Origin of the sequence: Pseudomonas sp. RIT-To-2, from assembly GCF_029623465.1 — a bacterium.
Lineage (GTDB): Bacteria > Pseudomonadota > Gammaproteobacteria > Pseudomonadales > Pseudomonadaceae > Aquipseudomonas > Aquipseudomonas silvicola.
The window spans coordinates 1-57671 of the sequence record NZ_JAPYKM010000041.1; the positions used below are offsets into that span (position 1 = coordinate 1).

The window sequence follows — 57671 nt, forward strand, 5'->3', positions numbered from 1 at the left end:
CGGCCACCCTTTCCAGGAACCTTCATCGATGGAACATCGTGAAGCGCTCATCGCGCTGCGAACCTTTCTCTCTACCCAGATCCTCGGCCAGGAAAAGCTTATCGACCGCTTGCTGATCGTGCTGCTCGCCGACGGCCACATGCTGGTCGAGGGGGCGCCGGGGCTGGCCAAGACCAAGGCCATCAAGGAACTGGCAGAGGGCATCGAGGCGCAGTTCCATCGCATTCAGTTCACCCCCGACCTGCTGCCCGCCGACATCACCGGCACCGAGATCTACCGCCCGGAAACCGGCAGCTTCGTGTTCCAGCAGGGGCCGATCTTCCACAACCTGGTGCTGGCCGACGAGATCAACCGGGCCCCGGCCAAGGTGCAATCGGCCTTGCTGGAGGCCATGGCCGAGCGCCAGGTCAGCGTGGGGCGCAGCACCTACGAGCTGTCCCCGCTGTTCCTGGTCATGGCCACCCAGAACCCCATCGAGCAGGAAGGCACCTACCCCTTGCCCGAAGCCCAGCTCGACCGCTTCCTGATGCACGTGAAAATCGGCTTCCCCGATGCCGCCGTCGAGCGGCGTATTCTCCAGCAGGCCCGGGGCGAAGCGCTCAACGGCGAAACCAAGCCCGAGCGGCGGGTCAGCCAGCAGGCCATCTTTGCCGCACGCAAGGAAATCCTCGGGCTGTACATGGCTGACGCCGTGGAGGAATACCTCGTGCAACTGGTCATGGCGACCCGCACCCCCAGCAAGTTCGACCCCGAGATGGCCGAGTGGATCGCCTACGGCGCCAGCCCTCGCGGCTCCATCGCCCTGGACCGCTGCGCGCGCGCCCATGCGTGGCTTGCCGGGCGCGACTTCGTCAGCCCCGAGGACATCCAGGCCGTGCTGTTCGACGTACTGCGCCACCGCATTATCCTGTCCTTCGAGGCGGAAGCCGCTGGCATCGACCAGGACCGGGTAGTGCAGCGCATTCTCGACGTCGTCGCCGTCGCTTGACCACCATGCCGACCCCACTGCAGGCCGAACCCGGCATTCGCGTCAGCCTCGCCGAACTGATCGAGATGCGCCACCGCGTGCGCGAAGTGCAGCTGTTCTCCACCCCCGGCCAGCGCAGCCCGCTGATCGGCCTGCACCACTCCAAGCTGCGCGGGCGCGGCGTGGACTTCGACCAGGTGCGCGTGTACCAGGCCGGCGACGACGTGCGCAGCATCGACTGGCGCGTGACCGCCCGTACCCAGGAACCGCACACCAAGCTGTTCCACGAAGAGCGTGAACGGCCCATCTACATCCTGGTGGAGCAAAGCCAGCGGCTGTTCTTCGGCTCGGGGCTGATGTTCAAGTCGGTGCTGGCCGCCCAGGCCGCCGCGCTGATCGGCTGGGCAGCGCTGGGCCACAATGACCGCATCGGCGGCCTGGTGTACGGCGACGGCGAGTTCTACGAGGTCAAGCCGCGGCGCAGCAAGCAAAGCCTGTTGCAACTGCTCAACCGCCTGGTGCGGGTCAACCAGTCGTTGCACACCGACCGCCGCCACGACGACGAAGCCTTGAGCATGGCCCTGCGCCGCGCCCGGGAAGTGCTTCGCCCGGGCAGCCTGGCATTCATCATCTGTGACGAACGGGCGCTGAGCAGCGCCGCCGAGCAACAATTGAGCTTGCTGTCGCGCCACTGCGACCTGCTGTTGCTGCCCTTGTCCGACCCCCTGGACCACGCCCTGCCCGCCGCGGGACTGCTGCGCTTTGCCCAGAACGACGCGCAGTTGGAACTGGACACCCTCAACCCGGAACTGCGCAAGGCCTACCGCGCCCAGAGCGAGGCGCGTATCGCCCGCTGGGAGCGCCTGGCGCAGAAGCTGCGGGTGCTGATGATCTCCCTGAGCACCCAGAGCGAAATGATCGAACAGCTGCGGGCCTACCTGAACCCGCACAAACCGGGCAAAAGCCAATGAGCAGCCTGGCCGACCTGCAACCGCTGATCCCGCCACCGGCCATCAGCCTGTGGCCGCCGGCGCCTGGCTGGTGGGTGCTGCTAGCCCTGCTTCCGGTACTGGCCTGGGGCTTGTGGCGGCTGCGCCGTTTCCTGCCAAGGCGCCAGGCCCAGCAAGTCCAGGAGCAACCGCTGGACCCGGTACGCCAGGAAGCCCTGGCAGAACTGGCGCGCCTGCCCAAACCCTACGACAAAGCCCCCGCCGGTGCCTGGCTGCAGCAGATCAATGCCCTGCTCAAACGCCTGTGCCGCAACCATTACCCCAACGCCCACAGCCACACGCTCAACGGCCGTCAATGGCTGGCGTTCCTCGACAACCGCTGCCCGGCCGCGGGCCTGACGCGCTGGATGGTGCTGGTGGAAGGCGCCTACAAACCCGAATGCAAACTCGACGACAAGGCCATCGCGGGCCTGAACCACTCGGTCGAGACCTGGATCCGCAAACATGTTTGAGTTCGCCTGGCCGTGGATTTTTCTGCTGGCACCGCTGCCCTGGGTGATGCGTGCCCTGCTGCCGGTGGCCGACAGCGGCGAGCCGGCACTGAAAGTCACCTTCCTCCATGAGCTGGAAGGCCTGGCCCGGCGCCGCGCGCGCATCAGCTTGCCGAGCTGGCGCCAGCAGGCGCCCTTCATTCTGCTATGGCTGTTGCTGCTGGCCGCCGCGGCCCGCCCGCAATGGCTGGGCCAGCCGCTGCCCATCGCCGCCAGTGGCCGCGACCTGCTGGTGGCAGTGGACGTGTCCGGCTCCATGGACTACCCCGACATGCACTGGGACGACGAAGACGTGAGCCGCCTGACCGCGGTGAAACGCCTGTTGGGTGACTTTCTGGAAAACCGCAAGGGCGACCGCGTGGGTCTGATCCTGTTCGGCAGCCAGGCTTACCTGCAGGCCCCGCTGACCTTCGACCGGCATACGGTGCGCACCTGGCTGGACGAGGCGCGCATCGGCATCGCGGGCAAGAACACTGCAATAGGCGACGCCATCGGCCTGGGCCTCAAGCGCCTGCGCCTGCGCCCGGCGCAGAGCCGGGTGCTGATCCTGGTCACCGACGGTGCCAACAACGGCGGCGAGATCCACCCGCTCACCGCTGCGAAGCTGGCGGCCGAGGAGCACGTGAAGGTGTACACCATCGGCATCGGCGCCGACCCGTCCGAAGACGGCGCGGTGGGCATGCTTGGCATCAACGCGACCATGGACCTGGATGAAGCCAGCCTGACCGAAATCGCACGCATGACAGGCGGCCAGTATTTCCGAGCCCGCGACGGTAACGAGCTCAAGGCCATCGGCGCAGCCCTGGACCGTCTGGAGCCAGTCACCCAACAACCGACCCAGGCACGCCCTGTCCAGGCCCTGTACAACTGGCCCCTGGCCGCCGCCCTGCTGATCAGCCTGCTATGGGTGGTGCGCGAGCAATGGCCCAGTGCCCCCTGGCAGCGCCTGATGCAGCGCCGCACCTACCTGCCGCCTGCCAGCGACTGGCGCGAACGGCTCAAGCGCCTGCGCCTGCGGAGGCGCCGATGATCGCCCTGTGGCCCCACTGGTTCCGGCCCGCCTGGCTGTTGCTGGTGCCCGTGCTCGCCTGGTTGCTGTGGAAAGTCTGGCACCGGGAAAAACGCACCGGCCGCTGGCAACTGCTGTTGCCCCAGGCCTTCCATGCCACGCTGCTGCGCGGCGGTAGCGGCCGTGGCAGCAAGACGCCCTGGGTAGCCCTGGGCCTGGCCTGGCTGCTGGCCGTGCTGGCGCTGCTGGGCCCCAGTTGGCAGCGTGTGGAGCAAACCAGCCAGAAGCCCGCCGACCCGCTGGTGGTGATGCTGGAACTGACCCCGGACATGCTCGCCACCGACGTGGCACCCAACCGCCTGGAGCAGGCCAAGCGCAAGCTGCTTGACCTGCTGCAGGCGCGCCGCGACTCGCAGACGGCGATCATCGTCTATGCCGGTTCCGCCCATGTGCTGGTGCCGCTCTCCGACGACCTGGCCACCAGCCGCAATCTGCTGGATGCGGTCAAGCCGTCGATCATGCCGCAAAGCGGCCACCGGGCTGACCTGGCCGTGGAAAAGGGCCTGACCCTGCTGCACCAGGCGGGCCTGGGCCAAGGCCGCTTGCTGTTGATTGGCTCGTCACTCAGCGACGCGGAGCGTGACGGCCTCATCCAGCGCCTCGACCGCCAGGACCCGCCCTTGCTGATGCTGGGCATCGGCACCCGGGACGGGGCACCCGTGCGCGACGAACACGGCGACTACCTCAAGGATGCCCAGGGCGGGATCCTGATGCCGCGCCTGGACAGCATCGGCCTGAAGACTTTCCTTGGCGAAATGCACGGTGCCTACCGCCAGGCCCACCTGGAAGACGACGACCTGGGCGAACTGGGCCTGCTCGACGGCCCACTGAGCCTGCGCAGCAATGGCCAGACCGTGCAACTCGACAGCTGGGCCGACCAGGGCTACTGGCTGTTATTGCCGCTGTTGCTGCTGGCCGCCTGTGCCGGCCGTCGCGGCTGGTTGTTCTGCCTGCCACTGCTGTTGTGCCTGCCCCAGCACAGCTTCGCCGCCAGTTGGCAAGACCTGTGGCTGCGCCCCGACCAGCAGGGCCAGCGCCTGCTGCACCAGCAGCGCCCCGCCGAAGCCGCCCGCAGCTTCCAGGACCCGCAATGGCAAGGTATCGCCCTGTACCGGGCCGGCGACTACGCCGCTGCCGCCCAGCGCTTCGCCGAAGGCAACGAAGCCCGCGACCATTACAATCGCGGTAACGCCCTGGCCATGAGTGGGGAGCTGGAAGCAGCGCTGGATGCCTACGACCAGGCCCTGGAACGCCAGGCCGACCTGGGCCCGGCCCTGCGCAACAAAGCCCTGGTGGAACAACTGCTCAACCAGCAGCGACGCCAGGCCCAGGCCGCCGCCGACGCAGCCGCCGAGGCCGCGCGCAATGCCGCCAGCGCCGCCACCGCCCCGGCGCAAAACGGCCAGCCCGATGCCGCCGCCCAGCAGCAGGCACAACCCAGCGAAAGCGCCCCCCAGGACAAGCCACCCCAGGCGCAGAGCACCACCAGCAACACCGCGGCCCCCCGCGACAATGACAGTGCCGATACCAGCAACCAGACCCCGGACGCCCAGACGCCGGTGTTTGCCCCGCAGCCACCGGCCGACGGCGACCTCAATGACGAGCAGCGCCAGGCCCTGGAACAATGGCTGCGGCAGATACCCGACAACCCGTCGGAACTGTTGCGGCGCAAATTCTGGTACGAACAGCAACAGCATCAGGAAAAGACCCGATGAGTCGCGCAAGCGTCCTGCCCCTCACCCTGCTGATGGCCACCCTGGCCAGCCAGGCCCACGCCGCCGTGCTGACCGCCAGCGTAGACCGGGCCCGCCTGGACGTGGGCGAAACCCTGGTGCTGACCCTGGAAACCAGCGATGTCACCCAGTTCGGCAAGCCCGACCTTTCCGCGCTGGATGGCGCCTTCGAGGTGCGGGACACGCGCCAGGTCAACCAGCTGCGCACCCTGGGCGCCGACAGCCAGGCCACCACGCGCTGGTTGATCACCCTGCTGCCACGCCAGACCGGCACCGTGGTGATCCCGGCGCTGCAGATCGGCGACCTGCGCAGTGAGCCTATCAGCGTGCAAGTCCAGGCCGGCCAGGCGCCCGATGCCAACACCGAGGCGCCGGTGTCCATCGAGGCCAGCCTGGACAGCGACAGCGTCTACGTGCAGGCCCAGGCGTTGCTGACCGTGCGGGTGTACCACTCGGTGTCGCTGTACGATGACAGCAACCTGACGCCCCTGCAGTTGGCGGATGCCCGCATCGAGCCGGTGGGCGAGTCCCGCACCTATGAAAAACTCATCAATGGCGTGCGCCATGGGGTGATCGAAACCCGCTACGCCATCTACCCGCAGCACAGCGGCAGCCTGCAGGTGCCGGCGTTGACCTTCAGCGCCACCGAGGTCGCGCCCGCGCCCCAAGGCCAGGATGCCGGCGGCAACACCCCGCACCCGGGGCAAGTGGTGCATGTCAGCACCACGCCCCTGAACCTCACGGTCAAGCCCAAGCCCGCCGCCTACCCGGCCGACGCCCCCTGGCTGCCGACGCGCAGCCTGACGCTGACGGAAAGCTGGAACCCCGAGCCTGACCACGTGCAAGTGGGCGATTCGCTGACCCGCACCATCAGCGTCAAGGCCGAGGGCCTGTCGGCCGCGCAACTGCCGCCGTTGCCCAGCACCGATAGCACCGCCCTGCGCCGCTACCCTGACCAGGCGCAACTGAGCAACAGCACCAGCGAGCGCGGGCTGATCGGCAGCCGTGACGAGCGTGAAGCCCTGGTGCCGGCCCGCGACGGGGCCATTGAAGTACCCAGCGTCGATGTGGTCTGGTGGAACACCCTGGAAGACCACCTGGACCACACCAGCCTGCCGGCGCGCACCCTGCAGGTGGCGCCGAACCCGGCCATGGCCATCGATACCCCCGCCACCGGCACCGGCGAGCAACCCTTGCTGTGGCCCTGGCAACTGAGCACCCTGGTGCTGGCCCTGACCACCCTGACAGGCTTCGTGCTGTGGTGGCGTGCCCGTTCGCAGCCCGCCGTGGCCCGCACGGCGCAGACCGGGCCCAGCCCGCGCACCCTGCTCGACGACCTCAAGCGTGCCTGCCTGGCCAACGACCCCCAGGCCACCCGCCAGGCCCTGGACGCCTGGGCGCGCCAGCAACCGGAAACCCTGGCCGACATGGCCGCGCGTTTCGTACCGCTGTCCGACGCCCTGGACGGCCTCAACGGCGCGCTCTACAGCGAGACCGGGCAACAATGGCAAGGCCAGGAACTGTGGCGCGCCATCGGCACCATTCCGGCGTGCGAAGCCGTGCAACCGGCCAGCCCGGACAACAGCACCTTGCCGCCCCTGTACCCCAAATGAAGCCACCGCCGGCCCGATGATTGAACCCTGTGGGACCGGGCAACGCGTTACCCTCTGTTCCACGACGAGTTAACCAAGGATTTACCCGATGCGTCTGTTCCACACCTCCGACTGGCACCTGGGCCAAAGCCTCCACGGCCAGGAACGCGACTTCGAACACGCCGCGTTCCTGGCCTGGCTGCTGGCCCGCCTGGGCGAGCGCCAGCCCGACGTGCTGCTGATCGCCGGGGACATTTTCGACACCGTGAACCCGCCGGTCAAAGCCCAGGAACGCCTCTACGACTTCATCGTCAACGCCCATGAACAACAGCCCGCGCTGACCATCGTGATGATCGCCGGTAACCACGACTCCGGCTCGCGCATCGAGCTGCCCGCGCCATTGATGCGCCGCCTGCGCACTCACGCACTGGGCCGCGTGGTATGGCTGGATGACGGCCAGCTGGACAGCGAACGCCTGCTCATTCCACTGCCCGACGCCAGCGGCACGGTAAAGGCCTGGTGCCTGGCCCTGCCCTTCCTGCGCCCGGCCGAAGTCACCGGCGCCACCCTGGGCGACGACTACATCAAAGGCATCGCCCACGTGCACGAACGCCTGATCGCCGCAGCCGAAACCAAGCGCCAGCCCGGCCAGGCCCTGATTGCGATCAGCCACGCGCACATGGCCGGCGGCTCGGTGTCGGTGGACTCGGAACGCAGCCTGGTGATCGGCAGCGCCGAAGCCCTGCCCGCCAGCCTGTTCGGCGACAGCATCAGCTACGTGGCCCTGGGGCACCTGCACAAGCCCCAGCAGGTCAATGGCGAGTCGCGCATCCGCTACAGCGGCTCGCCCATCCCACTGTCGTTCTCGGAAGTGGACTACCCGCACCAGATTCTCGAAATCCACTGCGACGGCGAGCAACTGCTCAGCGTCGAACCGCACCTGATCCCCCGTGCCGTGGACCTGGTTCGCCTGGGCCCCGCGCGGTTGCAGGAGGTGCTGGAAAAACTGGCCGAGCTTCCCCAGGTCGACCTCTTGGCCGACCTCACCCACCAGCCGTGGCTGGAGGTACGTGTGATACTCGATGAACCGCAACCGGACCTGCGCCAGCAGATCGAGACCGCGCTGCAGAACAAAGCCGTGCGCCTGGTGCGCATCGGCGCCGAATACGCTGGCAGCCGTGGCAGCGATGAAGGCGACACGCCGCTGATCGAACTGGACCAGCTCAGCCCCCAGGAACTGTTCAGCCGCGCGTGGCTGGACACCTATGGCAGCGAAGTGGACACCGCCACCCTGGATGACTTCGCCCTGCTGTTGCAGGAAGTGCAACTGCAAGGAGAGCAGCCATGAAGATCCTCGCCATTCGCCTGAAGAACCTGGCCTCTCTGGCCGGCCCCGTGGAGCTGGATTTCACCGCCGAGCCCCTGGCCAGTGCCGGCCTGTTCGCCATCACGGGCCCCACCGGCGCAGGCAAAAGCACCCTGCTGGACGCCTTGTGCCTGGCGCTGTTTGGCGCGGTGCCGCGGCTGAGCAAGACCGGCCGTGACGGCAAGGTGCCGGACGTGGACGGCGAACTGAGTACCGGCGACCCGCGCACCCTGCTGCGTCGCGGTACCGGGGCAGGCTTCGCCGAGGTCGATTTCGTTGGCATCGACGGGCGCCGCTACCGCGCGCGCTGGGAAGCCAACCGCGCCCGCGACAAGGCCGGCGCCAAGTTGCAGCACAGCCGCCAGAGCCTGCGAGACCTGGACAACGACCAACTGCTGACCAGCCAGAAAAGCGAATACAAGGGCCTGCTGGAAACCTGCCTGGGCTTGAACTTCGAGCAGTTCACCCGTGCCGTGCTGCTGGCCCAGAGCGAATTCAGCGCCTTCCTCAAGGCCGACGACAACGAGCGCAGCGAACTGCTGGAAAAGCTCACCGACACGGCCCTGTACACCCGCCTGGGCAAACGTGCCTTCGAAAAGAGCCGTGACGCCCGGGACGCCCACAAGCAACTGCAAGACCAGGTGGGCAACACCGCCCCCCTGTCTGCCGAAGACCGCGAGGCCCTGGACCAGCAGTACAGCGAAGCCCTTGGCCAGCTGCGCACCGAGCAGGCGCGCCTCAAGCAGTTCGAACAGCAGCGCCAGTGGCACCAGGAAAGCCAACGCCTGCAAGGCGACCAGCAGGCCGCCGCCGAGCAACTTCAGCAGGCCGAGCAGCGCGCGCAGCAGTTGGGCGAGCAACGCGATACCCTGGTGCGCCTGGACACCTTGGCCCCCCAACGCCACCTGTTCAGCCGCCAGGCCGAACTGAATGCCGAACTGCAACCGCTGGCGGCGCATATCCACGACCATCAGCAGGCCAGCGACCACCTGCGGCAACGCCAGGCACAGTTGCAACACGCCCGGGAACAGGCGCACAACGCCCTGGGCGCCGCCCTCGACGCCCAGGCCAAGGCCGCGCCCGCCCTGCGCCAGGCCTTCGACGAACAAAGCCACCTGGCCCGCCTGGATGAACAGGCCGCGCCGCTGCAGGCGGCCCTGGCCGCCGCCGAGCAGGCCCGCGACCATGGCCGCGCGGCCATCCAGCACCTGGAACATAGCCAGCAGGCCAGCACCCTGCGCCTGAACGCTATCACCGAACACCTGCAGGCCAGCCAGGCCATGGGGCCGCTGGCCGACGCCTGGGGCGTGTGGCGCCCGCGCCTGCAACAGGCAATCACCCTCAGCGCCCGCCTGATCAAGGGCCGTGAAGAGTTACCAGGCCTGGAACAACGCGCCGAGGCCAACGGCCAGCAACTGGCCGAGCAGCAACGGGCGCTGGACACCCTGTACCAACAGGCCGGTTGCGCCCCTCATGAACTGGCGGAACGCCTGGGCACCCTGACCCGCCAGGTCCAGGAAAGCCGCCAGCACCTGCGCAGCATCGAGGAATTGCAACGGCACTGGCAGCGTCATCAGGAGTTGCTGGCCCAGCAGCAGACCCTCGCCGAACAGCAACGCAGGGCCGCCGAGCAACGCGAACTGCGCACCCGCGAGGGCCTGCAGCTGAAGGGCGAACACGAAGTCGCCGTGCAGCAACTGGACATCACCGTCGCCCTGCTCAACCGCCAGCGCCTGGCCCGCAGCGCCAGCGTCGAAGAGCTGCGCGGCCAGTTGCAGCCCGACCAGCCCTGCCCGGTCTGCGGCAGCGCCGAACACCCCTGGCACCAGCGCGAAGCCTTGTTGCAGGCCCTGGCCGGCCACGACGACAGCGAAGAGCGCAGCGCCCGCCAAGGGGTGGAAAAACTCGCCGCGCGCCTGGCCGAGTTGCGCGTGGAAGTGGCTGCCCTGCGCGATCAGCAACAGCAGTACAAACAGCAGGATGAACAGCTTAAAGGCCAACTGCAGGCCGTTGAGCCCCTGCTGCACGGCCACCCGCTGTTCGCCGTCGAGCACGACGCCCCGTGGCTGAACCAGCAACAAGAGGCGGCGGCCGAGCGCATCCAGACGTTGGAACAGCAACAAGGCGCGCTGCTGAACCTGCAACAACAGGCCGGCCACCTGCAACAACAGCTGCAACAAGCCCAGCAGGCCAGCCAGGATGCCGGCCGCTTGCTGGCCGAACAGCGCCAACACCTGCACAGCGACCAGCAACGGCTGGATGAGGAACTGCTGGCGTTTGCCGACGTGCTGACGGCGGCCGAGCGCGACGGACTGCTGACCAGCCCCGCCGCCACTTTCATGGCGCTCGACAACGGTGTCAGCCAACGCTTGCAGCAACGCGAACAGCAACGTGAAGAGCAGCAGGAACATGACGAACGTCGCCAGCGCCTGGAACACGAACGCCTGCTGCAACAGGGCCGCGAACAACAGGCCAAGGCCAAGGCAGATGAACTGGCCCAGTGTCAGCAGCAGCGCCAGGCCATCAGCGAACGCCTGAGCGCCCTGCTGGGCGAGCAGCCCAATGCGGCCGCCTGGCAAAGCGCCCTTGAGCGCGCCGTCAACCAGGCGCGTGCGGGCGAAACCGACGCCGCTGGCCAACAGCAGGCTGCCGAGACCCAAGCGGTGCAACTGGCCAGCGAACTCAAGGCCCAGCAGCAGCGCCAACACCAATTGAGCGAAGCCCTGGCCACGCTGGACGCCAGCCTCGCCGCCTGGCGCCAGCAGCACCCGCAGCTCGACGACGCCGGGCTGACGGCCCTGCTGGCCATCGACGAACAACAGGTCGCGCAACTGCGCCAGCAATTGAACAACGCCGACAAGGCCGTGGAACAGGCCCGCGTCCTGGTGCAGGAACGCGAACAGCGCTTCCAGGCCCACCAGGCCCAAGCCAACGGCGCTGTCGCATGGGAGGAACTGGAAGCCAGCCTGCTGCAGGCGCACCAGCAATGCAGCGCCTGCGAGGAAACCTGCGCCGAACTGCGCGCCGGCCAAGTCGAAGACCAGCGCCGCCTGGCCGCCCACGCCCAGTTGCAGGTGCAGATCGACCAGGCCTACGCCGAGTACCAGCGTTGGGCCCGCCTGGCCGCCCTGATCGGCTCGGCCGAAGGGGAGAAATTCCGCAAACTGGCCCAGGCCTATAACCTCGACCTGCTCGTGCACCATGCCAACGCGCAGCTGCGCCAACTGGTGCGCCGCTATCGGCTCAAGCGTGGCGGCAGCATGTTGGGCCTGCTGGTGCTGGACACGGAAATGGGCGACGAACTGCGCTCGGTGCATTCACTGTCCGGCGGTGAAACCTTCCTGGTCTCCCTGGCGCTGGCGTTGGGGCTGGCCTCCATGGCGTCGAGCACCCTGCGCATTGAATCGCTGTTCATCGACGAAGGCTTCGGCAGCCTCGACCCCGAATCACTGCAACTGGCCATGGACGCCCTTGACGGCCTGCAAGCCCAAGGCCGCAAGGTAGCGGTAATCTCCCATGTACAGGAAATGCACGAACGCATCCCGGTGCAGATCCAGGTCAAGCGCCAGGGCAACGGCTTGAGCAGTGTGGAGGTGGTGGGTTGATTCTGTATTCATTCCGCCGCTGCCCCTACGCCATGCGTGCGCGCATGGCGCTGCGCTACAGCGGCGTGGCCGTGGAGATTCGCGAAGTGAGCCTCAAGGCCAAGCCCGCCGACATGCTCGCCGCATCGCCCAAGGGCACCGTGCCGGTGCTGCTGCTGGACGACGGCCGCGTCATTGACGAGAGCCTGGACATCATGCGCTGGGCGTTGGCGAGCAACGACCCCGACGGCTGGCTGCAGGCCGATGCCGACGCCATGGCAACGTTGCTGGCCGGCAACGATGGCCCCTTCAAGCAGGCGCTGAACCGCTACAAATATGCCGACCGCTACCCTGAACACCCCATGACGTATTACCGGGACCAGGGCTGTGAGTTTCTGCGGGTGCTGGAAGGCCGCCTTGAACGAGGCGCCTGGCTATGCGGCGAACGCATGAGCCTAGCCGACGCAGCCATCGCCCCCTTTGTTCGCCAGTTTCGCGGCGTGGACCCGGCGTGGTTCGCCCAAGCGCCCTACCCGCGGGTTCGCGAGTGGATCGAGGCCTTCATCGAATCATCGCTGTTCACCGCCATCATGGCTCGTTGAACGGGCTGGAGCAGCGAATCCGCGCGCGCCGTACGGTATGCCTGGCACCACGCGGCGCCCGGGACGCGGCCAGGTCCGCTGCTACCCCACTACGAGCTGGGTGGCCAGGGTAGCAGCGAGCATCACGGCCACGTACAGGCCGATGGCAAGGTAGGCGCCCTGACGGGCGGAAGAAAGCAGGGCACTGGCCATGATCAAGGCTCCGTGGAACGAATTCAGGCGGACAGCATCGGGTATCGCGGGGTCGAAAACCAGTGACAAAGATCAATGGCGGTCATCGACTTTTTTGATTGTAGCCCAGCGCCAGGCGGCCACTGGGCTAGCTCAATGCGGATCAGTGTTGAACCTTGTGGTCCAGCGCGGCGTAGAAATTGGCGCTTTTCTGCAGGTATTGCTGGGTGTAGCTGCTGACAGCCGCCTTGCGTTCCTGAATCTGCGCACTGGCGTGGGCAGGCAGGGCAACGGTGGCGGAAACGGCGGAGGCGGCGATCACGGAAAAGAGATTGAAGTTCATGGCGGTAGTCCTCGAAGTCGGTGGTTTGGCTGGGGCCGGTGAGGCCATGGGTCAAACTTACGCCCGAGGTACGGCGGGTTGAAATTCATTGGGGTGGTAGCGGATATCACTGGGATTGATATATTCCTGGCTACCAGGCACGGAAAAACCCCTACGACACTGGGTGCCTAGGAAGCTGAGTGATGAACAAGATGATATGAATGGCAGGGGCGGCTGGATTCGAACCAACGCATGGCAGGATCAAAACCTGCTGCCTTACCGCTTGGCGACGCCCCTGTATCTGTTGCTGCGAGTGGCTGGCACTCGTTTTTGACTGTCACTGGTGTGTCTCGGTGACAGGGCGCAAATTTACCAGCTTGTTTCGTACTTGGGAAGCCCAAATGCAAAAAAATGTTTTGAAAACAGGTGCTTCCACGATTTTCCGTAGCAGCGCCCTCATGGCCGCTGCTAACAGGCTCGTCAAGCCAGGTACTGGCGGTAGAAGTCGAGCACCGCCAGGTTCTTGTCCTTGGCTTCAAACATGATGTCGAAGCGCTCGCTGAACTGCAGCGCGTAGGCGTTGGTCCAGCGGTTCCACATGCGCTCGCTGTGGGCGTACAGGTCACGCTTGGGCAGTACGTCAAGCAAGTCCGTCATTTCCAGCTTCTGGTCGGCACCGAAACCCAGCTGCTGCAAACGCTCCTGGGGCTGCGAGTAATGCATCACCGGCCGCACCCCACGCCAACTGTCGATGATGCGCGCCACCCGCGGGTCATCCGTGGCGATGTAGTCGTTCTCGTTGATCCAGCAATGGTGGATATCCAGCACCACCGGCGCCAGGTCGGCCAATTGCAGGCAGTCATCAACGCCGTAGGTTTTTTCTTCGTTCTCGAAGGTAATGCAACGGCGCGCCACGTCCGAAAGCCGTGGCCAGACTGCACGCACACCCTCCCCGCCCAGGCGACCAGCAATGTGCACATTGCATTTGAAGTCCTGAAACTGAACGCCGTAACCCATCATGCGGATCATGTCGGCGTGGTATTCAAATTCCGCCAGGCTGTTCTCCACCACGCCTGGCTTGTCGGAGCCCAGTACGCAGAATTGCCCGGGGTGAAACGACAGGCGAATATCCGCCGCCCGCGCCAACTCGCCAATAGCGGCGAAGCGCTCACCCAGCCATTGCTGCATGGCCGGGGCCTGGTAAAAGGCGCGCACATCGGCATGGCTGTAGAACGGCAGCAGGTCGCTGCTCAGGCGCAGCATGCGCAGGGTCGGCGGCAGGTCAGCCACGTAGGCCAGCAGGCGCAATTGCGCGTCGAGGTTGTGGGTCACCACTTCCATCAATTTGGCCTGGGCAATCCTGGGCTCCACCCCAGACATCCAGCGCAACGTGGTGGTACGGGGGTTGAACGCAGTCTCGATGACCTTCAAGTCGGCCAGCGACAGGTCGCGAATGGAGTGCCGGTACTGGCAGGCGAAGCCGATGCGAGGGTGGGACATGGAACCTGGGCCTTGAGGTGAGGGTCGTCTGGCTATGGACAACGGTGCGTGCGGAATTTCCCTGCGCAGGTGACGTCCGGTTGAACGAGTAGGCCTGTGGCGCAGTGTCAAAGTTGACAGTTGCGGCACAAAACCTCGCGCAGCATCCTGATCACCGACACCAAGCCAGGTGCCTCACGAGGAGTACGGGACCATGAGCGAAAAGAATATCAACGTCACGCTGCGCAACGAAGACGACGAAACGCTTTATTACTTTTTCTTCCAAAGCGCCACGGGCGACGGGTCAAGGAATATATTAAGCAACAATTCCAGCCGGTTTGAGACCACAGTGGCTTCAAGCGGAAAATTGATCGTCAGCCGAAGTAATTACTACGACTCCCCTCCTGACGACTCCGCCGCCGTACGCTTCAATCTCACCAATAACGAGAGTTTCTCGATTGAGGTTCGTCCGCTGAATAGTACACCTCAACCTTCCGCCGGATCGACGCTGCACGAAGCAGGGGCCAAAGACTTTTATAGCAATCCGTATGAGTTCGGCACCGGTGAAATTTTTCTTCCAGATCCTTCCACGAATACTGAACCGCCCTGGACGGTAGAATCTGGGAGAATCAAGCTCATCAACGTGCCTGACGGAACCCCACTGACAGTGCGCAAGTTTGCATGATGATCCAGCACGGCACGGGGCAGAAGAGACGCAGATGACCACTACCTTCAAAGCAGGCGATGCGGTGCGCTGGAACTCAGAGGCGGGAGAGATTCACGGCACGGTCGTCAAGGTCCATACCCGTGACGTGGAGTTTCTCGGGAGGACGCGGCGGGCATCGAAGAAAGAGCCGCAATACGAGGTCAGGAGTGACAAGACCGGGCACCTGGCCATGCATCATGGTGACGCGTTGAAACCGGCTTGAACCCGTGTTGACGGGTTCCCGAGCGTCGCCCGGTCCACAGGGTTTACTCATACCCCTGTGGACCGGGCGAAGCCGGGGAACCAAATGCCACCGTTACCGTGCTTAGCGCAGGAACTTCACATCCGACGGCGCATCAATGTCGAACTTCTGCACGGTATCGCCCAGCTTGCCAGTGGCGGGGTCACGCTTGACCACGACGATCTGGTTGCTCTTCTGGTTGGCGATCAGCACGAACTTGCCGCTCGGGTCGAAGGTGAACTCACGCGGTTCAACGCCTTCCACGGAACGACGCTGTACTTCCTTCAGCTCGCCCGTGGCCTTGTCGACGCTGAACGCCAGCAGTTCACTCGCTTCGCCACGGTTGGTGACGTAGAAGAACTTGCCGTCGGCCGAGAAGTGCAACGCGGCCGCGGCCTTGTGCTTGGCGTCGCCGCCAGCGGCCAGCTCCACCACTTGTTTCTGCACCAGGTTGCCAGCCTTGACGTCGAACACGAACACCTGGGCGCTCATTTCGGTGGTCAGGTAGGCATGCTTGCCGTCAGCGCTGAACAGCAGGTGGCGCGGGCCGCTGCCAGGTGGCAGTTGAATGGATGCCGGCGAAGCGGCGGTCAGCGGCTTGGCCTTGTTGGCGGCGTCGTAGTGGTAGGCGAACACCTTGTCGGCACCCAGGTCCTGCACATAGACGAACCGGCCATCGGGGCTGGAAACCACCGAGTGAACGTGATCGCTGGCCTGACGGTCGGCAACGACCTTGGAGGCGGCGTCGTGGCTTTCCTGCTGCACCAGCTCGCTCAGCGTACCGTCGGCGCCCACGCCGAACACGGACAGGCTGCCGTTCGGGTTAGGGTGGACTTCGTAGTTGGCCACGAACAGGTGTTTCTCACCTTTGGCCAGGCTTGAGAACGTCGGGTCCTCGCCCTTGGCCTCGACCTGGTTGATCAGGGTCAGGTCGTGGGTCTTGGGGTCGATCTTGAAGGAACTGACCTTGCCCACTTTGTCATGGGTGGAGTCCGGGCCGTTTTCGTTGACCGCGAACAGGTGTTTCTGGTCCTTGCTGATGGTCAGCCAGGATGGGTTTTCCACCTTGGTCACTTGCAGCGGCTTGGCACCGATCTGGCCGGTGGCGCTGTCGAAGTGGTAGCGGTAGATGCCTTCACTGGTGTTGTTGGTGTAGGTGCCCACCAGCAGGTCATAGCCGCTGGCGGCCATGGCGTGGGACGAGAGCACGGTGATTCCGCTGGCCAGCAGCAGGGGCAGGAGATGACGTTTCATTGTGTTTGTTATCCTCGACGGGTCCGTATCAGGAGACCCCGGTCATTTTCAGAAGTTGGCGCACAGGAACCGATTATTCCTGCTCGTCATCCTCGTCACTGGGGGAGAAAGCACTGAGGCAGACTAGACGATAGCTGCCTTTGTCGTTGCTGATTGCCCAGAACTGTTGCGTTTCATCGAAGTTCGCTGCCGCTATTTGCGCGGCAGTGAAATGCCAGCGCTTGAGCTCGCGGCCATCCATGCATTCGATACGCAGTTCGCCCGCGTCCAGGACAAAATCAAAGGCATGCAGATCATCGATCAACAACATGCCGCTTGTTTCTAGTTGTTCGGTAAGGCCGGTCATGACCATCTTTCATAAAAGGGGTGGAGAGGCGCCCATGATATGCCAAATCGGCCAATTTGAAACCGGTTTCTGCTTCAATCTGTCGCACCCTCTCGTGCGTAATAACGCCGCGGCACGCCCCACAGGATCAACGCCACCGCCAATAGGCTGATGATGCTCAGTACGTACAGGGCGGGGGTGGCCGCGCCGGTTAGGTCCTTGATGCGGCCGATCAGGTAGGGGGCGATCACCCCGCCCAACTGGCCCAGGGAGTTGATCAGGGCAATGCCGGCGGCCGCGGCCAGGCCGCTGAGAAAACGCGGCGGGATGGTCCAGAAGATCGGCATCCAGGCGATCAGCCCCGCCATTATCAGGCTGAGGCCCAGCATCAGCGGCAGCAGTTGGCCAGCGAAGGCCGCGCACACCAGGTAGCCCACCGCGCAAAGCATGGCGCAGCTCGCCATGTGCCACCGGCGCTCGCCATGGCGGTCAGAGCTGATACCCATCAGCACGTTGAACGCCGCGGCCCCGATGTAGGGCAGCGTGGTCAGCAAGCCGATGTGCAGGCTGTCGGCCACCCCCGCGCTGCGGATCAATTGCGGCATCCAGAACAGCAGCCCGGTCAAGGCCATGACCAGGCACAGGTAAATCGCTGACATCACGTAGGTCGTCGGGTGCTTCCATAATCCGCTCAGGGAGTGGGACGCGGGGGTTGACGTCTCCTGGGACAGGCGTTGAAGCATCAACGCCTTCTGCGCGGGGCTGAGCCACTTGGCCTGCTCGATACGGTCACTGACGAACCACAGCACCACGAAGCCGAGGATGATCGACGGGATGGCTTCGAGCAGGAACAGCCACTTCCACCCCGCCAGGCCATAGGCGCCATCGAGGCTGCCCAGGATCAAACCTGCCAGCGGGCCGCCCACCACGCCGCACAGGCAGATGGAACTCTTGAAGTAGCTGTTGACCCGGGCGCGCCGCGTAGCCGGGTACCACTGGGTGAAGAAATACAGCACGCCCGGCACGAACCCGGCCTCCATCACGCCGATCAGAAACCGCAGGGTGTAGAACCAGAACTCGCTCTGCACCAGCATCATGCAGGCCGAGGTGATGCCCCAGGTGATCATGATGCGCGCTATCCACAACCGCGCCCCCACGCGGTGCAGCAACAGGTTGCTGGGCACCTCGAAGAGGAAATAGCCGACGAAGAACAGGCTGGCGCCCAGGCCGTAGACGGTATCGCTGAAGCCCAGGTCGCTCTGCATTTCCAGCTTGGCGAAACTGATGTTGACCCGGTCCAGGTAGGCGAACAGAAAGCAGAGGATGAACAGCGGCACGATTCGCCAGTTCACCTTGCGGTACAGCGCGTCCTCGGACAGCTCGCCGGCGGCGGCGCCCAGTGCAGCGGTTTGCGTGGCCATGTCACACCTCTGTTGTTTTTATAGGCGTTGTGCCGGTGTTGCAGGGCAAGCCCGCCTCAGAGCGCAGCGCGGCTCGGGGCGCCGTCCACCAGGCGGGTCAGGCCCAGGGGGTTGGCATTGCGCAACGGCTCGGGCAGCAGTTCGTCCGGGTAGTTCTGGAAGCACACCGGCCGCAGGAAACGGTCGATGGCCAGGGTACCCACCGACGTGCCACGGGCATCGGAGGTGGCCGGGTACGGGCCGCCATGCACCATGGCTTCGCACACTTCCACCCCGGTGGGGTAGCCATTGAGCAGGATGCGCCCGACCTTCTGTTCCAGCAGCGCGGTGAGTTCACCAAACTGACGCAGGTCACTGGGCTCACCGATGATCGTCGCCGTTAGTTGGCCGTGCAGGGCGTGCAACGCCGCCTGCAACTGGTACGTATCGGCCACCTCGACGAGAACAGTGGCAGGGCCGAAGACCTCTTCCTGCAGCACTTCATCGCCCTCGAGCAACAGGCTGACATCCGCCTGGAACAACTGTGGGTGCGCCTGGTTGCCCTGTTGCGCCGCACCGGCCAGGTGGTGGATGCCTTCATGGGCGTGCAGCGCCGCCAGCCCTTCGCCGTAACTGCGCAACGTGCCGGCGTTGAGCATGGTCTGCGCCGGCTGCGCGCCCATGGCCGCGGCCAGTTGCTGAACGAACACACTGAAACCTGGCGACTTCAGGCCGATGACCAGGCCGGGGTTGGTGCAGAACTGCCCACAGCCTTGCACCACCGAGGCCGTCAGCTCGCGGGCGACGGTTTCGCCGCGCACCTCCAGGGCCTGGGGCAGAACGATCACCGGGTTGATGCTGGACATCTCGGCGAACACCGGAATCGGCTGGGGGCGCGAAGCCGCCATGTCGTACAGCGCCCGGCCGCCTTTGAGCGAGCCGGTGAAGCCCACGGCCTGAATGGCCGGGTGCTTGACCAGCGCCTCCCCTACCCCGGCGCCATAGATCATGTTGAACACCCCGGCGGGCATCCCGCTGCTCACCGCTGCGCGAATGATCGCGTTGGCCACCCGCTCGGCCGTGGCCATGTGGCCACTGTGGGCCTTGAACACCACCGGGCAACCCGCCGCCAGGGCCGCGGCGGTGTCACCGCCTGCGGTGGAGAACGCCAGGGGAAAGTTGCTGGCGCCGAACACCGCCACCGGGCCCACGCCGATGCGGTACTGGCGCAGGTCCGGGCGTGGCAGGGGTGCGCGCTCAGGCAAGGCCCGGTCGATGCGCGCACCGTAGAAGTCCCCTCGGCGCAGCACCTTGGCGAACAAACGCATCTGCCCGCTGGTGCGGGCCCGCTCACCCTGGATACGCGCGGCCGGCAAGGCGGTTTCCTGGGTCACCAGGGCGACGAAGTCATCGCCCAGGCTATCCAGCTCATCGGCGATGGCGTCCAGAAACTGCGCCCGCCGCTCACTGCTCACATTTCGGTAGGCGGGGTACGCCGCCTGGGCGGCACGGGCGGCCGCGTCCACTTCGGCAGGCGTGGCCTGGTAGAAATCGAATGGCAGTTCAGCGCCAGTGCTGGCGTCCACGCTTTTGACGACCACGCTGCCCTGGGCACTGCGCCCGCCGCCAATGTAGTGATGACCACGAATCATGGAACCTCCTCACAAAATACCGATGGCGCCTGGGGTGAACACCGCTTCGGCACGGCCAACGCGGTTGTTCAGCGGCGCGCCGAATTCATCCAGGCTGATCTCGAACCGGTCGCCCACCTGGGTGCTGATGCCATCGGCGAACGACAGCGTGGCCGTGCCGAAGAAATGGATGTGCACGTCACCGGGGCGCAGGAACTGCGCATATTTGAAGTGGTGGTATTCCAGGTTGTCGAAGCTATGGCACATGTTCGCCGCGCCGCTGAGGAATTCCTTCTCCCACAGCAGTTTGCCGTCGCGCCAGATACGGCTGGTGCCTGCCAGGTGCTGGGGCAATTCACCCACGCGCAGCTCCGGCCCGTAGGAACAATGGCGTAATTTGGAATGGGCCAGGTACAGGTAGTTCTTGCGCTCCATCACATGGTCGGAGAATTCGTTGCCCAGGGCGAAGCCCAGGCGATAGGGCTTGCCGTCATGGCCGATCACATACAGGCCGCCCAGTTCCGGCTCCTCGCCGGCGTCCTCGGCGAACGGCGGTACCGGGAACTCGCCACCGGGGCGTACCACGATGCTGCCGTCGCCCTTGTAGAACCATTCCGGCTGCACACCCGCCTGCCCCGCCACGGGCTTGCCGCCTTCCAGGCCCCATTTGAAGATTTTCATGCTGTCGGTGATGGCGCTTTCGTCGCCCACCTGCTGGTGCATCTTGTCGCGCGTAGCGGCGCTGCCCAGGTGGGTCAGGCCGGTGCCGGTCACCAGCATATGCGCCGGGTCCGGGTGGTCCAGGGGCGGCAGGAGGCGGCCTTCGTCCAGCAACTGCTGGTAATCATGGTGCTGGCCCAGCCCCAGGTCGTCGACCTGGCGAGCCAGACCAGCACCGGCCTCGATGGCCGCCAGGGCCAGTTCGCGCACGCTGGTGGCGCCGCGCACTTCGTGGACGCGGTCGCCGTCGACCAGGCCGACGCGGCGCTGGCCATCCATCAATTGGAATTGCACTAGACGCATGGTGAAAGCTCCCTTGTTTGATCAGGTACGCGCGCTGGGTTGCGCGCTGCGGGCACTGGCGGCGAACTGCTCGGCCGGCAGCGCATGGCGGCGCTCCAGCAGGCGGTAGACGACGCCGGTCAGCAGCAGGCCGAACAGCATCACGCCAGTGAGGAAATACAGGCCGCTGGCCAGGTTGCCGGTGTACTCCTTGAGCGCACCGATGACGAACGGGCCGATGTAGCCGCCCAGGTTGCCCACCGAGTTGATCAGGGCAATCCCGGCGGCCGCACTGGCACCGGCGAAGAATCGGCCCGGCAGGGTCCAGAACACCGCCGTGCAGGAAAACAGCGAGAAGGCCACCAGCGACAGCGCCACCAGTTGCAGCACCGGCACGCTGAGCCAGGCACTGAAGAACAACCCCGCCGCGCCCAGCACATACAGCACGGCCAGGTGGCCATAACGGTCATTGAGGCGGTCGGAGCTGCGCGGCACGATCAGCAGGCCGACGATGCCGAAGATGTACGGCACCGCCGACACGAAGCCCGTCACCAGGTCGCTGCCACCGAACTGCTTGATCAGGGTAGGCAGCCACAGGCCCAGGCCATAGATGCTGAGGGTCACGGGCAAGTAGAACAGCGCCAGCAGCAGCACGCGGTAGTCCTTGAGCGCGTGCAGCGGGTTGCCGTGGCGGGTCTGGCCGTACACGTCCAGGTCCTTTTTCAGCTCACCGGCCAGCCAGCCTTTTTCGACGTCGGTCATCCAGCGTACCTGCGCCGGGCCGTCGGGCAGCCAGCGCAGCACGGGCCAGGTCAGCAGGATGGCCGGGGTGCCGATGGCGATGAACAACCATTGCCAGCCATGCAGGCCCAGTACCCCGTCCATGCCCAGCAGGCCACCGGACACGGGGCCTGTGATCATCATGGCGATGGGCTGGGAGAGGATGAACAGGCCGAGGATCTTGCCCCGGTGGCGAACCGGGAACCATTGGGTGATGTAGTACAGCACGCCAGGGAAGAAGCCCGCCTCGGCGGCGCCCAGCAGAAAGCGCATCACGTAGAAGCTGTTGGGCCCCTGCACGAAAGCCATGCCGATGGTGATGGCGCCCCAGGTAATCATGATGCGGGCGAACCAGCGGCGTGCGCCGAAGCGCGACAGCAGCAGGTTGCTGGGAATTTCCAACAGGAAGTAGCCAATGAAGAACAACCCCGCGCCCATGCCGTAGGCGGCATCACCGATGCCCACGTCACTGCCCATGTGCAGCTTGGCGAAGCCCACGGCGGAGCGGTCCACGTAGGCCACCAGGTACAGCAGGATCAGGAAGGGGATCAACTTGAGGGTGATACGCCTGACCAGGCGAAGTTCTTCGCTCATGGCAACGGTCTCCAATTGTTCTTGTTATGGAAATGGGGATCGCCAGGCGCGCGGGGCGGCTGTTCGTCCTCCGTTGCGACCGACTATATAGTATTACTATTTAACCGACAACGGCTTCACAAGCTGAGCGTTTAGGCCTATTTTACCTATCAGCGCCGCCATTAAGTCTTACAATAAGAGAATTCCCATGTCTGATAAGAAACCTACCCTGCGCTCCGCCCAGTGGTTCGGCACCGCCGACAAGAACGGCTTCATGTACCGCAGCTGGATGAAGAACCAGGGCATCGCCGACCATCAATTTCATGGCAAGCCGATCATCGGCATCTGCAACACCTGGTCGGAGCTGACCCCCTGCAACGCCCACTTCCGTACCATTGCCGAACACGTCAAGCGTGGCGTGCTGGAGGCCGGCGGCTTTCCGGTGGAATTCCCGGTGTTCTCCAATGGCGAGTCGAACCTGCGCCCCACCGCCATGCTCACCCGCAACCTGGCGAGCATGGACGTGGAGGAAGCCATCCGCGGCAACCCCATCGACGGCGTGGTGTTGCTCACCGGCTGTGACAAGACCACTCCGGCCCTGCTGATGGGCGCTGCCAGTTGCGATGTGCCGGCCATCGTCGTCACCGGCGGGCCGATGCTCAACGGCAAGCACAAGGGCCGCGACATCGGCGCCGGTACCATCGTCTGGCAAATGCATGAATCGCTGAAAGCCGGGCAGATCAGCCTGGATGAGTTCCTCTCGGCCGAAGCCGGCATGTCGCGCTCGGCCGGTACCTGCAACACCATGGGCACGGCGTCGACCATGGCGTGCATGGCTGAAGCGCTGGGCACTTCCCTGCCCCACAACGCCGCCATTCCAGCGGTGGACTCGCGCCGCTACGTGCTGGCGCACATGTCCGGCATGCGCGCGGTGGAGATGGTCAAGGAAGACTTGCGCCTGTCGAAGATCCTCACCCGCCAAGCCTTCGAAAACGCCATCCGCGTCAACGCTGCCATCGGCGGCTCCACCAACGCGGTCATCCATTTGAAAGCCATCGCCGGGCGCATCGGCGTGGACCTGGAACTGGACGACTGGACCCGCATCGGCCGTGGCACCCCCACCCTAGTGGACCTGCAGCCGTCCGGGCGTTTCCTGATGGAAGAGTTCTACTACGCCGGCGGCCTGCCTGCCGTGCTGCGCCGCCTGGGTGAAAACAACCTGATCCCCAACCCCGAAGCCCTGACCGTCAACGGCAAGAGCCTGTGGGACAACGTGCGCAACTCGCCCATCTACGGTGACGACGAAGTCATCCGCGCCATCGACAACCCCTTGGTGGCCGACGGCGGCATCTGCGTGCTGCGCGGCAACCTCGCGCCCCTGGGCGCGGTGCTCAAGCCTTCCGCGGCCACCCCGGCACTGATGAAACACCGCGGCCGCGCCGTGGTGTTCGAGAACTTCGACCAGTACAAGGCGCGCATCAACGACCCGGAACTGGACGTGGACGCCGACTCCATCCTGGTGATGAAAAACTGCGGGCCGAAGGGTTACCCGGGGATGGCCGAAGTCGGCAACATGGGCCTGCCGGCCAAGCTGCTGGCCCAGGGCGTGACCGACATGGTGCGTATCTCCGACGCGCGCATGAGCGGCACCGCCTATGGCACCGTGGTGCTGCATGTAGCGCCGGAGGCTGCCGCTGGTGGGCCATTGGCGGCGGTGCAGGAAGGTGACTACATCGAACTGGACTGCAGCACCGGGCGTTTGCACCTGGACATCAGTGACGCCGAGCTGGCCGCGCGCTTGGCGGACTGGCAGGCACCGGTGAACAACCTGCTGGCCGGTGGGTACCGACAGTTGTATGTGGACCACGTAATGCAGGCGGACCAGGGCTGCGACTTCGACTTCCTGGTAGGCTGCCGAGGCGCGGAAGTGCCACGGCATTCGCACTGATCCCGTCCTCAAGACGCGGACGGCTTGTAGAAGCACAGCTTGCTGGCGAACGATGCAACGCTATCCATCAGGAAACCGCGCTGCCTTTTTCGCCAGCAAGCCACCCACAAGGACAATAGCCGCCGCCCGTCATCAGCTTGCGCCCCCATGACAAAAAACTCATGTTTCAGGGTTGTAACACTGGTGACACCCCACGCCCGCCTGTATCCTGTGCCGCAAATTTATTTCCAAATGTAAGGGACTACGATGAAATACCTGCGCCCCCTCCTGGCCGCAGCCTTGCTGTGCGCCGTGAATTTGCCTGTGCATGCCGATACCCCACCCGGTACCACACAGACGCAACCGAAAATGACCGCCGAACAACTGCTGGCCTCCCTCAAGCCCCAGCACGGCACCATCCAGCTGCCCGGCGACATCGCCACCCTCAAGCTCAACGATGATTTCTATTACCTGTCGCCGGCAGACACCGAGCGCGTGCTCAATATCGGCTGGGGTAACCCGCCGGGTATCGAAACCCTGGGCATGATTGTGCCCAAGGCCACCAACCCGCTGTCGGAGCGCGGTTGGGGGGTGATCGTCAGCTACCAGGAAGACGGCCATATCTCCGACGACGACGCCGCCAAGATCGACTACGGCCAGTTGCTCAAGGACATGCAGTCCGAGGACAAGGACGACAACAAGCAACGCCGCGAGCAGGGCTACGATGGCATCAGCCTGGTGGGCTGGGCCGAGCCGCCGCACTACGATGGCCAGAGCCACAAGATCTACTGGGCCAAGGAGCTACGGGCCGACCACGCCGATGTCAACAGCCTGAACTACAGCATCCGCGTGCTGGGCCGCAAAGGCGTGCTGGAGCTCAATGCCGTGGCCACCATGAACGATTTGCCCACCATCAAGCGCGAACTGCCACAGGTGATGGGCTTCGCCGACTTCACCGACGGCAACCGCTATGCCGACTACAGCCCGGCCACCGACAAACTGGCCTCCTACGGCCTGGCGGCCCTGGTAGCCGGCGGCGTGGCCAGCAAGGCTGGCCTGTTCGCCAAGCTGGGCGTGCTGTTGCTGGCGTTCAAGAAGTTCATCGTGATCGGCGTCGTAGCGGTCGGCGCTTTCCTGCGCAAGCTGTTCAAGCGCAAGGGCTGAACACCCTCCAGGCGCTGTACGAAATGCTTCCGGCGCAGCCATTTCATGCAGCCCCTAGGGCAACGCCGCGGCGCAATCCGGCAACGCGACATTACAGCCGGTGAACCCACCGTCATCGGTGCCCAGCAAGCGGTTGTACACCAACCGGCTGAGCACCGATTGCGGCAGGTTGAAATTGCGCCGAAACGGCGTCACCACCCATTCGTTGGCGACGCTTTTTTCCATCAACCGCTCGAAGCTGCCCACCACCGACTTGGCGGCATGGTCGCGGCTGACCCCGCCACGCTGGTAGAACGCCGCGGCATCACGCGCCGCGCGGAACAGAATGTTGCACACCTGGGCCACGCTGAACACCTTCAGCGCCGTGACCACCATGGCCCGGGTCTTCTCCCCCGCCCGGTACCCCAGGCGGTACTCCTCCAGCGCCATCTCCAGGAAGGCCAGGCATTCGAGCAAGGCCATCTGATCGCAACACGCCTTTATCGGGCCGGCGCCCGCAGTGATGAACCCGGGTTGCAACACGTGAGCTTCCAACCGTTCGTACAACAACACACCGCTGGCGCCCTGGACCGTCGGCAACCAGCGCACCTCGGTGAAATGCACGCGGGCGTTCTGTTGGCTGTCGAGCTCGATGGCAGTGCAGATCGATTCCGGGTCCACGGCGATCACACCGTTGCGCCACAGTTCGTTGATCAGGTCACGATCGAAATCGCGCATGGGGGTCAGCCGCTCATGGCGCACCTGGCAATAGGGGCGAATGTAGGCCAGGTCTTCGCTGCCGGCATACTTGAGCAATGCCCACAGGTACAGGCAATGGCGCGGGTCCAGCTGCGCCAGGGGCTTTGCCTGGGCCATGGACCGCTCCAGCGCCTCCACCAGGCGCAGGCGCTTGGCGCACGCCAACTGTTCGCGCTCGGTCGCCGTGCAGGCAGCGCACTGGAACACACGGCGCTCAGCACGGGAGATGTAGTCGCTGCGGGTGCCAAACTGCATGGGCTCACCGCAGCGCGTGCACTTGATCAGCGTCGACCAGGCGCGGGAATGGCGCTTGACCAGCGCCGTGAACTCGGTCTGGCTGATCCCTTCGTCACGGTAGATCCTGGCCACGGTTTCGACGAAACGGCCGCCCTCCACGCGCCAGTAGCGCAGGCATAGCGCCTGGGTCACGGGGTCGGCGTCCACGTACTCGATGTGCAGGCCTGGTTTTTCACTCATGGGGCGGGTCTCGGGTGGCGGTTCCAGAGCGCAGACTCTAGGCAAAGTCCCCGGAGAAAGAAGCGGGACCGTTCCCAAGGGTTGGAGTGAAATTTCCTAAAGCATTCAGGCGGCTATCGCACAGCCCTACCGTCAATAGTCGCCCACCGCCCGCCTGACCCGCTCCAGCGCCCCGCGCAATGCCTCGATGGGCGCCGAGCCCAGCGCCAGCCGAATCGCGTGGGGCACATGGGCAGCCACCGCGAACGGCTCCGCGGTGGAGACCGACACCTGCTCGCGCATCAGTGCCATGGCCACCTGGTCGGCGCGTACCTCCTCGGGCAACGGCAGCCACAGGAAATAGGAACTGGGGTGGCCCACCGTCGGCATGCCCGCCAGTACCTGCGCCGCCAGCGCCTGTCGCGCCTGGGCGTCCAGGCGTTTCTGCGCTTCGCAGCGGGCTACCGTTCCGTCCTTCAGCCATTGGCAGGCGATGGCCGTCATGACCCCCGGGGTGTTCCAGTTGGTGGCGCGAATCACCCGTTCCAGCGTGGTGACCCAGGGCAGCGGCGCCGCCACGAAGCCGACACGCAGGCCCGCGGCGACACTTTTCGAATAGCCGGACACATAGACCGTGCGCTCGGGGGCGAACGTTGCCAGCGGTGGTGGCGCATCGGCGATCAGAAACGCGTAGGCGGCATCCTCGATCAGCATCAGATCGTGCTGACGGGCAATGTCGGCCAGGCGCTGGCGCTGCTGATTGTCCAGCACCCAGCCCAACGGGTTTTGCAGGGTCGGCATGCAATATACCGCTCGCACCCGGCGCTGACGGCACAGGGCATCCAGCGCGTCCAGGTCGGGGCCTTGCCCGCGGGCGGGTAGGGGCGCCAGCTCCACGCGGTGTGTCTCGGCGACTATCTTGAAACCGGGGTACGTCAACGCATCCACCGCCACCACATCCCCCGGCTGCAACAGGCCTAGCACCGTCACCGCCAGGCCATGCTGGGCGCCGGTGACCACCAGCACCTGCTCGGCGCTCACCTGCAAGCCCGACAGCGCCACATGCTCGGCCACCGCCGCGCGCTCCACGGGCCGCCCGGCGTGGGGCTGGTAACGCAACAACGCCTCCAGGTCGCCCGCCGCCGCCAGGTTGCGCAATGCTGTGCGCAGCAGTTCTGCCTGGCCGGGCACCGAGGGGTAATTGAAGTTGAGGTCCAGCATGCCGCTGGCAACGCTCGCCTGGTCGATACCATGCCCGGGCGGCAACTGCATCTCGCGCACGAAAGTGCCGCGGCCGGTTTCGCCACTCACCAGGCCCAGGCCCGCCAGCTCCGCGTACACCCGCGACGCCGTGACCAGCGCCACGCCTTCGCGCCGGGCCAGCTCCCGGTGGGTGGGCAAACGCGTGCCGGCCTGCAACCGGCCGGCGCGGATGTCAGCGGCGAAGCGGTCGACCAGCAACTTGTAGCGCGAGGTGGGCATAGCGGATGTATCCATGACAATTATTTGATTGTACTGCTGGTCGATTCTAGCATCCACGACACGTCACCCCGCGCTCGCCCACAGAGACTTACCATGGAACAGACAGGCACCCTCCCCACCGCTCCCGTCACCAGAAGCAGCAGCGGCTGGCTCAACGGTTTCATCGGCGTGCTGATCTTCAGCGGCTCACTGCCGGCCACGCGCCTGGCGGTGCTCGACTTCAGCCCACTGTGGCTCACCGTCACCCGGGCCACCCTGGCCGGGCTGCTGGCGCTGTGCGTGTTGCTGATGTTCAGGCAGCGCCGCCCAGCCCGCGCGCACCTGATGCCCTTGGTAGTGGTCGCCCTGGGCGTGGTCATCGGCTTTCCGTTGCTGACTGCTTTGGCGCTGCAGCATGTCACCTCCGCCCACTCCATCGTCTTTCTCGGCTTGCTGCCCATGGCCACGGCCGTGTTCGGCGTGCTGCGCGGCGGCGAGCGACCACGCCCGGCCTTCTGGCTGTTTTCCACCCTGGGCAGCCTGCTGGTGGTCGGCTTCGCGCTGACCCAAGGCGTGGCCGCCGCGCCACTGGGGGACGTGCTGATGCTATGCGCCGTCATCGTCTGCGGCCTGGGCTATGCCGAAGGTGCGCGGCTGTCACGCACACTGGGCGGCTGGCAAGTGATCTCCTGGGCTCTGGTGCTGTCGCTGCCCTTGATGGGCATCGCCACCTGGCTGCTGATGCCCCAAAGCTTCGCCCACGTGCATGTAGCCGGCTGGTGGAGCCTGGGCTACGTGTCCGTGTTCAGCATGTTTGTCGGCTTTGTGTTCTGGTACCGCGGCCTGGCCCAGGGTGGTATCGCGGCGGTCGGGCAATTGCAGTTGCTGCAGCCGTTCTTTGGCCTGGCGTTGGCCGCCACGTTGCTGGGTGAGCAGGTCAGCCCGGGGATGGTGGCGGTCACGGTGGGGGTCATCGGGTGCGTGGTGGGGGTGCGGCGGTTTGCGCGGTGAGGCGGGCCGCTACCCGCTTGGTGGCAGCGTTCAAAAACCTTTCCAGTAATCCATGAACCCTTCCTTGCCCACCAGCCAGGTGCTTTGCAGCTCCCGGTTCACCGCCTCGACCTTGTCCTGCACCTCGCGCCAGGGCTGGCGCAGCAGTACCCAGCACTTGCTCGGAGGGCAGTAGATGGAGGACTGGTAGCCCCACTGCTCCATCAGGATATTCATGCTTTTGTTGGTATGGAACGCCACATGCACCGGGGGCCGCAGGTAGAACCAGTCGCTGTTGCGAGGCACGTTTTCACACACCACGGTGTGCAGGATGAGGCAGCCATCGGGCGCGACCAATTCGTGCACGCTATCCAGATCCTGCCGGGTGAGCACATGCTCGAACATCGCCGAATTGATCACGGTCTTGTAGCTGCCCGGCACCGGTTCGCGGATGTAGCAGTCCAGGTCCGAGGCCTGAACGTAGGGGTCGTAAATGGGCAAGCGCACGTTGAAGTAGCGCGCCAGCAGGCGGCTCAGGCTGCCGTAGCCAGCGGCATAATCGAGCATGCCATCGGCAGCGATGAGGCCGTGCGCTCGCAACAGCGCCAGCATCATCGCCTGCTCTGCGTAGGGCGGCTGGTTGATGGGGCTGTCAGGGTTTTCGTTGTAATGGTGGAATTGGTCGTTCAGTTCAGCCCATTGTGCATGGGGCAACTGGGCATGTGTCTGCGAAAACACAAACCCACAGGCCTCGCAGCGGCGGTAATCCACCGTGCCAATGTCACGCATGAAGTCGGCAAACGGCGCCTCGGTGTAGGTCTTGCTGAAGTAATAGGCAGCAGGACGACGGCAGATCATGCAATCCATTGGAATAGGGTTCCCGAGGCCGAGTGGCCGAATGCAACAGAATGTATCACCACCATTACATAACAGCGATAGCTGGCTTCTGCCCACTTCATTGATCGACACACTCGCGCCCCGGACTCGCTCACCCGGTGGTGGTCGGCACCGTTACCACCCGTGAACCTGTAGCGGTCATGCGCTCAGGTGTTCGTAAAGAATGGTGGCGCCCACCAGCATCAGCACCACACCCCCGACGATTTCCGCCCGCTTGCCGACGATGTGCCCCAGCACACGGCCCAGCATCACGCCAAGGGTCACCATGGTCATGGTCGCCAGGCCGATAGCGGCAGCCGCCACCAGGATATTCACATTCACAAACGCCAGGCCAACCCCCACCGCCAGCGCATCGATGCTGGTGGCCACGGCGGTCACCGCCAAAATCATGAATGAATGCTGCTGAGGTTTTTCTTCCTCCTCGGCCTCGTGCTTCACCCCATTCCAGATCATGTGCAGGCCCAGGGCAACCAGCAGGGTGAAAGCAATCCAGTGGTCCCAGTTCTCCACCCAGCGGGTGGCGGCATGGCCGATGGCCCAACCGATCATGGGCGTGATGGCTTCGATGACACCAAAGATAAGGCCGGTGCGCAGGGCCTCGATAAAGCGGGGTTTATGCAGGCTGGAGCCTTTGCCGATCGCCGCCGCGAAGGCGTCGGTGGACATGGCGAGGGCAAGAAAAACGAGGGCAACGGGATTCACGGTTCACTTCCAGTCGGGCTATGAGTCAACGACACAGCCACACGCCCGACTATCGGCATGGCAGTGTCGCTGGTCTCTCCAACCCAAATGGGTGTTCACACCACGGCAGGTGGCCGAGAATGTTGATGCGAACGCTTCAGGCACCGGGCCCGAAACAGGTTACTCCCCAACGAAGGGCTGCATCATAGCCCGAAACATATGAAAAAAATGTTAAGGATATGAACACGTTGCCCGTAATGAATAAGCAAGAGCGGCCAAAAACAGCCCACCGAGGGCGTGATGCGCACTCCAGCCCAGCCACCTGAAGTGCCCCACCTTCCAGAAAAGGCCAGGCAGCGGTAATGTGGGGGATGATCCGCCATCCAGGCGCCGCACCATCGAGAAGAAAACACACTGAGCCCGCCCCCACGCCTGTAGGACCGGGCGAAGCTCGGGAAACCAGCACCGCGGTAAAACTGGGTATACGCGGCATGATTTTCCCAAGCTTCGCCCGGCCGTACAGGGAGGAGGCGAACATCGCGTTCAACAGCCCTACACAAAAAAGAACAAGGAACCCCCATGCAAGCCGTAATGGATTACGCCACCCTCCTCGCCCTGGCCACTCAAACCTCCGCTATCACCGAGCCGTGCGAGTGCTCCCTCAAATCCCTGACCGGCTGGGAAGGCTGGCCCGTGACGCTGCGCGAAGCGCAATTGCAGCAGATCGGCACCCTGGCCCAATTCGAGGAAGAAGAAGCCACCCTGGACGAATACCACCCCCAGGGCACCAGCTACTGGTCCGCCGAAGCGCCCATCGCCCCGCTCTACCACCCCTATAACCAGTGTGGCGTATGGCGATGCAACGCCTGCAACCGCAGCTACCTGCGCTATAACGACGACGGCGCCTACCACTCGGAAAGCCGGATTCGCGCGTTGAGCGTGCACCTGCTGGTGGACGCGGAACATCCTACTCAAGGGCGGTATAGGTGATGCGCAGACGCCGCCTGGCGGCCCTGGTCGCGCTACTCGCCCTCAACGCCCAAGCCGCAAACGCCGCCCTGGACTGCACCCTGGTCACCGACGCCAGCACCGGCCGCGTCGTCCATCAATCAGGCGACTGCACCACCCGGGTCACCCCCGCATCCACCTACAAACTGGCCCTAAGCCTGATGGGTTTCGATACGGGCTACCTGCACGATGCCCACACACCCACCCTCGACTACCGCCCCGGCGACCCCGACTGGGGCGGTGACGCATGGCGCCAGCCTACTGATCCGGCGCGGTGGATCAAGCTGTCGGTGGTGTGGTACTCCCAGCGCATCACCCATGCCCTGGGTGCCGAAAGGATCGCGCAGTACACCCGCGCGTTCGGCTATGGCAATGCCGACCTGGCAGGCGACCCAGGCAAAGGCAACGGCCTGGACCGGGCATGGATCGGTTCTTCGTTGAAGATCTCGCCGGTTGAGCAGGCGACGTTTCTGCGCAAGCTGGTGAACCGGCAATTGCCGGTGAGTGGGTATGCGCTGGACATGACGTCGCGGTTGTCGTTGCTTGAGGAAAGGCCAGCGGGGTGGGAAATGCATGGGAAGACGGGGATGGCCTACCCGCGGGATGCGGCGGGGGTCAGTGATGAGGCGCATGCGTATGGCTGGTTTGTAGGGTGGGCGCTGAAGGATGGGCGCACGTTGGTGTTTGTGCGGATGCGGCAGGATGAGGAGGTGCAGAAAGTGTCGGCGGGGGTTCGGTTGCGGGGGGAGTTGTTGGGGGATTGGAGGCGGTTGAGTAGCGAAGACTAGCCGCCGTCAGTAGCAACTTTTTTTTGCAGGTCCATGGAGGAACAGAATGCTTCAGGTATGGGGTCGACGCAGCGCGTTCAACGTTCAGAAAGTCATGTGGCTGATCGGGGAACTGAACCTGCAGCACGAACATATCCCCGCTGGGGGGAGCTTTGGGGTCCGGGACACATCGGAGTTTTTGGCGATGAACCCCCACGGTCGAATTCCCGTAGTGAAAGATGGGGACACCGTGGTGTGGGAATCCCACGCGATTTTGCGCTACCTCGCCGCCGTGTATGGCGGCCCTGCCTGGTGGAATGCCGATGCGGGCGTCAGGTCACAGGCGGACAGGTGGATGGACTGGGCTCAATGCAGCCTGCAGCCGGCTTTTGTCGATGGCGTGTTCTGGGGCGGATACCGAACGCCGCCCCACCTTCAAGACAAGGAGGTGCTGCAGGCGAAGATACAGCGGTGCGGCCAATACTTCCGGCTGCTGGATGGCGTATTGGCTGACCGGGCCTTCCTGACGGGTGACAGCCTGTCGCTGGCGGACATCGCCGTCGGCACGAGCCTTTATCGTTATTTCGAGTTGGATATAGAGCGACCGTTGGTGCCGCATGTGGAGGCTTGGTATTTACGATTGAAGGAGCGGCCTAGTTATCGGGAGCATGTGATGGTTCCGTTTTCGGAGTTGCGGGGGCGGGTTGAGTTTTGAATTTGGGTTGTGGCACCGGCAAAAAAGGGGGGGCCTGACGAGCCTGCCGATCACGCTCTAGGCCGCAGCCGCGGTGGCCTGACAACCAAAATCCACATGCTCTGCGACACCAACGGGACACCGTTGCGCTTTTTGCTCTCTGGCGGTCAAGCCAGTGACATCAGCTACGCTCAACCCCTGCTGGACGAGGTCAGCATTCCATCGCCCCAACGTGGCCGCCCGCGTAAGCGCTGTAAATGGTGCTTGCCGGCAAGGAGGACGACGCTGAAGCGCTACGCCGCTACTGCGATCAATATCGAATGTAACCCGTCATCCCGCTGCGCTCGATGAAGCGCAAACCCAAACCTGGCTTACCAACTGTTTGATCGGCCCAAATACCGACAGCGCAACATCATCGAGCGCATTTTTTGAATAGCTGTAAAGAGAACCGCCGGATCGTGACGCGCTTCGACAAGCTATGCCGCTATGGTCTCTCTGGCGTGTTCCATGCGGTGTTTACGACATCTCTTTTCGTACAGAGCCAATAGACTAACTGTCCACGCAGGATGTCGCCTGTGAAACCGAGTTATTCATCAACAGACCCGCAAAAATAATAACCCGAGACCACCTCTGCGCAATTGATCATCACCTAGCTGTTACACCGATATGTACACGCTAGGGTCAGTAGATCGTTATCGTGCGGGGTGCTCTCAGGCAACGGCGCAAACTTATTGGCGGACAAACTTAAGTCGAGGCAATACGTTGAACAGCCCTTATTACGGGCTGCTCAACTACAGCTTTTTTCACAGGCAGAAGTTAACTATGCTGCCCCTAAGCCGTTCAACGAGACTTTACAATTAGGTGCCGAAACTGCCTACCCAGGAGTTACGCGCATAGCAGATAGGCGAGTTTTCGCGATTAGATTCTCACTAAAGCTGTTTTGTGTTGAGCTGAGTAACAACTACCAGCTCGACAGCGGGCGCTGGCAGGAATTCCTTAAGGGCGACGTCGTGACCCGCAACAACTTCAGTGCTTAGCAATCGATAATCCCAATTATCACTTATTCGGTAGCGCTGGACAGAGTAAAGCTTATCTGAGACCAATCCCTTAACTTTAAGATTCACACCGCCGTTATGTTGATAACTGATTGACCGGCGCGGCAATACGTTAATATACCCAGCCAATGTATCACCACCTTTACGAGGCCCCCTCAAGCTTTGCGGAACCTCATAATTACTAATCAGCACATTGGTTACGATTTGGTCCCGAGACTGTCCGGCCAATACCGCCAGGCCCGAGGTATCCGAACCTTTCACTGAAAGACGAATAGGGGTATTTTTCATGTGCCCGAGTGCGATTAACGCCTGTCCAATTTTATTGGGCGTTTTTCCGTCCTCCCCAAATAAGTTTGGTCCCATGTAGTAGGCCTGAGCATCTAGAGGAGAATCTTGCATGTAGATCAACGCTGACGTCGTGAAAGCTGCTTTACCCGACATCGATAGTAACTCAGGATCAAAACCAAGAACATTCCACTCCCCCAATATCAATTTTGTCTTGGTGAACCCATAAGAATCGAGCAAGTGCCGCATTTGATAGGACACAAGAACAAAGTTATAGGGGTCAGCTGAATCAACGCAGTAATCATGAAAGGTCCAAAAATCCAGCGGCACCTTATTTTTCTTGAGGTACTGCAGGAAATTCTCTCGATAGTCCGGCCCGTTATTTGCGAACATCAATGCAGGCCCACCGATTAACGCATCATTATCAGCATCCTTGACCCTCCGAGCTACCTTTTCATAAAGCTTATAGTATTTCTCAGCATCGAAACGGCCGTCAGGCTCATTCAGAACCTCCCAGTACTTCACCCCGTATTGATAACCCTGATCCCAGCCTTTATTGTAGTGCCGGACGACATGCCCAGCGATATCAGCATAATGGTCGAAGTCTTTTTCTGCATCAAAACTATCGGGCACACCACTGGCTTCACCCGCACTGGCGCCGATCCTGAACAATGGTACAGCACCAATATCGTGGATTGATTTGACCAGGCGATCTGTCGGACCGAAATTATAGCTTTTCGCATCATTCGGGTCTGCTCGAAGATCAGGAAACATGACGAGCTTATTACGCTCGCTTGACGCAACATGGGTACCATCCGCCATCTCCCAGCTGCCTTTGAAGTTAGCATAGACGTCGCCAGGTCCGTAGTTGTCGTGTATTCTGACCAAGTCGATATTCGCTCTACGGTAACCAACCGAAGCATCGGCCCCTAGAGATCGAAAACCTGTTCGGTCTGAAACTTCAACGTTTCCTCCTGGCCGATCCACTGCTGGTCGGTCCGTCCAAGGCAACGGTCCCGCGTTGATGCCCCGCAGCGACTTCAACTCGCCCACACTACTCGATGCGTCCACCACTATCTCGCGCAGAGTCTCTATTGCACTCGCCGACTCTTCAGCTGAAGCGTGGGTAGAAAATAGTTGTAGAAGGCTCAAGACGCCTGCAACCCCTAGTCGGATCGAGACACTCAAATACTGCATAAATATTCCTTATATTCAAACATGCTTGACCCCGCCAATCGCGACATGTTCGGGCTACACTGCCCCTCACCAGCCTAACGGTAATTCGCACCAATAATTTGGGTTCTATAAATACCAGGCGGGCACCCAAACCAGCGATTGCAAGCTTTGTGAAAACTACTTGAATCACGAAAATTTAGCTTTTCGGCGATAGCCATCACAGTTGTATTAGGAACCTTTAGCAGTTCGCCGGCCAACTCTCTACGGCAGTCGTCATATAGAGCTTTAAAACCTGTACCTTCGTCTTCCAACCGATTCTGTAGCGTACGAGACCCTAAATTTAGATCCCGCGCAACCCTATCCAGCGCCACATCTCTACCAAGCGTAAGTCCTGCATGTATTAGATTCCGCACTGCCGGTGAGAGCTTAAGCCGCCGTTTGGCTAGTTGCTCGCTGGCGTGATCCCAATGAAAGATCTTTAAAATTGGATTGCTGGTACCCAGTGGACGAACAGAATCCGCCGCGGAGAAACAAATTTTGTTAATGTTATTTGAAAAGCTAAGCTTTTCGCCAAAAACACTTTGCAATCGTTCTGTACCACTTGGCTCTTCATAACTAAAGTATGCTGAGCTTGGAACTGGCTTTTCCCAAGGAAGCAACCAGTGCACCAACCCCATCAATGTCGACATGCAACAATCTATGTATTGACGGGATACCCCTAGTGAGTGAACCCCTGTAAAATTTATGGTTATCGCCCCATCATCTTCAGTAACGACCAGTGGCGTTCGCTCAGAGAGCAACACTGAAAAGTGGGAAGCGGTTTTTAAAGCCTCCCCTAATGTAGCGCTTGACATAATTGCATAAAATGCGGAATCCAACTGACTGGGACGAAATATGTCATATGAAAATAGCCCAACATCCGCGCTCCCCGTTTCAGCCATTACAGCTTCTGTAAACTCCGACGCATCTATGATCGGCAAAGCCGAGCCGTCTTGAATTTTCTCCAATATCTTCAGGTGAAAATCACTGAGGGACTTAGAGGGATCCGGAACGAAGTTTATCAAACGTAAAATGACCTGAGCGCAGGAGGCGGCAAGCGTAGGCATAAAGGACTCCCGTGGATCTACGACCTCATTAAGCATGCCAAATCAAAACGATGGTGCCAATACCCTGACCATGAGGAAAGCATCGGACTTAATTCCAAAATCTTATCAGCCCTCCCACGACCGTCGAAAAATTGACGAACATTGCTTTACATTTCCAAGCCTTCGCCTAGTCGCTGCGGGCCTTTTAAAGGGATACGCACTCGTGTTACATCAACGGCCACCACATTACACATGCCAAAATGAAATTTTCATTTTTGCGATGGATTTCTGACGTTATTAGCACGCTTGGTATTTGAGGACATTGTAATTTGCGTGCCAGGCAACCGCGGGCATTTGGAGGAGCAGACGCGATGATCTAAACAATAATTGAGTACCGAGATGCAACCACATCGATAGGCTGCGAAAACAGCAATAAGGCAAAGGGCGCACGTCGGAATATCGTCGCCAATAATCTTACGCGACCTATCGCATTCACTGGCAGCCAAAGCAAGTCTGTGAATTTTTTATTAAAGTTTTCATACCATTGATAGAACGACCATGCATGTTAGCTAGCTTGGAATCTGGGGACATCAACATTTGCATCTACGGCAACTTCTTACCTTCGCTAGATGTGATGAAATAAGCAGATCTTCTATGCAGAAATCTCCATGGACGAGCATATCTTCGGCCAGCTATGTCTTCTGCGTAGCCAAGATGGTCTTCGCCTTAATTTGACATACCTGTGGTAGGTCAACGGCGAACAATCCCAACCCGCAGCGAAAGCTACTACAAAGCGCCAGGATGTACCCTAGATAAAAACAATAGCAGGCCATCACATGACAGAGCTAATTGGCACAACCATACATTCCCTGCCCCCTAGGAGCGATACATGTCACTCAGGTCACTATCTATTACCGTCAGGACCATAGGCTTCTTCGCCACAATTGTACTGCTGATGGTGCTTTTCGGAGTGTTCAGCATCATGAAATTGACGACGATCCGACACGAAGGGCTCATCATTGAAAATAGTGCTTTGCCGGGAATTGCGCTTGGCGACGATATTGCTTTAGCGTTCGCGAACACACGCATCACCGCCTACAAAATATTTTCTGCTCAGCACGGGGCTGAGGACTCGCTGGCAATCGAACTCGCAAAGAAAGAGTCAATCTTTCATGACGCAGTAGCGGCCTATCGCCCCTTGGCTGACGAAGACACGGAAAAAAATACCCTCAACGAAATAGAGGCTACATTTCTGCGATATACAGACAACCTAAATGAGTACATCAAAGGTGTTCCGGCGAGCGTATCGACGCTTACCGCCAAAGAAAAAGTCGATGCCATGGCACCCATCGCGGAAAAGATGAATGAGCTTCTGAAAGTCATCGAAAAAATTAACGATGATGCAGAAGCCAATGCCAGCCGCGAAGCGTCAGCGGCCTATAGCGCAGCCCTATCGATTACTCTGTTTTCTATCACTTTGCTCATTGCTCTAACTGGGGTCTTGGCGTGGCTTTTAATCAAGAGCATCGCCCTTCCAATTTCAAACGCGTTAACCGTTTCAGAAACGATCGCAGCAGGTGACCTCAGGGCATTAGTTATCGACACACATGGTAAGGACGAGCCTGCTCGATTGTTGCAATCTATGGAGCGGATGCGGTCCAACCTGCAGTCAATACTTGGCAGTGTTCAAAACGCGTCGAATCAATTGTCAAACTCGGCCGAGACGATGAAACGGGTTGTCGATGAAAGCAATCAAGATCTTCACAATCAAAACCAAGAGATCGAAATGGCTGCCACGGCGGTCACCGAGATGAGTCAAGCCGTAGATGAAGTCGCACGTAATGCGGTGTCGACGTCAAGTGAGTCGAAGGCATCAGCAAACATCGCAAGATCAGGACAGTCTGAACTAGACAAAACGATCAGGTCAATAAACAGTCTGTCAGATGAAGTCATCCGGGCTTCCGCAGAGGCTGAGCAGCTGTCCCTCAAAAGCCAGGACATTACTCGCGTACTCGAGGTCATACGGTCAGTATCCGAGCAAACCAATCTGTTAGCGCTTAACGCGGCAATTGAGGCAGCCAGGGCCGGCGAAGCGGGTCGTGGTTTTGCCGTAGTCGCGGACGAAGTTCGCGGCCTTGCTCATCGCACAAGTGAATCTACTCGCGAGATCGAAACAATGATCTCAGAAATTCAAACGGGAACGCAGAACACAGTGGTAGCCCTCAAAGCGAGCAGTGAGCAAGCTGTCCATACCAAAAGCCAGGCTGAAAGTGCCAATAGTGCACTGCAACAGATTATCAGCGCTGTTAACGTGATTGAAGAACGAAACATCATTATTGCGAGCGCCTCAGAAGAGCAGGCCCAGGTTGCCCGAGAGGTAGACCAAAATCTTCTTAAGATACGTGAGCTCTCAAGCCAGTCAGCTTACCGTGGCCAACAAACCAACGACTCCAGTACCGAGCTCTCTACGTTATCGCGCCGCCTAAATGATTTGGCAGGGAAATTTATTCTATGAGCTCAACAGTTACTTTGAATAAATCTTCGCACCCTGAAAATGCTAATCGCATAAAGCGTTTTATAGATCTTCATATTCTGAGGGCCATTGTATGATCATCAAAGAACAGCCCTTTACCGCCAGCAAAACCATCATTTCAAATAGGGTCATAGCCGCCATTAAGCACCTAGTATTGTCGGCCACTACAGGCACTAGTGACGCGGAGGCGGTAGCTGATTTTCTGCTAGCTTGGTATGACGCTCCAACATACGGTGGTTTTAATATTACCGATCTTTGGCATATGGATAACCATACGCGTCAAGCAGCCTCGACGCTTTTTAATTGGTTAAGTGAAAATCAGGCGACTCCCGCTGACCTTGATTTAGACCTCATCTTTGAGGCCATTAGTACACGATGGGCGGTATGAAGCATGAAAAAATCTAACCTGACGTTCCTACCCAAGCGAGACGAAGTAACTACCGAAACTATCGACCGCCATCGCCTGGAGCTGGATGACCTGCTCAAAAACATGGCAAGTTGTCTCGACCGACTCACTGAAAATACAAAAGCTAATCGAATACTCAGCGAGTTCATCGTCAAGACCACAGAGCAACTGGATACACACATCCAGGACTTGCAGGTCTATCCCGAGGCGTCCATCGCGATACATGATGCTCTCAAACAGATCATGACGTTTACGGTGGACGTCACAGCGATACTCGCCAGTAGTGCAGAGCAAATTCTGACCGTAAACACCAACATCGAAAAAGCAATGATGGATGCGTCACGGCTTAGTATAAACGATAGCCCCCTCAAGCGTAGCTTCACCCGTATAAATACCATCCGCGAGGATGTTGAAAACATCAGATCATTACTAAATATTACTCACCAGCACCAACAAGTGCTGACAGCGATGTTCAGGCAACGAGACTCAACGGATAAAATTCATTAACGCAACCAACCGCGGCCGCTCATGATCGCGATTCGTTTGATTAACGTCGTCAACGGCGGTGAGACTAACGTAAGAAAATCGAGCGCCGCGTGCGGTTTTTTATATCTCTGCCGAGCGTGTAAAGTTCCACTCAGTCCAGAAGTTTCTGCAGTTGGTCCAGGAGGAAATTTTCATGACTACGCTAGAGCCCCTAAGAAACGTCGTAGTGGCCCAAACGAAGTTGCGCGAGGCGCTTGGAGCGGCTATAGAGGAGCTGGCCCCTCAGATCGAACAGATTCTCCAGATTGAGCGGAGCCAGACACCTTGAAACAACAACCTGAAAGATCAACTGGGCGTCACGTAAATAAGATAATCAAGCGACAGGCGCACGTCAGTGTCAAAGACCTTGAAGCTTCGATTGAGCACTACTTGGAGACCTACAACCAGAACCCGAAACCGTTCCGGTGGTACAAAAAAGCAGAGGACATCCTCGCCTCGGTAGCCCGTGCAGCATGAGCGTTGGGCGCGTGATTTTTCAATGGTATTTTTGAAACACCACACTAGTGTGGTGTTTCAAAAATACCATGGAAAATTTGGTCTACGCTTCATAGAAACCCACTCATCAAGAGTTGTGTCTCGACATGGGCCGACCAGCAACCGTCATTACTCTTTCTGAAACCGAAAAAGCGGAGCTTCTACGCCGGATAAAGCTCCGCAAAGGCGCCCAAGATGCATCTCTGCGCGCCCAAATAATCCTCGCTTGTGCGGCCGGCGAGTCAGGCAACGACATTGCTCTGCGACTGGGTACCAGCAAGGATGTGGTCTCACGATGGCGCCAACGTTTCTCTAAATTGGGATTGCTGGGGTTGAATGATGAACCGCGCTCCGGTCGTCCGCGCACCATTTCGGATGAGCAAGTTCAGCAAGTGGTCAATCAGGTATTGCAAGGCAAACCCGACGATTCCAGCCACTGGAGTACGCGCCGTATGAGCCGCGAGACGGGCCTTTCTCCAGCCAGCATCATGCACATTTGGCACGCGTTCGGAATCAAGCCGCATCTGGAAAAAACCTTCAAACTTTCCACAGATCCATTGTTTGTCGACAAGGTTCACGACATTGTTGGTCTGTATTTGAATCCGCCCGAAAGGGCGCTGGTGCCGTGCGTTGATGAGAAAAGCCAGATTCAGGCCTTGAACCGCACACAGCCTGGATTACCGCTTTCACCAAGTAATCCCGCCACTCGCACGCACGATTACAAACGCCATGGAACAACCTCTCTTTTCGCCGCTTTGGATGTGGCAACAGGTGAAGTCATTGGCCGGTTGAAACGCCAGCATCGCAGCACTGAGTTCCTCGCCTTTCTGAAAGAAATCGATGCATCAGTTCCTGATGACATGCCGATTCATCTGATCATGGATAACTATGCCACGCACAAGACCGACAAGGTCAGAGCGTGGCTTGCTGCCCGTCCACGCTACAACATCCACTTCACGCCGACTTCTGCCTCCTGGCTGAATTTGGTCGAGCGCTTTTTCTCAACGTTGAGCGAGAAGTGGATCAAGCGGCAGGCGCACGTCAGTGTCAAAGATCTCGAAGCTTAGATTGAGCACTACTTGGAGACCTACAACCAGAACCCGAAACCGTTCCGGTGGCACAAAAAAGCAGAGGATATCCTCGCCTCGGTAGCTCGTGCAGCACGAGCTTTGGGCGCGTGATCTTTCATTGGTATTTTTGAAACACCACACTAGGCCTCAGTCGCGGTGGCCTGACAACCAAAATCCACATGCTCTGCGACCCCAACGGGACACCGTCGCGCTTTCTCCTATCTGGCGTTCAAGCCAGTGACATCAGCTACGCTCAAACCCTGTTGGGCGAGGTCAGCATTCCATCGAGCCAACGTGGCCGCCCGCGTAAGCGCTGTAAATGGTTGCTTGCCGGCAAGGAAGACGACGCTGAAGCGCTACGTCGCTACTGCGACCAATATCGAATGCAAGCTGTCATCCCGCTGCGCTCGATGAAGCGCAAAGCCAAGCCTAGCTTACCAAGACTGTTTGATCGGCCCACGTACCGACAGCGCAACATCATCGAGCGTATGTTTGGATTGCTGAAAGAGAACCGCCGGATCGTGACGCGCCTCGACAAGCTTGCAAAAAGCTATGCCGCTACGGCCTCGCTGGCTTGTTCCATGCGGTGTTTGCGACAGCTTTTTTCGTACAGAGCTTAGGTATAGCCAACCAAGCGGTAGTGTTGAACAGCTGTTGATGAGCAGACAGTTCCAGTCGGATATGAATAGCGGAGAATCATCTCCGAAATATATAACGAGAAATTATAAGGTAATAATTGATTTGATAGCCATTTGATTTTATTAGTAAAAATTATAAAAACTGAAAATTTATAAAGGTTTTTTAATAATAAGATTGACAGCGACTTTGGATCCATCGAATCTATAACGGTTGCGCAACACCACAAATTAATCAGTCACCTGTATAGTCTGCATAGGAAGAATTGCATGGATTCCTCAGTGAACGATGAAAATTTTGAACTTGAGCTTGACGCGGAAACCGCAGAGAAGGTCTCATTTCTTTTGAATGACGAAAGCTTGATGCATGCTGGCGTCGTGGCGCATCAGTCAAATAGCGATATGCTAACTTTGATCAAAAAGGTTGACATAGCAGCATAAAAAACTGGGAGGGGCCTACCCTCCCGGTTTGATAATCAGAAATTAACTATTCCTTAATATCGTCTCATATGGAAAAGATGTGTCATGGAAAGGCTGAGTTCAAGCCTTCGGCGCCGTAGTGCCGGAGAAACACTTGATTTGATATCGACCAGCATTGCTCCGTCGCTAGGGATCACGCGTGTGACCGACACAACTTGGCTGGATCGCATCGGTATTCCAGTCTTCGCAAGTATACGTCCTAGGGCTAAGAAAGGATCACTGTGTGTAAATGCGGGTAAAGGCTTAAAGCCAGAAGAGGCCAAAATCGGCGCCTACATGGAAGCTATAGAGTTCGCTCTAGCGGAATATAACTCCGCAAATTTAAAGTTAATTGAGTCGACGCCGCGACAGATCGTACAGAGTCATGAAGGAAAATTAGTATTTAGTCAGTTCTGTTTATTACATGGCTTCAACGTTAAAGCTGATGAACTCATAATGGCAATCGAAGCGGAAGACGTTTTGCTTAACAAAACAGTGCTGGTTCCTGCTGAACTGGTGTTTATTCCGTATTCAGAGAATCCGGGGCAACGGCTTTTTGGCGCGAGTTCGAGTGGGTTGGCTTCAGGGAATGATCTGTTGGAGGCATCAGTGCACGCGGTGTGCGAACTAATGGAGCGCGACGTTCAAGCCTTTAACTTCGTAAAAAACACTTCTCGCCTTGTAAAGCTTGACAAGTGCGGAGCAGACGTATTATCCCTTGTCAATAAGATTCAAGATGCAGGTTTGATTCTTTCTGTACGCTATACTGAGAACTGTTTCGGACTTTCCTATTTCCAAGCTTTTGTTATGGAAGAGTCGAGCGAAGCCCCAATTTCCGTAGCTACTGGGTCAGGATTTCATCCAGTCAAAGAAATTGCATTAGTCCGGGCTATCTGTGAAGCGGCTCAAAGTAGGCTAAGCCACATACACGGAGGCAGAGACGACATCATCGATAGAGTGAAATACTTTGAGAAAAAAGGACGCGCGGTAGAACTGACTGCGATTTCAAAACTGCGTAGGGTGGCAACATCGTCAGAAAACGCTGTCGATTATTATTCGCTGCCTTGCCAACAATGCACGATATCAAGCATAGAATCGGCTTGGGCACTTTTGTTAACGCGACTGAAAACTAACGGCATTAGCAGCTTGCTTAGAGTTGTCCTCAGTAAACCCGAGGATGAAATTTCAGTAATCAGATTAGTCATACCAGGCTTGGAAACCTTTGATCCCAGCCTAAAACGAATTGGTCCGAGATTGCTTAAATATGTCAAAGAAAACATGGAGTGAATGTATTGTATTCGTAGGGCCAACATTGCAAGGTATAGATAAGAGATTGATAAACGACAATAACGTAATTATCAGGCCGCCCGTAAGGCGCGGAGATATTGAGCGAATGGTAAAAGAATCACATCCTGCTAATATTGCGATTGTTGATGGCACATTCCATGCCCACCCTGCAGTTGGGCACGCCGAGATTCTAGAGGCGTTACACGCAGGCTGGAAAATATGGGGATTATCTTCGATGGGGGCAATTAGGGCTTGCGAAATGGATCAGCTCGGACTCATTGGATTTGGCCAAGTCTATCAACAGTTTAGCAGCGATCCAGATATGACCGACGATGAGGTAACTCTGCTGCACCAAGCCGACGCACCATATTTACCAGTTAGTGAACCGCTTATTCATATCAGGCAACTCCTTGCAGAATTCGAAACCCAGCAAAAAATAACTACAATCCAACAGCAGCAAATTCTAAGGGATTTCAAATCTTTGTGGTTCGGTCATAGAACCTTGTATAGATTGAGCCAAAGACTCGCCGAAATTGCTGTGCCAGGCAACGAGATAGATGAAGCTCTTAAAGATTTTGGTAGATATAGAATAAAGAGTTCAGACTTGGTAGATTTTCTAAAACAGCAACCATGGAAAAGTACGGTGCGCAACAATGACACCATCCGAAATAATGCTTGAAATCAATGGACTGCCTTTTGTAGACGAAAAATTTAACTCAGCTAAACTTTTGACTATTGTAGCAATCGTTAGAAAGAACATAGCCGGAAGCGATTTGCACTTGAATAACTATGTGCAACCAGATTTTGCTACACAACTCTATAGAACCCGCGTTAAGAATTCGCCCAAGTTCCCGCCCCATCGGCAATTGAGTGACGCGGAGAATGTTATGCTGCAGAAAGCAAAGGTAGCACTTAAAATACTGCTTCCAGAATGGAAAAAACTGTTGGATATCCCTATAAAAATCCACAAATTATTAACTCAGCAAACGAGCCTTACTAACCCCATGCTTCCTCAGCAAATTTTTCTAGGCGAGGCCGCATTCAAGAGCCCCACGAATCTAGAAGAAACCTTGGTGCATGAACTATCTCACGTCTGGAGTAGTTTGATAGCAGAAATCTATGATTTCCAAATCAAAAATTGCAGTGACAATTACACACTACCATCAGGTACCCGTGGTAAAGACGCACGAGGCGTACTTCTCGCATGTTTATTTGCAGCATCGGCTCTCAACTACCATGAAAAATTGTTGGCTAGTGGCTCAGAGCGAGCTAAAACGGAGCGAATCGTATACTTACAAAGCTACTTTATAAAAAGTCTCCAAACACTAGTTCACTCTACGGAGCTAAGCGAAATGGGGCGGTTGATAACTCATCAACTCGAAATCTTTGCAAAAAAATCCAGAGCGAAATCTCTCAAGGATAACCTATGACCATTGTACATTTCCCCCGACAATTTAGATTATATACTGATCACCACAAAAAACATCTGATCGACGGCTCATGCGTCCGTGACGTGATACAAAACCTAGTGAATCAGTTCCCGGAGCTCATCGGTCCAGTTTTCTCACAAGATCTCCATCCACTTCCGTTCGTGGGATTATTCCTAGACGGACAGCCTGTCGTTAGCGAACAGGACCTTCGGTTGTCCGTAAATAGCAATGCGAATCTAATTCTAATTAATGCAGTGGCAGGTGGCTAAAGTGCAATGTAACGTCTCAGTAGAAAAATCACGTTATTCTCGTCAAATTATCCTATCTGAAATTGGAGTAAACGGGCAGGAGAAACTCAAGGACGGTAGAGTGCTTGTGGTCGGTGCGGGAGGTTTAGGTTGTCCGGTGCTTTTGTACTTAACCGGTGCGGGGATTGGCACTATCGGTATAATTGATGATGATATCGTTGAATTGAGCAATCTGCACCGCCAGATTCTATACTCAACTCTAGATATAGGTAGCTCAAAGGTGTTGGCAGCTAAACAACGAATAAACCAGCTAAATCCTGATGTCGTTGTGAATACTTTCGTTGAGTCACTTACCTCGGAAAATATAGAATTAATATTTTCAGAATATGATGTGATAGTCGACGCAACGGATAATTTTAAGGCAAAATATTTAATAAGCGACGCCTGTGTAAGGCTTGGTAAAATCGTCGTATATGCCTCGATTAATCAGTTCGAGGGACAGGTATCCGTATTCAACTACTTGGACCAGGAAACCCAACAACGCGGTCCGTGTTTCAGAGATATCTTTGAAACGCCGCCCCCACCCTATTTGACCCAAAACTGTGCAGAATCAGGTGTTATTGGGGTTGTTCCGGGATTAATTGGCTGCATCCAAGCCAATGAAGTAATAAAAATCATCCTATCCGCTGGTGAGATACTGAGCGGCGTTTTACTCTCTATCGACTGTATGGATAATAATTTTAATTTGCTGAGCATCAATAAGAAAGCCCGCAATTCAGCTTCTTGGAAGACGCTAGCCGATGTCCCCGTACTGAAAATGGATGAAAATTATAAATTAACCCCAGAGATACTGCACAATTGGATTGAAAAAAAAGAAGACTTTCGATTAGTTGATGTACGGGAGGCTGACGAGCATCAGCAGAATTCAATTGGCGGAGCGCTTATTCCTCTGCGTGAGATCATACGACGCTTGAACGAGATCGAGAGCAATCGACGTGTTGTTTTTTACTGCAAATCTGGGATTAGAAGCTTTACCGCGTTAAAAACAGTTCGTGGTCTAATCCAGGGCGTGCAACTTTATTACCTTGAAGGAGGTATTGAATTATATCAAGCCTATCACCATAGTAAAGCGCGAACATCAGTCTTGGACGGCTGCCCTGATATAGCTGGTTCGTTGGGACTAAAGGTGAATCAATGAGCGCAAATATTTTTACTCGTGGGCGCGCCCAAAATGGGAATGACCGGCGATTGTTAAAGCTGCAATTCAGCTTCCTCCTTATGGTTCTAGGCGGACGATTCAGCCAGCTCGCTGTGGCATGGTGGGCTTTACAGGAAACAGGTTCTGCAATCTTCTTCGCAAACATTATCACTTGCTCCATTACGGCGGAAGTAATAGCTAAACCGATGCTCGGGTGGTTAGGTGATAAATACAATAAGATAGTAATTATTAAGATCGCTTCATTAATTAGTTTGCTAACGACAGCGGCAATGTTTGCACTATCGGCTACAGCAAATTTTAATCCATGGACCGTCGGGTTACTCATGACGATCAATAGCGCTGTTGTCGGTCTTCGTGTGCCACTGCAGGCATCGGTTATATCTTTATTTGCAGACAATGAAAAAGTAACACTTGCATTTCAGACTAAAAACATGATGTCATCTTTGTCTACTCTGCTAGGACCAGCAATCGCTAGCGGACTAATCTACATGCTTGGTGTCACTGGCGCTTTTGCAGCCGACTTCATCGTGGTGATTATAGCTAGTCTTCTAATTTTCGGAATTCCATCTAATATAGGAGATACATGCGAAGACTCTGTCGTTACTAAAATCAGTGGATTCAACATGATATACTCTGGCTTCAAAGTCGTCTGCGGTGTGAAAGTTGAATTTTATCTAGCTCTTGTTGCAATGCTGATAAACTTTGCGCTTTTTCCTTTTTTTACTATTTTACTCCCTCTATACGTAAAAGAAGTTGTGCATGGTCCGGTTACATATATAGGTTTGTTGGACTCATCATTCGGGCTTGGCATCCTCGTCGGGAGTTACAAAGTGGTCGGATGGTTATCCACCCGTGTACCACGTGATATTTGCGTATCTGCTGGATTTTCATTACTTGGAATTAATATACTGGTAGTAGGGATCGGTATATGGCCTCTTACTTTACCTGTAGCGTTCTTTTGCGGCGGGATAGGTTTGATGCTGATAAATATACCCACTTCTGCAGTAAGATTATTAGCTACGCCCAAATCTCATCGCAATAGGATTTTCGCTATAGTAGCGTTCTTGTCCGCAGCAGCGAGTCCAATCGGTAGTTCGTTAATCAATTTCCTAGTATCAAACTTTGGGGTCGCGTCATCAGTAACAATCCTGGGCACGATGGTACTAGCCACATCCCTTCTAGTACTTTTGATTCCTGATTTTAAACTATTCATGCGAGCCAAAGACGCGAACCTAAAGGATGCCTATTTTACTAGATACCCCAGTGCGTTTCGTGACTAACGACTAGGCAAATTAAAAAACTAGACATACAGGAAATGTCAATGATTTTGAATTTAGCTTGCCAATCACATCAACCCAAACATGACAAAGTTTTCTGTGGCGACTATTACGATGATATGGGATGCATCGGTTATCTAGGTGACCAAGCTAAAGATCAGATATCGGTCCTGATGCTAGGACTTTCGGATGGACTAGCGTTGGCTCCCATCGCATCTAGTACTCGTGTTACCCGTATCGTATCTGTTGATTTAGATGAAACTGCCTCTGTCCGCAGCATGCAAAATAGAAAGCGAATTGGATCTCACATCTATTTTGAAAGTGTCGTTGCCGATGCTGAAACGTATGTAGCTATTACGACTCATAAATATGACGTGATTGTAGTTGATCTGTATACTGACACGGGTTATGCCCCCATTATGCTTGATCATAACTTCCATCTTTCGCTGAAAAGGTGCCTTAACCCATTAGGCCATCTAGTTTTCAATAGTTTCGGTGTACCAATGAATCTGGATCCATTTACTGGGCCATCTCCACAGGCATGGATGGCGCAGCGCTTGCGTGAAATATGGGGTCAGGTTTATTACCTTCCCCATAGGAGAAATGCCACTTTCATTATCGGCCTTACTTCAATCTTAGGAGCGAAAGAATGCACGTCTCATCTGTGCGATAGCGACAGGGTTTTCAAAGATCTCATGCTGCTTCGCCTGCGCCATATTTCCCTCGTCCCAGTAATTAATTTGCTGAGCAACGAAGCTGTTCTCGATTTTGAGAGCATTAACGTTGAAATGCTTAAAAGATGGCAAGACTCACTTCCTAAGTTAGCTACATTTCTAAATCCGCCGCTCACTCTAGTTACGCCTGCCGATCTGAGACTGTTGTTAAGCTGTCCGGACGAATGCCGATCTGTTCAAAATAAATTAGTGAAATTAAACACATCACTACGCACCACGCTCGCAATTCTGGTTGCGAATGAGGTTAACCTATCCGAAAAAGATATGTCTTGGCTTGTTGACTGGGTCGCTACCACATTAGAGAACAGCGATAGAGTTGACCCCAAAGGTTGGCTCGACGGATACCTTCCATGCGCTTATAGTTTAGTTATAAACGGAGCCCAAGTAGATACCCAGAGTATAGGGCGCTATGGTAGGTTACTGGACAACCTGGCTAAACTTGGACCGCCTTAGACATATCAACGCTGTTCGTTTATTGCATCATCGCATTGGCCCTATGATAACTTCATAGTCGCCCAGCCTTTAATTACTATCAATTGCCAGAATGCTTCTATATATATAGGAATGCTTATGAATACCAAGCAAGCTAGCATATCCAGCGAACCGGTAACATATGAAGAACTGCGCTCTCGATTCTCCGGGATTTTTCAGAGCATTAGCGATGGTGCTGTTCAGAGGGAACAAAATCGAGAACTGGCTTATACAGCGGTAAATTTACTTCGCGACTCAGGTTTTGGTGCATTACGGGTACCCGTTTCCTATGGAGGAGCTGGGGCAAGCCTCCCGCAGTTATTTCGTTTAGTAACTGATCTTGCGAAAGCCGATTCTAACCTTGCTCAGATTTTCCGTGCGCATTTTAGCTTTGTTGAAGGGAGACTTTCGCTAGGAGATCCAGATGACCAAGAATATTGGTTCAGCAAGGTTGTAGCCGGGGAATTGTGGGCAGCAGCTATGGCAGAGCGAACTGATACTAGCTCGTTTTCTGTTGAACTGCTACCAGCGGACCCTAGACACCCGAACGATGACTTTATTCTACATGGCACAAAATATTATTCTACTGGGTCATTGTATGCTGATTGGACTACAGTCTTTGCAATATCAGGGGAAGAATCAGCTAGTATAGTGGTTCCAATAAATTCGCCTGGGTTGACATGTGAAGATGATTGGGACGGTTTTGGTCAGCGGTTGACAGGTAGTGGTACTACACATTTCAATCGAGTCCGGATAGATAAAAAACATATTCTAAGGCGTCGGCCCGGAAGGGCAGCAGGAAACAAGTCTATAATCGCAACGTTTCATCAACTTTTTCACTTAGCTACTCTTGCCGGGATCTGTAAAGCAGTACTTTGCGATGCTACGTTATTTGTCAAATCCCGTACCAGGACATATGGCGAACCAGGCCATTCTAGCCCCAAGGACGATCCTGTAGTTCAACGCATTATTGGTCGGCTATCTAGCTTAGCTTATTCTTCTTGGTCACTAGTCATGGGAGCCGCTGAAATTTTAGAGAAAGTCCACCAAGCTGAACTTCAGAACTGTATTGATGAGTCTTATTATGTTGAAGCTGAGATCCGAACATATCAGGCACAGCAAATCGTTATAGAGCAGGTCCTAGAAGCAACCACTCTCCTATTCGAGGTTGGGGGGGCATCTGCGACCAGTAATACCAGGCTTTTCGATCGTCACTGGCGTAATGCTAGAACTATCGCATCTCACAACCCTACAATCTACCGTGAGAGAAATGTAGGCAGCTATTATTTAAATGACTGCTATGATGAGCATATCATGGTTTGAATTTTGTACCGGCTAGATATTAGCTGCCCCGTACGTTTTTTTGTAGCATGGGCGCTTTTTAATATAAATGATCGCAGATAATTGTTTTCTATTTGGCTAACGAGCCTAGCAGAATTAAACGATCCTCCCCGCCGACTGATGCGAAGTCGCCGCCTGGCGGCTTCACATACCACATTATTCAGGGCCATATTGAAGGAGCGAATAACATGGCATTGCACTAATGCGTGCCTGGCTGCACTTATGCCGAATCGGTAGGTCATGTAAAACCTTAAAATCGTGAAAGTTAATTTCTTGGAGCAGGCCTGTAGCAACTCCCGCAGCTGAAATCCAAAGGCGAGATCTGACGGCACCGCCTCCAAGTCAGTCTCGCAGCCCCGCGTAGCCTTCTGCCCAGGTCGTCAATGAGGTATCCCTGTAGATTGCGTAGTTTGTGATACGGGATCAGACGTCACACTGGTTGCCTAGCCCTAATAGGTCGGCCCAACGCATCGCTCAAGGTAATCGTGCGGTAACACACCGTGCCTATACAGCGCTGGATATCCACTACCCCCTCACTCTTCGCATCATAGCCTTGATCAACAGCGTGGCCATTGACGCATGTATTACCCTTTCGAGCTTGGTTCGCCACTCCGAATGAGGTAGCACCTACGTCTGAATATGGCGCCCCGAAAGTTGGCCAAGTGCTCACGCGATATCGTCCAGCGGCATGAAAGGAAACAAAGGTAATAGCGCACTCAAAGCAGCTTTCTCAACCTGACGAAATAAAGCACATAAGCATAGATACAACCTTTCGGGTGATGCGATTCCATGAGATGGAAAGATATCAGCTGGGTATTCGCATCGACGCCGATGGTGGAGGCCATCCTGGTACCGTATGACCGTGTGGGTGGTGATAAAGTTATGTTTAATTGATCTATTATATTCCTCTGGTTTTCCGTTAGATTGGCGCACCATAGATCCATACGCAATCGCTGCGCCTGCTGCCCTAAGGACCTCATGCACATCGCTTCTTTCACTCCATGGATGGCAGCACTCGCGATCGCTTCCAGCGGACTTTTTGTAGGCTGTCGCCCACCAGAGATAGCGGTTCCGTCGCCTGCGCTGCCGGTAGTGGACGTCGTCACCGCCACTCCCTCGACACAGACCCGAATCCTGCGCCTGACCGGGCGCATAACTGCCTATCGCAGCGCTCAGGTGCGCGCCCGCGTGCAAGGCACCGTGCAGAAGCGTGCCTACATTGAAGGAGAGGATGTGAAGGCCGGGCAAATACTGTTTCGAATTGATCCCGCCCAACTGGATGTTGAACTGGCTTCTGCCGAAGCCGAACATTCACAAGCGGCATCCGCCGCCGATGCGGCCACGGACATCGCCTATCGATCCAAGCAGCTGGTGGAAGACCATTCCGTCAGCATGCAGCAATACCGCAAGGATTTCTTCGCGGAGAAACAGGCACGCGCGATGGAGCAACTGGCGCTGGCGAAAGTCCGTTCCGCACGATTGCAGCTCGAATACGCGACGGTCACCTCCCCCATCTCCGGCCGCGCGCGCAAGGCCTTGGTCAGTGAAGGATCGATGGTTGGACAGGATGAAGGCACGCTGTTGACCACCGTTGAACAGATCGACCCGATCTACGTGGAGTTTGCCCAGCCGGGTGCCGACTACCTAGCTTTACGCAAAGCACGCCTAGCCAACCCCGATGACATGAAGGCCCAGACTGTTAGCCTTGAGTTGAGCGATGGCTCTGTTTATAGCCTTCCGGGTAAACTGAATTTCTCCGACTCCGCGCTGGACCCGCAAACTGATACCGTGGCCCTTCGTGCCGTGTTCGCCAACCCGGAACATCTCCTGCTGCCGGGCATGTACGTGCAGGTCGAGCTTGAACGTGCCACCGCGAACAAGGCCGTTCTGATTCCGCAACGCGCCTTGGGCCGGGGGGACAAAGGCGCGTATGTCATGGTGGCGCAGGACGGGATCGCGCATCAGGTATATGTTCAGGCTGATTGCCTTGAAGCAAAGCAATGGCGGGTCGACTCGGGTCTCTCGGGGGGGGAGCGCGTCATTCTGGGAGGCAGCGCTTTGCGAGACGGGCAGCCTGTGCAAATAAAGGAATCGGCAGAACCTGCGGCGATCAGCCAGCGATAAGGACACCATGTCAGCATTTTTTATCGATCGCCCGGTCATGGCCTGGGTGTTGGCGATTCTGTTGTTTCTCTGCGGCGCCTTTGCGTTGACTGACCTGGCCGTCGAACGCTACCCCAATGTTTCACCACCACGCATCGGCATTGAGGCGTTTTATCCCGGTGCCTCGCCCCAGGTCGCGGAACGTACTGTTACCTCGGTCATTGAGCGTGAGCTCAGCGGCGTTCCGGGTCTGCTTTCGTTCAACTCCAGCAGTATCGAGGGGCACGTCGAAATCAACGTGTTGCTCATCCCTGGCACCAACACCAAGCTTGCGGCAGTCGAAGTGCAGAACCGTATCAAACGAGTTGAAGAACGCTTGCCAGAAAGCGTGCGGCGCCAGGGTATTCAGGTCGAACAGAGCAGCCAGAGCCCGCTGCTCTACGTCACGCTGAGCGCCGACAACCCTGACGTGAACGATATTCAGCTCGGCGACCTTGCCACCAGCCTCGTGCGACCTGCCTTGCTGCGCGTCAGCGGCGTCGGCTCGGTGAACTTGTGGAGCCCCGAATACGCCATGCGTATCTGGCCCGACGTTGACAAACTGACAGCGCTGGGCATCACCACCAACGAGTTGGTGACTGCCATCAGCCAGCGCAACGAGCGGATTCCTCTGGGCTCGTTCGGCGCCGCGCCGAGTTCGCCCAACACAACGCTTACCGCGCCGTTGTCAGTTGAAGAGAACCTCGATACCGCCCAAGAATTCGGTGACATCCCCCTGCGCGTCAACAGCAATGGCTCAGCGCTGCGAGTGGCCGATGTGGCTCGGGTCGAACTCGGCGCAAGCGACTATTCCTATCCCGCCTTTCTCGAAGGCAAACCCACTGCCGCCATGTCGGTCCGACTGGCCTCCGACGCCAACGCGCTGGCCACCACTGAAGCCATTAAAGCCACTCTGGCTGAGCTGTCCACGCAGTTTCCCGCCGGCGTGCATTTCCAGACCTATTTCGACAATTCTGCCTTCGTCAAACTGTCTATCAAGAAGGTCGGCTACACGCTGATCGAAGCCATGGTGCTGGTCTACCTCGTGATGTGGGTGTTTCTGCGCAGCCTACGAGCGACGCTGATTCCTACTCTGGTCGTGCCCATCGCACTGAGTGGCACCTGCGCCGTGATGTGGGCACTGGGGTTTTCGATCAACGTCCTCACGCTGTTTGGCATGGTGCTGGCGATCGGCATCCTGGTGGATGACGCCATCGTGGTGGTGGAAAACGTCGAGCGCATCATGCAGCAAGAGCAACTACCCGCTCGGGAAGCCACCCTCAAGGCGATGGGTCAGATCAGCGGAGCAATCATTGCCATCACCGTCGTGCTGACAGCGGTATTCCTGCCGATGGCGTTCCTCAGTGGCGCAGTCGGGGCCATCTATCGACAGTTCTCCGTTGCACTGGCGGTGCCGATGGCGCTGTCGGCGTGGCTGGCGCTGACCCTCACCCCGGCCTTGTGCGCGACGCTGCTCAAGCCACACCAGAAAGCTGCAGCACAGGACAGGGCCGCTACTTTCAGCCAGCGCTTGAACGCAGCCTATGGACGGGCGCTGCAACGCATGCTCAGTCGGCCGCTTCGGTACATGTGCCTGTATGGCGTGCTTTCGGGCGCAGTCATCCTGCTGTTCATGCACTTGCCGGGTGGCTTCCTGCCCAACGAGGACGAGGGCCGTTTTTCCGCAGTGATCCTGCTGCCGACCGGCTCGACTCAAGGCGCGACGCGAGCGGTGGTCGAAGAGGTTCAGGCGTACATGCGCCAGGACGCCAATATCACCAGTATCTTCGCGGTGCAGGGCTTCAGTTATTTTGGCGATGGCGAAAACGCGGCGATGGTATGGCCCACCATGATCCCCTGGTCCCAGCGCACACAGCCTGACCAACAAATGGATGCAATCCTTGCGCGCTTCAATGCCCGCTTCAAAAAGGGCACTTCCAGTGAGCCCGATGCGCTGATCAAAGGACTGCGACCGCCACCGATCAATAGCCTGGGAACCTCTGCGGGCGTCGAAATGCAGCTGCAAGACCGTGCAGGCGTGGGCCACGCGGCACTGATGACCGCCAAGGACCGCTTGCTGAAATTGGCCAGCAAAGATCCGGCGCTGGCCAGCGTTCAGTTCTCCGGCCAAGACGACGCACCCCAGCTGCGGGTCAGCATCGATCGGCTCAAGGCGCAGAGCATGGGGGTCGAGATATCGCAAATCAACCGGACCCTGGAAACCCTCTACGGCTCGCAGTATCTGGGCGACTTCATTCTAGATAATCAGGTACGGCGCATTCTTGTCCAGGCTCGCAGCGACGACCGCAAGCTGCCGGACAGCATGCTTGAGGCGCAGGTACGAAACCAGCGAGGCGACATGGTCCCGCTGAGTTCATTTGTCAGCATGAAATGGACGCGAGGCGCGCTGGTTGTTTATCACTACGACGGCTTTCCCTCGCTGGACATCAGCGGCACCCCTGCCCCCGGCTATAGCACGACACAGGCCATGGACAGGCTCGCGGAACTAGCCGCGCAGTTGCCGACCGGTATCGGCTATGAGTGGGCTGGCCAATCCTGGCAAGAACACACTTCCGGGCAACAGGTGCCTCTACTGTTCGGCCTGTCGATCCTGATCGTGTTCCTTTGTCTGGCGGCGCTTTATGAAAGCTGGTCGGTTCCGCTGACCGTCGTGCTGGCCATTCCCTTGGGCATGCTCGGCACGTTATTGGCGAGTACTGCACGCGGGTTGCCCAATGATCTGTATTTCAAGGTGGGTGTCATTACCATCATCGGGCTGTGCGCCAAGAACGCGATCCTTATCGTGGAGGTGGCGCAAACGCTCATGAGTGAAGGCCGCAGCACCCGCCAGGCGATACTCGACGCCGCGAGGATGCGTCTGCGGCCAATCGTCATGACCTCGCTGGCCTTCATGTTCGGCGTACTGCCACTGGTGCTCGCGAGCGGTCCGGGATCAGCGAGCCAGAGAGCAATCGGCACCGCCGTGTTTGGAGGCACGCTCAGCGCGACAGTACTCACCTTGTATTTTGTACCGCTGTTGCACAGCTTGATTGCGCGATTGCGCAAGTGTGGCGCTGATTGAAAACTGACCCACCCTGCCGATTGATAAAGGACCCAGGGCCGATTGCCGATTTGTGCCAGGTATAACGGTCAGGAACCATGGGTCAGCCTCATTCCTGGCTTCTAGCTTACAAAGCCTAGCCAGGGACTTGATTTCATTCTGAGTCAGCTGCCGCTTTGAGTCGATGTGCATTCGAGCTGCTGTCTGCAGCCACTTTGGGCGCCCATTCAGCCAGGTCTCAAAATCATCAGCTACTACAGGCCCGGCCTCAATCTTTGTCGTGGTGCGCTTGTCTCGAGAGGAAATCCCTGAGCGCAGGCCATTAATGGCCTTTTGATACTGCTAGGCCATTATAAGGGCCGCAAGATCTAGAGTTAGGCCTTCGCCGCCACCAATGCGAGCGGTATTGCTCATCTACTACCGCCATACAGCCCTTGGAGGTTTCGCTTTCCACAGGCACAGAGCTGGGCACTTGGGGCGTTAACGGGGTGCTTACAGGAACTACGGGAAGGCTGTGCTCAGGGAGTCCTACGACAATGACCTCAGACTCGCTTCGTAACCAAGACGCCCAACTGAGCCGCGTACCGCCAGTCTCCCTTGAGCCCCTGAGGCACTCAAGCGAGAGACTGGTACCTCTAAACGCCAGGGTGAAGAGACGCTGGATTTGAGCAAGGAACTCGCATCCACGGATTAACGCTTCCCGCTTGCAACGGGTCTGTAACGATCTTAGGATTCCACGCTTAGGAAAGAGAGGATGAATGGCATCAATCGGTCACGACGATTCGGAAGTAGAAAACCGAGTGTCGAGACAACCAAAGGTAGGACGGGATATGGGACACGATGGATCACTCTTTGGATCACCACGCGGTGACAGAGCGAAAAGTCGTTTGAAATCAGGATCTTAGTAAGAATGGAGGCAACCCCACCAGCCACACCCCGGCACACAATGTTCCCGCTGTGGCTGCTCCCTTCCGGGCCTGACCAGGTTAACGGGTAATCGTTGCGGGGGGACCGATGGGGTCACCATAACAACACTCGCCTGGCAGCGAGCGGGGCCATTGTACCGGTCTGGGGCGAAGATACAACCATTGATTGCAGAAAAAATCCTCAAGGGGTTCAAGCACTTGGGCGCCCCCCTACATCTGTAGGGGTTGCCGGGGACCAATCGGCTTCCTAGCATGCCCGCGCAACCGTATTTGCGGGGGCCAGGAGTGGAAGCCTGAAAGCAAGGAACCATGACACCGTGCGAGTCGTTGATCTGCGGATCAGCTTCGCCTGCGGGGTACATTCATTCGCTTGAGGATTTTTGCATGACCACTACTCGCTTCCTGCCCCTGACTGCGACCGTTGAAACGTCGGCAGTGTTGCATCTTGATAGCCATGCTCAGTTGGCTGATCTGTGTACCGTCGCTGACCAACGCCTGAACCTCGCCCGCCATGTACTCGCCGCCCTTGAAGGCGCTGACGAGTGCGATTACCGCCACCTTGCCCGTGCCGCCCAGGTCTTGCTGGAGGATGGCTGCGGGGTGATGGGTGTGATCGAGCGGCGGGTGGAGGGACGGGATGGGCAAAAGCCGCGGGCTTTGGGGCGGCCGGATTTGACGGTTGTTTGACGGGATTATCGGGCAGGTCTTCTAGATCTGTAGAGATAGCGTG

Annotated in this window: 45 protein-coding genes, 1 tRNA gene, 1 other RNA gene and 4 pseudogenes; 35 read left to right on the forward strand and 16 right to left on the reverse strand. The window is 58.4% G+C overall.

Annotated elements, in window-relative coordinates:
• The first annotated feature begins 28 nt into the window (after positions 1-28).
• The 9 genes from QBK88_RS26270 to QBK88_RS26310 all read left to right on the forward strand — a co-directional run bounded on the left by QBK88_RS26270 (position 29) and on the right by QBK88_RS26310 (position 12414).
• The gene (locus QBK88_RS26270; RefSeq protein ID WP_158157649.1) at positions 29-988 is read left to right on the forward strand and encodes an AAA family ATPase; all 960 of its coding nucleotides are present in this window, start codon (positions 29-31) and stop codon (positions 986-988) included.
• Positions 989-993: 5 nt separating this feature from the next.
• Complete coding sequence (locus QBK88_RS26275; RefSeq protein WP_268144313.1) at positions 994-1938, forward strand: DUF58 domain-containing protein; 945 nt, start codon at positions 994-996, stop codon at positions 1936-1938.
• Positions 1935-2429: a DUF4381 domain-containing protein gene (locus QBK88_RS26280; protein WP_268144315.1), complete on the forward strand. Its 495-nt coding sequence runs from the start codon at positions 1935-1937 to the stop codon at positions 2427-2429. Before QBK88_RS26275 ends, QBK88_RS26280 begins: the two co-directional genes overlap by 4 nt.
• Positions 2422-3498: a vWA domain-containing protein gene (locus QBK88_RS26285; protein ID WP_277964336.1), complete on the forward strand. Its 1077-nt coding sequence runs from the start codon at positions 2422-2424 to the stop codon at positions 3496-3498. Before QBK88_RS26280 ends, QBK88_RS26285 begins: the two co-directional genes overlap by 8 nt.
• The gene (locus QBK88_RS26290; RefSeq protein WP_277964337.1) at positions 3495-5252 is read left to right on the forward strand and encodes a VWA domain-containing protein; all 1758 of its coding nucleotides are present in this window, start codon (positions 3495-3497) and stop codon (positions 5250-5252) included. The genes QBK88_RS26285 and QBK88_RS26290 overlap by 4 nt, the downstream gene beginning before the upstream one ends.
• Entirely contained in the window at positions 5249-6883 is a 1635-nt protein-coding gene (locus tag QBK88_RS26295) for a BatD family protein (RefSeq protein WP_277964338.1), read from the forward strand. Before QBK88_RS26290 ends, QBK88_RS26295 begins: the two co-directional genes overlap by 4 nt.
• An 88-nt stretch (positions 6884-6971) precedes the next feature.
• Positions 6972-8210, forward strand: coding sequence for an exonuclease SbcCD subunit D C-terminal domain-containing protein (locus QBK88_RS26300; protein ID WP_277964339.1), 1239 nt, complete (start codon positions 6972-6974; stop codon positions 8208-8210).
• Positions 8207-11833 (forward strand): AAA family ATPase, encoded by a 3627-nt coding sequence (locus QBK88_RS26305; protein ID WP_277964340.1) that lies wholly within the window; start codon positions 8207-8209, stop codon positions 11831-11833. Before QBK88_RS26300 ends, QBK88_RS26305 begins: the two co-directional genes overlap by 4 nt.
• Positions 11830-12414, forward strand: coding sequence for a glutathione S-transferase (locus QBK88_RS26310; protein ID WP_277964341.1), 585 nt, complete (start codon positions 11830-11832; stop codon positions 12412-12414). Before QBK88_RS26305 ends, QBK88_RS26310 begins: the two co-directional genes overlap by 4 nt.
• Before the next feature lie 334 nt (positions 12415-12748).
• Here the strand turns inward: QBK88_RS26310 and QBK88_RS26315 are convergent, their stop codons facing one another.
• From QBK88_RS26315 to uvsE, 3 genes are all read right to left on the reverse strand, one after another.
• A complete protein-coding gene (locus QBK88_RS26315) occupies positions 12749-12928 on the reverse strand; it encodes a hypothetical protein (RefSeq protein ID WP_158157658.1) in 180 nt (59 codons plus the stop codon).
• 201 nt (positions 12929-13129) lie between these two features.
• Positions 13130-13204 (reverse strand) — tRNA-Gln (locus QBK88_RS26320).
• Positions 13205-13387: 183 nt separating this feature from the next.
• Positions 13388-14407, reverse strand: coding sequence for a UV DNA damage repair endonuclease UvsE (gene uvsE, locus QBK88_RS26325; protein WP_277964342.1), 1020 nt, complete (start codon positions 14405-14407; stop codon positions 13388-13390).
• A gap of 193 nt (positions 14408-14600) precedes the next feature.
• Here uvsE and QBK88_RS26330 point away from each other — a divergent pair, with 193 nt between their 5' ends.
• Positions 14601-15071: a hypothetical protein gene (locus QBK88_RS26330; protein ID WP_277964343.1), complete on the forward strand. Its 471-nt coding sequence runs from the start codon at positions 14601-14603 to the stop codon at positions 15069-15071.
• A 34-nt stretch (positions 15072-15105) separates the two neighbouring features.
• Positions 15106-15315 (forward strand): DUF2945 domain-containing protein, encoded by a 210-nt coding sequence (locus QBK88_RS26335; protein WP_277964344.1) that lies wholly within the window; start codon positions 15106-15108, stop codon positions 15313-15315.
• Positions 15316-15417: 102 nt separating this feature from the next.
• On the opposite strand, the gene QBK88_RS26340 is transcribed toward QBK88_RS26335, so the two are convergent.
• The 6 genes from QBK88_RS26340 to QBK88_RS26365 all read right to left on the reverse strand — a co-directional run bounded on the left by QBK88_RS26340 (position 15418) and on the right by QBK88_RS26365 (position 22319).
• Positions 15418-16587, reverse strand: a complete 1170-nt coding sequence (locus QBK88_RS26340; protein WP_268144334.1) for a lactonase family protein — start codon at positions 16585-16587, stop codon at positions 15418-15420.
• A gap of 73 nt (positions 16588-16660) precedes the next feature.
• Positions 16661-16933: a DUF5629 family protein gene (locus QBK88_RS26345; RefSeq protein WP_277964345.1), complete on the reverse strand. Its 273-nt coding sequence runs from the start codon at positions 16931-16933 to the stop codon at positions 16661-16663.
• A gap of 74 nt (positions 16934-17007) precedes the next feature.
• Positions 17008-18333 (reverse strand): MFS transporter, encoded by a 1326-nt coding sequence (locus QBK88_RS26350; protein ID WP_277964346.1) that lies wholly within the window; start codon positions 18331-18333, stop codon positions 17008-17010.
• Between the two features lie 56 nt (positions 18334-18389).
• Positions 18390-19964 (reverse strand): aldehyde dehydrogenase (NADP(+)), encoded by a 1575-nt coding sequence (locus QBK88_RS26355; RefSeq protein ID WP_277964347.1) that lies wholly within the window; start codon positions 19962-19964, stop codon positions 18390-18392.
• 9 nt (positions 19965-19973) lie between these two features.
• Complete coding sequence (gene araD1 / locus QBK88_RS26360; protein WP_268144342.1) at positions 19974-20966, reverse strand: AraD1 family protein; 993 nt, start codon at positions 20964-20966, stop codon at positions 19974-19976.
• Positions 20967-20987: 21 nt separating this feature from the next.
• On the reverse strand, positions 20988-22319 hold the full coding sequence (locus QBK88_RS26365) for an MFS transporter (protein WP_268144344.1): 1332 nt from the start codon (positions 22317-22319) through the stop codon (positions 20988-20990).
• 187 nt (positions 22320-22506) lie between these two features.
• On the opposite strand from QBK88_RS26365, the gene QBK88_RS26370 reads away from it, so the two are divergent.
• Together QBK88_RS26370 and QBK88_RS26375 are read left to right on the forward strand one after the other, a co-directional pair.
• Positions 22507-24246: an IlvD/Edd family dehydratase gene (locus QBK88_RS26370; RefSeq protein WP_277964348.1), complete on the forward strand. Its 1740-nt coding sequence runs from the start codon at positions 22507-22509 to the stop codon at positions 24244-24246.
• Positions 24247-24492: 246 nt separating this feature from the next.
• Positions 24493-25389: a DUF2167 domain-containing protein gene (locus QBK88_RS26375; RefSeq protein ID WP_277964349.1), complete on the forward strand. Its 897-nt coding sequence runs from the start codon at positions 24493-24495 to the stop codon at positions 25387-25389.
• A gap of 54 nt (positions 25390-25443) precedes the next feature.
• On the opposite strand, the gene QBK88_RS26380 is transcribed toward QBK88_RS26375, so the two are convergent.
• A complete protein-coding gene (locus QBK88_RS26380) occupies positions 25444-26604 on the reverse strand; it encodes a hypothetical protein (protein ID WP_277964350.1) in 1161 nt (386 codons plus the stop codon).
• A gap of 132 nt (positions 26605-26736) precedes the next feature.
• The gene (locus QBK88_RS26385) at positions 26737-28065 is read right to left on the reverse strand and encodes an aminotransferase-like domain-containing protein (RefSeq protein ID WP_277964351.1); all 1329 of its coding nucleotides are present in this window, start codon (positions 28063-28065) and stop codon (positions 26737-26739) included.
• Between the two features lie 93 nt (positions 28066-28158).
• Between QBK88_RS26385 and QBK88_RS26390 the strand changes: the two genes are divergently transcribed.
• Positions 28159-29055: a DMT family transporter gene (locus tag QBK88_RS26390; RefSeq protein ID WP_277964352.1), complete on the forward strand. Its 897-nt coding sequence runs from the start codon at positions 28159-28161 to the stop codon at positions 29053-29055.
• Between the two features lie 30 nt (positions 29056-29085).
• Here the strand turns inward: QBK88_RS26390 and QBK88_RS26395 are convergent, their stop codons facing one another.
• On the reverse strand, positions 29086-29901 hold the full coding sequence (locus tag QBK88_RS26395) for a methyltransferase domain-containing protein (protein WP_277964353.1): 816 nt from the start codon (positions 29899-29901) through the stop codon (positions 29086-29088).
• A gap of 168 nt (positions 29902-30069) precedes the next feature.
• On the reverse strand, positions 30070-30633 hold the full coding sequence (gene mntP, locus QBK88_RS26400; RefSeq protein ID WP_277964354.1) for a manganese efflux pump MntP: 564 nt from the start codon (positions 30631-30633) through the stop codon (positions 30070-30072).
• Positions 30634-31191: 558 nt separating this feature from the next.
• On the opposite strand from mntP, the gene QBK88_RS26405 reads away from it, so the two are divergent.
• The 4 genes and pseudogenes from QBK88_RS26405 to QBK88_RS26420 form a co-directional block, all read left to right on the forward strand.
• Positions 31192-31602 carry a hypothetical protein gene (locus QBK88_RS26405; RefSeq protein ID WP_277964355.1) on the forward strand — a complete coding sequence of 137 codons (411 nt, stop codon included), beginning with the start codon at positions 31192-31194 and terminating at the stop codon, positions 31600-31602.
• Entirely contained in the window at positions 31602-32408 is an 807-nt protein-coding gene (gene blaOXA, locus QBK88_RS26410; RefSeq protein ID WP_277964356.1) for a class D beta-lactamase, read from the forward strand. Before QBK88_RS26405 ends, blaOXA begins: the two co-directional genes overlap by 1 nt.
• 46 nt (positions 32409-32454) lie before the next feature.
• Positions 32455-33102 carry a glutathione S-transferase gene (locus tag QBK88_RS26415; protein ID WP_277964357.1) on the forward strand — a complete coding sequence of 216 codons (648 nt, stop codon included), beginning with the start codon at positions 32455-32457 and terminating at the stop codon, positions 33100-33102.
• A 21-nt stretch (positions 33103-33123) separates the two neighbouring features.
• Positions 33124-33660 (forward strand): annotated as a pseudogene (locus QBK88_RS26420) (IS5 family transposase); the annotation flags it as partial.
• A 350-nt stretch (positions 33661-34010) separates the two neighbouring features.
• Here QBK88_RS26420 and QBK88_RS26425 read toward each other — a convergent pair.
• A complete protein-coding gene (locus QBK88_RS26425) occupies positions 34011-35618 on the reverse strand; it encodes a GH39 family glycosyl hydrolase (RefSeq protein ID WP_277964358.1) in 1608 nt (535 codons plus the stop codon).
• A 74-nt stretch (positions 35619-35692) separates the two neighbouring features.
• Entirely contained in the window at positions 35693-36703 is a 1011-nt protein-coding gene (locus QBK88_RS26430; protein WP_277964359.1) for an AraC family transcriptional regulator, read from the reverse strand.
• A gap of 868 nt (positions 36704-37571) precedes the next feature.
• Between QBK88_RS26430 and QBK88_RS26435 the strand changes: the two genes are divergently transcribed.
• The 16 genes and pseudogenes from QBK88_RS26435 to QBK88_RS26510 all read left to right on the forward strand — a co-directional run bounded on the left by QBK88_RS26435 (position 37572) and on the right by QBK88_RS26510 (position 56036).
• Positions 37572-39197, forward strand: a complete 1626-nt coding sequence (locus QBK88_RS26435; RefSeq protein WP_277964360.1) for a methyl-accepting chemotaxis protein — start codon at positions 37572-37574, stop codon at positions 39195-39197.
• Positions 39198-39288: 91 nt separating this feature from the next.
• On the forward strand, positions 39289-39603 hold the full coding sequence (locus QBK88_RS26440) for a DUF7673 family protein (RefSeq protein WP_277964361.1): 315 nt from the start codon (positions 39289-39291) through the stop codon (positions 39601-39603).
• Positions 39604-39606: 3 nt separating this feature from the next.
• On the forward strand, positions 39607-40128 hold the full coding sequence (locus QBK88_RS26445) for a hypothetical protein (protein ID WP_277964362.1): 522 nt from the start codon (positions 39607-39609) through the stop codon (positions 40126-40128).
• Positions 40129-40473: 345 nt separating this feature from the next.
• A pseudogene (locus tag QBK88_RS26450) lies at positions 40474-40623 on the forward strand (IS630 family transposase); the annotation flags it as partial.
• A gap of 125 nt (positions 40624-40748) precedes the next feature.
• A pseudogene (locus QBK88_RS26455) lies at positions 40749-41822 on the forward strand (IS630 family transposase).
• 29 nt (positions 41823-41851) lie between these two features.
• Positions 41852-42331: pseudogene (locus QBK88_RS26460) on the forward strand (IS5 family transposase); the annotation flags it as partial.
• A 285-nt stretch (positions 42332-42616) separates the two neighbouring features.
• A complete protein-coding gene (locus tag QBK88_RS26465; RefSeq protein WP_277964363.1) occupies positions 42617-42787 on the forward strand; it encodes a hypothetical protein in 171 nt (56 codons plus the stop codon).
• 84 nt (positions 42788-42871) lie between these two features.
• On the forward strand, positions 42872-44092 hold the full coding sequence (locus QBK88_RS26470) for a YcaO-like family protein (RefSeq protein ID WP_277964364.1): 1221 nt from the start codon (positions 42872-42874) through the stop codon (positions 44090-44092).
• Positions 44070-44771, forward strand: coding sequence for a TfuA-like protein (locus QBK88_RS26475; protein ID WP_277964365.1), 702 nt, complete (start codon positions 44070-44072; stop codon positions 44769-44771). The genes QBK88_RS26470 and QBK88_RS26475 overlap by 23 nt, the downstream gene beginning before the upstream one ends.
• On the forward strand, positions 44746-45522 hold the full coding sequence (locus tag QBK88_RS26480) for a hypothetical protein (RefSeq protein ID WP_277964366.1): 777 nt from the start codon (positions 44746-44748) through the stop codon (positions 45520-45522). Before QBK88_RS26475 ends, QBK88_RS26480 begins: the two co-directional genes overlap by 26 nt.
• Positions 45523-45783: 261 nt before the next feature.
• Positions 45784-46968 (forward strand): HesA/MoeB/ThiF family protein, encoded by a 1185-nt coding sequence (locus QBK88_RS26485; RefSeq protein WP_277964367.1) that lies wholly within the window; start codon positions 45784-45786, stop codon positions 46966-46968.
• Entirely contained in the window at positions 46965-48269 is a 1305-nt protein-coding gene (locus tag QBK88_RS26490; protein ID WP_277964368.1) for an MFS transporter, read from the forward strand. The genes QBK88_RS26485 and QBK88_RS26490 overlap by 4 nt, the downstream gene beginning before the upstream one ends.
• Before the next feature lie 41 nt (positions 48270-48310).
• Positions 48311-49453 (forward strand): spermine/spermidine synthase domain-containing protein, encoded by a 1143-nt coding sequence (locus QBK88_RS26495; RefSeq protein ID WP_277964369.1) that lies wholly within the window; start codon positions 48311-48313, stop codon positions 49451-49453.
• A gap of 117 nt (positions 49454-49570) precedes the next feature.
• On the forward strand, positions 49571-50794 hold the full coding sequence (locus tag QBK88_RS26500) for an acyl-CoA dehydrogenase family protein (RefSeq protein WP_277964370.1): 1224 nt from the start codon (positions 49571-49573) through the stop codon (positions 50792-50794).
• A 996-nt stretch (positions 50795-51790) separates the two neighbouring features.
• The gene (locus QBK88_RS26505; RefSeq protein WP_277964371.1) at positions 51791-52936 is read left to right on the forward strand and encodes an efflux RND transporter periplasmic adaptor subunit; all 1146 of its coding nucleotides are present in this window, start codon (positions 51791-51793) and stop codon (positions 52934-52936) included.
• A 7-nt stretch (positions 52937-52943) separates the two neighbouring features.
• The gene (locus QBK88_RS26510) at positions 52944-56036 is read left to right on the forward strand and encodes a multidrug efflux RND transporter permease subunit (protein WP_277964372.1); all 3093 of its coding nucleotides are present in this window, start codon (positions 52944-52946) and stop codon (positions 56034-56036) included.
• Positions 56037-56935: 899 nt separating this feature from the next.
• Here QBK88_RS26510 and ffs read toward each other — a convergent pair.
• Positions 56936-57032: signal recognition particle sRNA small type (gene ffs, locus QBK88_RS26515), an RNA gene on the reverse strand.
• A gap of 293 nt (positions 57033-57325) precedes the next feature.
• On the opposite strand from ffs, the gene QBK88_RS26520 reads away from it, so the two are divergent.
• Entirely contained in the window at positions 57326-57628 is a 303-nt protein-coding gene (locus QBK88_RS26520; protein ID WP_277964373.1) for a hypothetical protein, read from the forward strand.
• Positions 57629-57671 lie beyond the last annotated feature (43 nt).

What these genes read in the sequence shown, in the direction of transcription:
- QBK88_RS26480 (WP_277964366.1), top strand. Translation starts at nt 44,746, where the DNA reads ATGACACCATCCGAAATAATGCTTGAAATCAATGGACTGCCTTTTGTA.
- QBK88_RS26285 (WP_277964336.1), top strand. Translation starts at nt 2,422, where the DNA reads ATGTTTGAGTTCGCCTGGCCGTGGATTTTTCTGCTGGCACCGCTGCCC.
- QBK88_RS26415 (WP_277964357.1), top strand. Translation starts at nt 32,455, where the DNA reads ATGCTTCAGGTATGGGGTCGACGCAGCGCGTTCAACGTTCAGAAAGTC.
- QBK88_RS26475 (WP_277964365.1), top strand. Translation starts at nt 44,070, where the DNA reads ATGTCAAAGAAAACATGGAGTGAATGTATTGTATTCGTAGGGCCAACA.
- QBK88_RS26330 (WP_277964343.1), top strand. Translation starts at nt 14,601, where the DNA reads ATGAGCGAAAAGAATATCAACGTCACGCTGCGCAACGAAGACGACGAA.
- QBK88_RS26355 (WP_277964347.1), bottom strand. Translation starts at nt 19,964, where the DNA reads ATGATTCGTGGTCATCACTACATTGGCGGCGGGCGCAGTGCCCAGGGC.
- QBK88_RS26380 (WP_277964350.1), bottom strand. Translation starts at nt 26,604, where the DNA reads ATGAGTGAAAAACCAGGCCTGCACATCGAGTACGTGGACGCCGACCCC.
- QBK88_RS26375 (WP_277964349.1), top strand. Translation starts at nt 24,493, where the DNA reads ATGAAATACCTGCGCCCCCTCCTGGCCGCAGCCTTGCTGTGCGCCGTG.
- QBK88_RS26430 (WP_277964359.1), bottom strand. Translation starts at nt 36,703, where the DNA reads ATGCCTACGCTTGCCGCCTCCTGCGCTCAGGTCATTTTACGTTTGATA.
- QBK88_RS26495 (WP_277964369.1), top strand. Translation starts at nt 48,311, where the DNA reads ATGATTTTGAATTTAGCTTGCCAATCACATCAACCCAAACATGACAAA.
- QBK88_RS26405 (WP_277964355.1), top strand. Translation starts at nt 31,192, where the DNA reads ATGCAAGCCGTAATGGATTACGCCACCCTCCTCGCCCTGGCCACTCAA.
- QBK88_RS26280 (WP_268144315.1), top strand. Translation starts at nt 1,935, where the DNA reads ATGAGCAGCCTGGCCGACCTGCAACCGCTGATCCCGCCACCGGCCATC.
- QBK88_RS26340 (WP_268144334.1), bottom strand. Translation starts at nt 16,587, where the DNA reads ATGAAACGTCATCTCCTGCCCCTGCTGCTGGCCAGCGGAATCACCGTG.
- QBK88_RS26425 (WP_277964358.1), bottom strand. Translation starts at nt 35,618, where the DNA reads ATGCAGTATTTGAGTGTCTCGATCCGACTAGGGGTTGCAGGCGTCTTG.
- QBK88_RS26305 (WP_277964340.1), top strand. Translation starts at nt 8,207, where the DNA reads ATGAAGATCCTCGCCATTCGCCTGAAGAACCTGGCCTCTCTGGCCGGC.
- QBK88_RS26520 (WP_277964373.1), top strand. Translation starts at nt 57,326, where the DNA reads ATGACCACTACTCGCTTCCTGCCCCTGACTGCGACCGTTGAAACGTCG.
- QBK88_RS26290 (WP_277964337.1), top strand. Translation starts at nt 3,495, where the DNA reads ATGATCGCCCTGTGGCCCCACTGGTTCCGGCCCGCCTGGCTGTTGCTG.
- QBK88_RS26390 (WP_277964352.1), top strand. Translation starts at nt 28,159, where the DNA reads ATGGAACAGACAGGCACCCTCCCCACCGCTCCCGTCACCAGAAGCAGC.
- QBK88_RS26440 (WP_277964361.1), top strand. Translation starts at nt 39,289, where the DNA reads ATGATCATCAAAGAACAGCCCTTTACCGCCAGCAAAACCATCATTTCA.
- QBK88_RS26510 (WP_277964372.1), top strand. Translation starts at nt 52,944, where the DNA reads ATGTCAGCATTTTTTATCGATCGCCCGGTCATGGCCTGGGTGTTGGCG.
- QBK88_RS26295 (WP_277964338.1), top strand. Translation starts at nt 5,249, where the DNA reads ATGAGTCGCGCAAGCGTCCTGCCCCTCACCCTGCTGATGGCCACCCTG.
- QBK88_RS26505 (WP_277964371.1), top strand. Translation starts at nt 51,791, where the DNA reads ATGCACATCGCTTCTTTCACTCCATGGATGGCAGCACTCGCGATCGCT.
- QBK88_RS26275 (WP_268144313.1), top strand. Translation starts at nt 994, where the DNA reads ATGCCGACCCCACTGCAGGCCGAACCCGGCATTCGCGTCAGCCTCGCC.
- QBK88_RS26445 (WP_277964362.1), top strand. Translation starts at nt 39,607, where the DNA reads ATGAAAAAATCTAACCTGACGTTCCTACCCAAGCGAGACGAAGTAACT.
- QBK88_RS26370 (WP_277964348.1), top strand. Translation starts at nt 22,507, where the DNA reads ATGTCTGATAAGAAACCTACCCTGCGCTCCGCCCAGTGGTTCGGCACC.
- araD1 (WP_268144342.1), bottom strand. Translation starts at nt 20,966, where the DNA reads ATGCGTCTAGTGCAATTCCAATTGATGGATGGCCAGCGCCGCGTCGGC.
- QBK88_RS26300 (WP_277964339.1), top strand. Translation starts at nt 6,972, where the DNA reads ATGCGTCTGTTCCACACCTCCGACTGGCACCTGGGCCAAAGCCTCCAC.
- QBK88_RS26395 (WP_277964353.1), bottom strand. Translation starts at nt 29,901, where the DNA reads ATGGATTGCATGATCTGCCGTCGTCCTGCTGCCTATTACTTCAGCAAG.
- QBK88_RS26335 (WP_277964344.1), top strand. Translation starts at nt 15,106, where the DNA reads ATGACCACTACCTTCAAAGCAGGCGATGCGGTGCGCTGGAACTCAGAG.
- QBK88_RS26270 (WP_158157649.1), top strand. Translation starts at nt 29, where the DNA reads ATGGAACATCGTGAAGCGCTCATCGCGCTGCGAACCTTTCTCTCTACC.
- QBK88_RS26315 (WP_158157658.1), bottom strand. Translation starts at nt 12,928, where the DNA reads ATGAACTTCAATCTCTTTTCCGTGATCGCCGCCTCCGCCGTTTCCGCC.
- QBK88_RS26470 (WP_277964364.1), top strand. Translation starts at nt 42,872, where the DNA reads ATGGAAAGGCTGAGTTCAAGCCTTCGGCGCCGTAGTGCCGGAGAAACA.
- QBK88_RS26465 (WP_277964363.1), top strand. Translation starts at nt 42,617, where the DNA reads ATGGATTCCTCAGTGAACGATGAAAATTTTGAACTTGAGCTTGACGCG.
- uvsE (WP_277964342.1), bottom strand. Translation starts at nt 14,407, where the DNA reads ATGTCCCACCCTCGCATCGGCTTCGCCTGCCAGTACCGGCACTCCATT.
- QBK88_RS26435 (WP_277964360.1), top strand. Translation starts at nt 37,572, where the DNA reads ATGTCACTCAGGTCACTATCTATTACCGTCAGGACCATAGGCTTCTTC.
- QBK88_RS26345 (WP_277964345.1), bottom strand. Translation starts at nt 16,933, where the DNA reads ATGACCGGCCTTACCGAACAACTAGAAACAAGCGGCATGTTGTTGATC.
- QBK88_RS26365 (WP_268144344.1), bottom strand. Translation starts at nt 22,319, where the DNA reads ATGAGCGAAGAACTTCGCCTGGTCAGGCGTATCACCCTCAAGTTGATC.
- QBK88_RS26350 (WP_277964346.1), bottom strand. Translation starts at nt 18,333, where the DNA reads ATGGCCACGCAAACCGCTGCACTGGGCGCCGCCGCCGGCGAGCTGTCC.
- QBK88_RS26500 (WP_277964370.1), top strand. Translation starts at nt 49,571, where the DNA reads ATGAATACCAAGCAAGCTAGCATATCCAGCGAACCGGTAACATATGAA.
- blaOXA (WP_277964356.1), top strand. Translation starts at nt 31,602, where the DNA reads ATGCGCAGACGCCGCCTGGCGGCCCTGGTCGCGCTACTCGCCCTCAAC.
- QBK88_RS26385 (WP_277964351.1), bottom strand. Translation starts at nt 28,065, where the DNA reads ATGCCCACCTCGCGCTACAAGTTGCTGGTCGACCGCTTCGCCGCTGAC.
- QBK88_RS26490 (WP_277964368.1), top strand. Translation starts at nt 46,965, where the DNA reads ATGAGCGCAAATATTTTTACTCGTGGGCGCGCCCAAAATGGGAATGAC.